This is a genomic window from Chryseobacterium sp. c4a (genome assembly GCF_009900745.1).
GTDB lineage: Bacteria > Bacteroidota > Bacteroidia > Flavobacteriales > Weeksellaceae > Chryseobacterium.
Genome location: NZ_WXVU01000025.1, coordinates 1 through 57,671 on the forward strand (window position 1 = coordinate 1; position 57,671 = coordinate 57,671).

Genomic DNA, 57,671 nt, shown 5'->3' on the forward strand with positions numbered 1-57,671 from the left:
ATCAAAATGCGCTAGCAGAAAGGGTTAATGGAATATTGAAACAAGAATTCCTTTTTTCTAAAACAAAGAATATTCAAGATCTAAACTTATTAGTAAAAGAAAGTATTTATCTTTATAATACTAAAAGACCACATTTAAGTCTTAATATGGAAACGCCAGATAAAGTGCATAAAAAATCCGAAGAAATAAAATATCTCTCCGGATTAAATATTGTTTAATTTATGTCAACCTATTTTAGGACGACTCAGCAAGATAAACTGAACCATGTTGTCTTTGCAGGTGTTCTTCTTCCAGACGAATCTGAATTTGCATTAAAATATTCCCGATGATGAATAAAAAGAATGCAATCACAGTGGGAAAAGCAAAGAAAAAACCAATAAGACTCAGCGTCATTCCGAGAAAAATGGGGTTTCGAGAGCATTGAAATAATCCAGTGGTAATAAGTTCGGTTTTTATACTTTTATCTATACCTATGCGCCATGAATCCTTCATTTGAATTTGAGCAATTACTACCCAAATAAAAGCCAGAAGCATCAACCCAACTCCGAAATACTGAAACAGCACAGAACTTAACATGTTTATTTTGAAAGCCTCTTCTACACCCGGAGACCCTAAAGGCAATATTGTATAGATAAATAAGACGGTCAGAATTATTTTGAAATACCTGCCAACTAATGCGTACGCAGAATCTTCTTTTGGTAAAACGTTAGGATTCTTGCCAATCCTCTTTGCTACAGCTACACTGATTCCCAAAAATGAAACGAAAAAAAACAGAATAAAATAAAGAGGAATAAAGTATCTGATAAAATCTATCATAGTTATGTTGTTTCAGGCAAATTTCAGATGTTTTACCATGCAATACTATTGCAATAATTTCTTTTTATTTACCCTTACAATTCATCTCATAAAACAGATCTGTTTCACAAAACAACCAATAACAATGTCATCTTTCTAAAAATTTCATTCCCATTGAAGATGACAATTGAAAATGTAGATATTTTCTAATTTTTGGCTAAAGCCAGTGGAATTTCATTTTTAATGCAAACGGGCTAAAGCCCGTTTCTATCGAATAAATATTACATTAATCATTTCATTATCAACAGTATGGAAAATTCATCTACACTATAGATTTAACATATCCGTTTGTTTTTTTAAACTCTGTCAGGCTCATCTGATGCTGCTTTTTAAAGAATTTATTCAGGTGACTCTCATCCGAAAAACCGAACTCCGTTACAATTTCATTGATTCGCATATCACTGAAAAGTAGCCGATGTTCAATCAGTCTTAATTTATAATTCAGGATATAATGAGTGATAGTTTCTCCGCAATGGTTTTTAAAGTAGCTGCCAAGATAGGTTTCTGAGAGCCCAAATTTCTGAGCAATTACAGAGACTTTTAAAAGTGCCGGATCGTGAATATTTCCCTGGATATAATTAATAATATCTACTATTCTTTTATCAGTATTGGATGCTGCATGCTCAACCCGCATTTTTGAAATATTTCTTGCGGCAATTACAATCAATGCATTTACATAATGTAGTGTTAACTCATCCTGATACAGATCCGGATGATTCAAACCATGAAGAAGCGATGTTACAATAGAGTCTACCAAAACCACATCCGGCTTATTCTGTAAAATACATCCTGAAAGATAAGAAGCACCGTATAATAAGCACCCTATTGAATTGATATTATTCCATTTATAATCCTTTACATAACGTTCACTGAACTTCACCAGTAAAAGTTCAGTTTTTCCTTCAATATCCAAATGGTGTTTATCATCAGGAGTCAGTAATATCAAGCTGCCTTTGCTATAAGAAGCTATATTATTATTGATCATAAAGGAACCTTTTCCGGAAATAACATATATAATCTGAAAAAAGGAATACTGATTCCCTTTTAAAGGACAATTTTCGGTAACATGATATTCTACCTTTACCAGTTGATCTATATTTTCTCTTTTCATGTGGTAAAAGTACTTATTTATCATTGAAATATACTGATTTTTTACATTTTTTCTGTTCAAATTTGCTACAGTAAAATTTTTTAAATCAATGAAAAGATCAATTTATGTCCTGGCGCTAGGAGCTTTTGGCATTATTACCACCGAATTTGGAGTTGTGGGCATCTTACCAACAATAAGCCGACAGTTCGGAGTATCAATAGATACTGCAGGATGGTTACTGAGTGCTTTTGCAATAACGGTTGCCGTCTCCTCTCCTTTTATCACCTCATTTACCAGTAAAATAAATCGCAAGCTCCTTTTGTGCCTGGTTATGAGCATATTTGTAATTTCAAATTTAATTTCTGCTTTTTCCACCAACTTTACCACCCTCATGATTGCCCGCATACTGCCCGCAATACTACATCCGCTTTTCTGGAATATCTCCATTGCCATTGCCTTTAAAGAAAAGGGAGCAAAAGGAGTATCTACCGTAATGCTTGGATTAAGTCTTGCTACCGTTCTGGGTATTCCGATGACAACGTATGCAGCAGATCTTTTTCATAATTGGAAAGCCTCATTCTTCCTAAGCAGTGCCATTAGTTTAATTGCTTTTATCGGATTATTACTTTTCATTCCTTCTATACCTGCTGAAAAACAAAAATCCGGACAGAATCAGTTAACCATACTAAAAAATCCACTTTTGTGGATCAATTTGATTTCAACCATTGGTACGTTGGCAGCCATGTTCTCCAGTTACACCTATCTTACCGCCTATCTTGAGGAAATTACCAAAATGAATGGTGCACAAATCAGTATAATGCTGCTTCTTTTCGGGGGTATGGGAACTCTTGGAAACTGGCTTATGGGAATCGCTTTAAGTCGTAATGTAAAATTAACAACAAGATTATTCTTACTTTTGCTCATTACAGTACAGATACTCGCCTACTTCCTTGGTGGGATTTTTATTCCTATGATCATCATCGTTTCTTTTTGGGGAATGATTCATACAGGTGGTTTTTTGGTTTGCAATATCAGAACCACACAAAACATTCCTCATCATGTTTTGGAATTTGTAAACAGCCTGCTTACATCATCTTTTAATATCGGAATTTCATTAGGGGCATTTCTTGGTGGAATCGTTAGCGCCTATTATGGTGTTCAGTATGTTCTTGCGGTAAGCATTTTACTTCTTTCAGCTACATTTTTATTAAGCTTCTTTTCTTTTCCTAAAAATATAACAGAAGATGAGAAAACTGAACACAATAAACTTGCAACACCAGTTTGTGAACAAACTTAATCCATAATGTATTATATGTTTTAAAAAGAAAAGCAACTTATCTTAGATGAGTTGCTTTTTTATATGGATCATACATAGGGAGTATGATAGGATCCGTTTCCCCTGCGTTTCATTATTAAGTTTTGGCTAAAGCCAATGAACCGGGTAATTTTTTATTGAATGGGCTAAAGCCCATTTCTATTGAATTTGAACATGAGGATAGTGATTTACTCCTGATTATGCTTATTATTCATCACAAATAGTAAATTCCATGGTTCTTTCAATATGTTTATCTTCAATAATTCCGATTGCATACTTGCTATTTTGTCCGAAATTATATTTTGTAAGATATGCCTGATTTATTTCCTCTGTAAGCTGATCCAGATCTTCAGGAATTACTGCCTTTATGTTGTATGTTGTATTGCCACATTGGATCTGTCCTGTCGGATATTCCAGAAAAGTATTATACCAGCTTCTTTCGGCCAGCCCCCATGATCTGGCAAAAATACGGTTTTGTACAATTACCATCCAGATTTCCAGGAAACCTGGGCGTTCAGATCCTGCTTTTATTCCGATAAGGTTATTGGTTTTAATGTAATCTAAAGCTTTGTTTTTATTCATGTTGAAAAGTTTCTGCAAAACTATCATAAGGAAAAGGGAATAAAAACTTTTTTATGCAGGGTAACAAATATGATATGTATTTGGTGGATTTATCAATGTAACTTAACTTTTTAGAGCATCATTTTACTAATGGTTTCAAGAAGACAGTCTTTATAGCTTTTGGCTACAGTTATTTTTAAACTGCCACATAATAACTGGTTATCTTCGAAAGATTCAATATTGGTTAAGTTGACGATATACGAATTATGAACCCGCATGAATTCTTCCGGCAGGCTTTCGATTAGATCTTTGAGTGTTCGGTAATAGATGTACTTTTTTTGGTCTATGGTATGAATTTCTACATAGTTTCCAAGACCTTTAATGACATTGATGTCTTTAAAAAAAAGCTTTACCAGCTTTTTGTCTGTTTTAATAAAAGCAAATGACCGATTCTCCATGAAAGTTGTTATAAAACTCTTTGGGCATGAAGATAAGCTTTATTCCAATATTTTTCGTTCAATGATGAAATGATGACTCCTTTTGAAGTAGAGGCATGAATAAATTTCACTTCACCATCCGGGCCAATATCGTGAACAATTCCGACATGAGAAACTCTGCTTCCTCCTGCTGTAGCAAAAAACAAGAGATCACCGGGTTTTACATCCCTAATATCAATATTTTTACCGGCTTCAGCCTGATCGGAAGATCTTCTTGGAAGGTTAAAGGAGTTTTCTTCAAAAACTTTTACGGTGAATCCGGAGCAGTCGAAACCCGAAGACGTATTCCCTCCGAAACGGTAAGGTGTCCCCAGATATTTTTCTGCATCTTTTAAAACATCATTAATGGATCTTGATACGTTTCCATCAAACTTAGAATCCAGCTTCCTGAGATTTTCAGATTTCGCTACGGTTTTGGAGCCTGATTTCTTATTGGAAGAAACATTTTTAGAAGATCCACAAGACACTACAAAAGCAGAAGCAATCAGCCATACAGAAAGCTGTTTTATACTCAATTTTTTTTCAAATAATCCTGATCCCATATTCGTCTGATTTTTACTTGATTAACGATTGATGCACAAATATACATTTTATATTTTAATTATGATATAACTATACTACAACTATATGATAAATATATGTTAAAATTTTGAATTCTGTTATTTATTGCTATATTTGGGTTCAATTTTGGCGATATGGCAACATATGAAAGTCTCATCAAGATCAAAGGCGCTGTAGGTGACCTTGTTTTTTATACTCTGAACGGTAAAAATGTGGTTCGGAAGAAAAGCGGATTTAATAAAACAGCTTTTAAAAAGGATCCATCTTATGAAAAAGTAAGACAGAATAGTTCTGAGTTCGGGCATTGTTCAAAAATGGGAAAGATCATAAGAAGTAGTCTGGATCCTTATTTGAAAGAAACAGGAGATGCCCTACTCTATCAGAAATTTGCAAAGCTGATGACTGAAATAAAAGATTTGGATCTGATTTCCGGAAGAGGAAAACGTACGGTTGTAAACGGACTTAAAACTGAAGAAGGGAAAAAGCTCCTTAAAACTTTTCAGTTTGGTGACATAGAAAATGCAGCAACAGGTATTGAGCAACGAGACGGAGTTCTTTATGTAAAAGAAGGGTATAAGACGAAAAGTGCAACAATAATTACAATCAGTCTCTATGCAGAAAATTATACGGTAGATAAGAGTGAGGAAAATATTTCTTTGACTCAAGATACAGTAGCTCTCAAGGAACAGTTCCCCAAAGAAGGTATGCTGTTTTATTTTATTGTGTTGAAAAATGAATGTGATGAAATTTCCCGAATGGGTTTTGTATAAATAAAAAAGCCTGCAAAACTGCAGGCTTTTTTTATTTTATCTTATCTTTCTCTCCTTTCCAGGTTCCATATTGAGCGGGAGTTGGAAGTGTGTTTGACCAGCTTCCGTTTCCTTTTTTATCCAGATTAAGTTTTCCTTTGAATTCTCCTTTTGACGGAAGAGCTACTGTACCCACCAGATCTCCTGTATTATTAAGATTACCGGAAATATTAAAGTTTTCATTACTAACATCAGAATGCATTGTTCCTGACACTTTCCCTCTTTTATCGACTACAAAGTTCCATACTCCTTTATCACCTCCTTCGTAGGTTCCTGACCATGTTCCTACATAATCATAGACCGTTTCATTATCATCAGAGCTACAACCGATAAACAAAAATGCTGTTAGTAAAAGTAAAAAAAGTTTCTTCATAGTTTCAGTAGTTTTATAACCCAAAAATCCTGTTATCCTCTATTCCATTCTATTAAAGAATTTCCTGTCATAGAGAATGAGCTTAATATTTATTATTTTTTTATTCCGTGCAAATCTACTAATTTTTTATTCAAATTATCTGAATTTTAATTAGTGGACAATATGTTTATTAAAAACCAACATATTCCGGCTAAAATACAAATATTTTTCAAACAAAATAGCGAACCTTAATTTTTGAGTTAATATCTAAAAGCATGGATTTAAAATTTTCATTTAACTATACATTATTGTAATATAAATTTAGATGTAACATATTTTTAATTAGATTTTTATTCTCATTCATTACTTATTTCCTATATTAGTGAAAAATTTAAACGTATTTAAAAAATACCATGAAAACAAAAACATTTTTTTTGACAGCACTTGCTTTGTGTAGTTTCGCAAGTGCACAAGTTGGAATTAACACTGCATCCCCCACAAGTACATTGGACGTTAACGGATCTGTAAGAGTAAGAAACCTTTCAAATCCTGACAATAAAATTGTTGCTGCTGATGCACAGGGAGTTCTGATGCTCATTTCTCCTGAAGAGCTTTTTTCTCCTAAGGCTTTATTAAATACTTCCATGTCTGCAACTGACCAAAGACTAACAATATATGAAGGAAAATGTTTTCAGCCTGGAGACAATGCTTCTTCCTGTACCGTTTCTTTAAATCATTATACTTCATGTACTGGGTTTACAAATCCTGTAGATACACAAGTTGTAGTAGGACAAACTATTAATACAGGTAACGGACAATTCTTAGGTACATGGACTGCAAAATATGTTGATAATAAAGGTTTTTCAAATACAGCTGCTGTTGCCAATCAAACAGCACCGGATTATCCAAGAATTTCTTATCCAGTTGCTAATTCTGCAAATTATTTAGGAAGCGGCACTTTTGTTGGACAGTGCAATACGGATCTGGTAACAACTATTAACCAAACCACTGGAAATATAAAGATAGAATCTGTAAAAAGAAATATGTATGCTCACCTGATATATTTGCTTTCTGTAGCACGCTCCAGAAGTTTATAGTAAGCATTCAAAAACAAATTAATAAACCCAGGGATAGATATTCTTTCTCTGGGTTTTTAATTGCTTTCTCTATAAATAACAAAGCATTTCATGATATCCCTCTCCTATTAAGTTTTTTGAATTGATGGTTAGTTAATTTTGGAAGATCAAATTATTTTCATAGTTTTACATACCGAACGGTCGGTATTTAAAATATATGATTATGAAGACATGCCAATTGATTAATGCACTGCTTATTTTATCTGCAGTAAATCTAACGTTTATGATTCCTGGTGGATTTATTGAATCTCGAGATTTCTCTCATATTTCACCTCTTATCCTGGGAATATTTAACAGCTTTCTGACAGCTTTGGGAATTGTCAGTCTATTTTTAGTTTATTTTATCAATAAACAATATGGCTGGGCTTATCGCATTGCTTTGTTTTGTGGGATCAGTTATTGTATTGTATATACTATTGATTTGGCTGGTATTTTTCCTCAATCTCCTTCTCCAATGCCTATTTTATTGCTAATACTAGAGACGTTGGGAACTATTCTATCTATTCCTTTGATATTCTACACGATAAGGAAGATGAAAGAGTCTAAAAACAAAGTAAATATAACCGGGTTCTCAAAATCTTTATATGGGTTCATAGCAATTGCTATTGTAATAGGATTAGGGATTATTATCTTTGCCACTCATGCAGCAATGACAGAAAAGTAATGGATACAAAAGAAAAAATATTATTAGTCTCTTATCAGCTATTTATCAATAAAGGATTCCACAACACTTCCATGCAGCAAATGGTTGAAGCATCAGGATTTTCTAAAGGAGCATTTTATCATCATTTTAAAAACAAGAATGAGCTTTATAAGGAAGTCATAGATCATTACTTTCTGCAATTTTATCAGTCTGTTGATTGGAATATGTATTCAAAAGCTGAATTAACTTTAAAGAATATTGAAGAAAAAATTCAGGACTTCTATTTAGGATTTATCCCACAAATCTTATCTATCACAGAGAATGGAATGTCTGCCTACTATATTATGTATTTTGAAGCTTTTACCATTCTTCCCCATTTCAAAGAAGAAATAAACAAATTTTATACTCATCTGGAGTATCTGCTGACTCATGCAAAAGATAATACAGAAAAATCAAAAAAAATAGCCACTCAGATTATTGCCAAATATGAAGGGATCTTATTTTTGTTAGCCATTAATCCTGCTACTAATATTCAAACACTATTAAAACAAATTAAATAATAAAAAGGACTGACGGAGATCAGTCTTTTTTATTAAAATATTCATAATAAAAAGCCCTAAAGCCTCATAACGAAGGGAAATAATAGCTCTTTTTTGTATCTTTGATTTTACAGGATCACAAAAGTATTATCTTATCATTAAGTTCCTGTTTATTCTTGTCAAAAATCCTATCATGAATACAATACCTGTTGGAATAAAACGTGTTGCAACCCTTTGCATTTTGCGTCATCAAAATGATTTCTTATTACTAAAGAGATTAAAAGAGCCCAATAAAGACACTTACACCCCGGTTGGAGGAAAAATTGACCCGTTTGAAAATCCGTTAGAGGCAGCCATTCGAGAAACCTTTGAAGAAACAGGAATTGAAGTTCAATCCATGAAATTCTGTGGAATGCTGACGGAGACTTCTCCTACTAAGTACAACTGGATTAGCTACGTTTATATTGCCGAAATTGATTATATAGAACCACCAATATGTAACGAAGGGACTTTAAAATGGATTTCCTTTGAAGATTTACTCCATGTGCCAACTCCCAAAACGGATTGGTATATCTATAAATATATTCTGGAAAACAAACCTTTTGCATTGAGTGCTGACTATGACGAGGATCTGAACCTTATCTCAATGAATGAGGAATTTGAAAATATCCAGCTTCCGGAGGTAAAATAAGAGTTATACTCAAAGAAAGAAACTCTTCCTTACTACTTCATACTGCGTTCTCTTGTAGCCAACCAACAAAGTACGGAACCTGCACAAACCATTGTTGCTCCCTGCCAGAAAGACAACCCCAATGAGGTAGATAGCAGAATGGAAGACAATGCTGATGACAAAACGGGAATGAAATAAGATGCTCCGGTTAAAATGGTAACATTCCCACCCAAAATACCAATGTTCCAGGCTGCATATCCAAATCCCATAGCACATGCAGCCAATAAAAGAAATATGATGGAAGAAAAGTTGATCTGCATCACACTTGAATCACCAAGGATTAAATATTTTACCCATAAAGCAACCGCTACCATCATAAAAAATAAGGTTATTCCGTTTACTCCATTGGCGATACGTACAGTTACTACACAATAAGCAGCCCATAACAGAGCTCCGATAAAAGCCAATCCATAACTTAAAGGATTGGTTTTAATATTTTCAAGCATCTGAGAGAGATTCAATCCTTGTTCCCCGCCTAATACCCAGACAATACCCAACATGGAAAGTATAATTCCCGGAGCCAGCAGCCAATTTGCTTTTTTATGGGCAAAAAGGATTGTTGCCACCATTGTGAATGTTGGCCAAAGATAGTTCACCATTCCTACCTCAATAGCCTGTCTGCTATTTGTAGAATATCCAATAGAAAGAGCTAAACACAGTTCATAAGAAACCATCAACAATCCCCCTAGTAGTAGATATTTCTTTGGAAATTTTGATACTGGTACCCATCTCATTGTGAGAAGCAAAAACACAGAAGCCACTGTGTATATTAAGGCTGCTCCTGCTGTTGCTCCAAAAGAATGACTTACTTCTTTGATAAGTCCCACAATGGAAGACCATAATAAAATAGCACAAAACCCAATGGCAGTAGCTTTGGTTGGTTGGGTCATAAAATATTTTTTGATTGTATTGAATATCAAACACAAAAGTAAGTAAAAATTGGAGTTTTATTTAACGGTTTATGATATCACATCATTTCTTCCCACATAAAGGAAAAAAGGTATCTTTGAAAGAATTAAATTTTTAATCATGAAAGAAAAAATCGTTCAGATTACCCATTCTACAGGAAAATATACATTGGATATACTTCCGGGTAGACTTAATGAAATGCAGGAACAGATTGACAGGTGTTTAAACAACGAACAGGCTGCGATAGTTGTAAGAAATGATGATGGAGAACAATTTATTTATCCATCCGATCTTTTGAAGAACAGCTTTATTGCCATATTGGATAAAGTTCCCCTAAAGGATCATTAAAATTCCTCAATGGAGAAATCTATATCTTTTATTAAATACCTGGAATATGCTTCGTTTAGCAGAAACCCATTTGTGTGAACTTAGCTATTATAATCGTTCACGATTCTAATCCTGTTTACAACATATTGATTTCAAGAATAATAATTTGCTTTTTTAAAATAAATTCATTATATTGTTAGTATGAAAAAAATAGATCGTCAGGATAATATAACACACGCTGGTAAAGTTAACGAACGCACAAAAGCTTTGGAAGTTCTTGAAAAAGCAAAAAAGATGCAAGGAAAAATAACTTTTCTTCGACAAGGAGTGGGAAGAAGCTTTAAGCCTAAAAGTGAAGAATAAATTCATTTTTATTATAGATAAAGGAATCTTTTCAATAAATGCTATTTCAATATAGATATAAAATAACAAATCCCTCAGATTGAGGGATTTTATCTTATGCTGTTGGTGGTATAATAGGAATACAATAGCAGTTACATTCTGCACCCGGCTCTACTCCACATATCCCTGTCGCTTCGCATATCCACATAAATTGAGGTTTGCAATTTTCTCGGCCGCCACCGCCATTAATTGCTTTTAAACTTTCTCTTGAAACTTTTTTGAAATTTTTCATGGTTTTATTTTAATTTGTTGTACTCTAAATATAAGAAGGATTCTTTAATTAGAGGTTTAACATAAAAAAAAATCTTACAAAAGAGCTGATGAGTATAATCTGGTTCTTTTATATTGTTATATGATAGTGAAAAACAAAATCCCTGAATAAATCCAGGGATCGAAAACTAATCAAAGCTCAAATTGAGTCAAGATATGATGTTCAAAATAAATTAGGGTTCAGCATAAAATGCTATTCCTTCATATGTCCAGCCATTTCCGCCCCATCCTAATTCATTGATATTGGTTGTATAAAAATGTCCAGCTTTTGAAGATCTGTAATACTTATATACAGGAATTCTACCACTCATATTATTTGAATTGTATCCTATAGGCTCTCTAAATACATAGCCTGTTGCTTCCAAAGAAGTTCTTTCTGCCTGTGTTGTAGCAATAACACAGTCTAGATTATTTGGATTTATATATACCGCTAAAGAAACAAGAGTGGATGCAATTTGTGATGTTTTAAACGCCGTGCCTTCATAGGACCAATTATGCTGGCCAATAGGAGTAAGAGAAGATCCATAATAATGCTTCATTAGAGAATGGCTATAATGTCTATTTATATAATTACCACCTAATGCAGCCTTACTATCTTTATTAAGGTTAGAATTTTTGCTATTCATGTTTGTTAAAAGCCCTGTATCTTTAATCTCGTTTTGAAATTCAGATTCTTCTCTCCCACATGAGAACAACATCATTGCAAAAGCTGTTGCTAAAAGTAATTTTTTCATAGAAATTAGTTTTGTAATTAGTTGCAATAATATGCTTATTTTTAATATCTCACAATATGTAGATTTAAACAAAAGACAATAATACCTAAAATTAATAACTTTCCCCTGATGAAGAATGTTAAAAAATAAAACTATGTTAACTGGAAAAGCCAAAAAAGATTTTGAAAATTGGATGAAAGATAAGCTATTATTGTATCCTCAAAATGAATTGGGAAGCCTGGCGGATATGTTTAAGGCCGCTTTAATTATAGAGTGGTTAGATACGGTATCCATTATTATCACAATAAATAATGAATATTATGATGGCTTTCATTTTTACTGGGAAATAAATAAGGCTAAGCCTCTACGAAGCAATCGTGTATTTCCAACAAGAGAACAAGCAACCATTTTCGCTATAGAGAAAGCTAATGGAATATATAATTCCGTTTGAGAAACACCACATTCATAATAAGGAAGCCAAATTCTTATATCTATCATTAAGGTAATAATTCATTTTATTTTTTTTAATGGTATTTCTTTATCTTGAAATATTTTTTATAATTTTTAGTAAATCAAAATCACTCATAGAATAAAAAAAAGAGTTGTAATTATTGTATTACAACTCTTTGACATACTAGTGGAGAATACGGGATTCGAACCCGTGGCCTTTTGACTGCCAGTCAAACGCGCTAGCCAACTGCGCCAATCCCCCATTTTTAAAACGATTACAAAAGTAAGTATTTAAATGATATATGCAAATGTTTTAGAAGAAGATTTTTTAATTTGTCAGCTTTTTAAAGTGACATTGATAGATAAAAAAGAAATCTAGTAAGTAGACAAGATTCGATAGTAGATTAAGACACAGACAAAACAATTTGTTTTCTATAATGCACCCTCTCTTTCAGGCACTTTTTGTTATATTTACGGAAAATAAAAACTATTAATTATGAAAATTACATTAAATGTGGATCATCATTTTCTGAAACATTTTGATGTTTCTTTACCAAGTCTTACAATTTTGACTGGACTTAACGGAACAGGTAAAACACAACTCCTTAAAGCAATTAAAAAAGGAGTAGTAAAAGTAGATAATACGATACTAAATACGAGTACTGATATCAAATTTGTAAATAACACTAGCCTTTCTGAAAACGAAAAAACAACTGAAGACTCAAGTTTTAGTAGTACTACAAGTTTAGAGATGCTTAAAATGTCTGTTTCTCATTATAAAAATGCTGGTCTTACTTTAGGGAGTTCTAATGAATCTTTAATTATGAAAATCTGTGAGGCTTCTGGAAAGGATATAAATCATTTAACAGATGAGGACATTGAGAAATACTTACCTGTTGAAGTAGGAGCTTACCATGGAAGTGTATTTTACCTAAATTTTTTACACTTATTTAAATCATATTTTGAAAAATTAGACAAGAATGAGTACAATAAATTTTTAAGCATTCAAAATGGTATTAAAGATATATTTTATTTAGAACAGGAAGACTTTATTAAATTTAATGGTCAAGCACCTTGGGATTTTGCTAATGAAATTTTAAGCCAAACTAATCTCAATTATGAATTTAAATCACCGTTAGGGCAAAACCCAAAAGATGATTTAGAATTGGAATTAAAAAATAACAAAACAGGTAAAAAGGTTTTATTCACAGATTTATCATCAGGTGAAAAGGCGATTATGTCTTTGGTTTTTGCTTTGTATAATTCAAGATATGAGATTGAATTTCCTAAAGTTCTGTTAATGGATGAACCTGATGCGTCCCTACATCCTTCAATGATAAAATATTTTTTAAATGTAATTGAAGAAATTTTTGTCAAGGAAAAGAAAATTAATGTTATAATAACAACCCATTCACCAACAACAATAGCTTTATCCAACGAAGAAAGCATTTATATGATGACCGAAAACGAAGAAGTAATAGTCAAAACAACTAAAGATGAGGCTTTAAAATTATTAACATCTGGAGTTCCCTCATTTAGTGTCAATTATGAAAATAGAAGACAGGTTTTTGTTGAGAGCGGCAACGATGTGTCTTATTATGGAAGCTTTTATAATATGTTTGAGAATAGGTTAAATAATGAAGTTTCATTAAACTTTATTGCAGCAGGTGATGTTCAAAAAAATAAACACGGTTCAGCTATTAACAACTGCGATACTGTAATTAAAGTGACTGAAATACTTAGATCCGCTGGCAATAAATTTATTTATGGTATTATAGATTGGGATCTTAAAACAACAGAACCACATGAAAAAGCTATTAAAGTATTAGGATGGAATAAAAGATATAGCATTGAAAATTATATATTTGACCCATTATTGGTTGCTATATTATTGCTAAGATTAGGTAAAATCGAAAACTCAGATCTAGAACTAGCTTCAACTGAAAGAGAAAAGAACATAGAAGATTTCGAAGAAGATAGACTTCAAACGATAGCAAATTTTATTCTTGAAAAAATAGTTACAAAAGTAGATAGTACAGAAGGGAATTTACATGTATGTACACTAATAAATGGAAAATCTATTAACCTCCCACAATGGTTCTTACATATTCAAGGTCATAGATTGGAAGAGATCTATATTGAAATTTTCCCAGAACTAAATGCCATTAAAAAAACAAAGAAGAATTATTAAAGCAAGAAATAATTGATAAAATTGCAAATAACAATATTGGATTGATTTCAAGAGATATTCTTGATTTATTTTTAGAATTGCAAGAATAATAAATACAGCTCCTTAATTGGGGCTAATTTTTAACTAGTAATTATATAGTGTTTATGCAAGGTTCTGCTCTTGGTATTATTTTTTTTCTAACTTTAGTGATTTAGTATAAGAAAAACACAAATCCTCATGAAAAAACACACATAAAATTTAGAGAAAATATCAAAAATTATATTTCGGGGATTAACTGCTGGGTAAAGCTTACTATTATGATTAATGGAAATCCATTTCCTACCGACAATATGCCCCAAAACATCATCAATGTGAGCTTGTTCTAGCACAAGCTTCTTGAGATGAGATTCAAAATAAAAACTTATTACAAACAAATAGTTCAAATTTTCTTTCCGAAAATTAAAATAAAAATGAGCATAGAAACAATAACAGAATCAAATGACTTATCCCAATTACCCGAAGTAGACCTTTATTGCAATGGTTATTCTGAGATTAAAATTGGAAAGTCTGCCTATGGAGTAATCTTATCTCATAATGAACATGAGAAAAAGATTTCAGAAGTTTATCGCCACACCACAACCAATCGTATAGATTTATTAGGTATAATAAATGGACTCCGGCATTTAAAAAAGAAATCCAAAGTATTTATTTACACAAACTCTATGTATATTGTAGACTCTTTTAACAAAGGCTGGATATACAGCTGGGTTGAAAACAATTGGGTTTCAAATAAGAAAAATATAGCAAATGTTGATTTATGGAAACAACTACTAGAGCTTACACAAGCTCATGAAGTTATATTCTCATATTCTAAAGAAGGGAAAATATTACAATGCTTAGATCTCGCAAAAATATCTTTTAAGAACAATGCCGTTCTCATTGATGATTTTTATGAAAATTTGAACGACAAATATCATCCTGAATCCACAAATACACCACCAATATTACCAACGTTAAAAATAAAAAAAGAAGGAGATCTATGTAGAAAATGTAATATTCCTGTAATAAAGAAAACTCCATCTCATAAGAAGATTCAAAAAAACAAATCTTACTATTTTGAATACTATCTGCTTTGCCCTGATTGTAAGACAATGTACATGGTAGAAGAGGCAAAGAAAATGATATAACTGAACAAATGATGTTACTGTTAATATCATTCTTATAACTTAAATCTTTCATATTTGATAGTAACAATAAATGTCAAAGAGTTGTAATTACTGAATTACAGCTCTTTTTATTTTATCCTTCTTCTTAAAGAAAAACTAAAAAAATCTGCCGGAATATTTTTACTTATCCCTACCTATTCGTTTTTTACATCTACAAATATCAATCAAGCTTTTATTATATCACAGCATAAGGATTTAATAGGATAAAATATCATAAAATGTAAAAAATTACTGATATTTCTCAATATTTTTATAGAAATAAATGTTTATATTACTCTCGGATCATGCTCATTTTGCTTAAAATTATACATATAACAATCTACAAACTAAAGTGTTAAATAAAGTTAACATATCATAAAATAGCCCCCAATCATGCTCAGTCTTCGACGTTTACAAAATCGCACGCAAAAGATTTAATACTTAATTAAAAAATAAATATTCATCTTTGCAGCCTTAAAACTTAAACACGCTAGTTTATTTCATGAGCATTATTTTGAAAAAGCGTCTTCTTATAGCGCTTGTATTACCAACGGCCGCCTTGTATTATGGGCAGAGTACGAAGGATTCTTTAGAAAAATCTAAATCTATTGATGAGGTGATGTTGGTGGGTAGAAACCTTTCCCAAACAGCCAAAGAAAGAAAAACACCTGTTGCAGTTTCCAACATTAAGGCAGCTGAAATTCAGGAGAAATTGGGAAACAGAGAGTTCCCTGAAATTATGAAGTCTACCCCTTCGGTATACGTTACCAAAGTAGGTGGTGGATTTGGAGACAGTAGAATTAACATGAGAGGTTTTGATGGTGCCAATATTGCGGTTATCATCAATGGACAGCCTGTTAATGACATGCAGGGAGGTACTGTGTACTGGTCTAACTGGACTGGATTGGCTGACATTGCCAGCTCTATTCAGATTCAGAGAGGGTTAGGAGCTTCCAAATTTGTAGTTCCTTCTGTGGGAGGAACGATCAATATCGTAACCAAAGCTACCGATTCTGAGCAAAAAGCGATGATCAAGGCAGAAGCTGGTAACGACAACTACTCCAGACTTTCAGCGATGTACTCTTCCGGGTTAAAAAACAAATGGGGAACTACAGTATTACTTTCCCGTTGGCAAGGTGATGGTTACATCAACGGAACTAAAGGTGAAGGATATTCATGGTTTTTCTCAACTGGATTTAAGCCGAATGAAAAACACGCTTTCAATTTAATTGCTACGGGTGCCCCGCAGGTACACGATACGAGAAGATCTTCTGCAACCGGAGCAAATGTAGCGACTCTACAACAGTTTGACATGTATGGGAGAAGATACAATCCACAAACAGGAATGCTGAATGGTTCTCAATTCAATTTAGCACCTAACTTCTACCACAAACCAATTGCTTCATTAAACTGGGACTGGAATATTAATGATAACCTAAAATTATCAACAGTTGTTTACGGTTCTTGGGGACGTGGCGGTGGAGGTACCGGACTTAACGGGTCTATTGTACAAGGTAAGAATACCATGAACTTTATGAATAGTGCTGATGGTACCATCAATTGGGATATGATTGCTCGTTATAACAGAGGAGGTTCAGTAACAGATTACAATGGAAATACTTTCCAGAAATCAACTTTTACAGCTCCTGCAGGTTCTCCTGCTGATTACAACGGACAATACGTAAGTACGTTAAACGGAAACAGTGGTATTGTTAGAAAGCAAAGTATCAATGCTCATGACTGGTATGGTGTAATTGCAGATCTTAATTACAAAAAGAATAACTGGACGTTCAATGGAGGTCTTGACCTTAAAACTTACAAAGGTGCTCTTTACGATATCGTTACCGATATGTTAGGTTCAGATGCTTTATATGTTAAAAATACAGTAAACGCTCCCAACGGTTACTATATTGATCGTACAGTAAAACCTGAACCATTAACTAAACTAAATAATGCTCAAAAAGTATCTATCTACAACGAAGGATTGGTAAAATGGGCAGGTATTTACGGAATGGTAGAATATAGCTCTGAAAAACTGAGTGCATCCGTTCAGGGATCAGTATCTGAGCAGTATTACAAGAGAAAAGACTATATGCTGTACACTCCTGGAAATCAGGAAACAAAATGGTATCACAAAACAGGGTATATTGTAAAAGGAGGTGCTAACTATAATATTGATGATCATCATAATGTATTTTTCAATACAGGGGTTATTTCTAGACAGCCACTATTCAATGCTTTATTCCCATCTAATCAGAACATCTACAACGATGCGAAGAATGAAAGAATTTTCTCTGTGGAATTGGGCTATGGTTTCAAATCTCGTTATGTAGATGTGAATATCAACGCGTACAGAACGCAATGGGATGATAGATTCATTTCAAGAACCTTCAATGCAGGTGCTGCTGATGTTGCCAGATTCCCTCAATTAAAACTTGGAAATGCTTATTTCTACAACGCTCTGAATGTTGGTCAGCTTCACCAAGGAGTTGAATTGGAAGCTAAAGCAAGACCTTTTTCAAATCTTAGGGTAAGAGGAATGGTATCTTTAGGAAACTGGAAGTACAAAGGAAATGCAAACTTCAATATTTTGGATGTTCAAAGCAACCAAGAAGTTGCCGGAGCAACAGGTATGATCAATATTAAAGATCTGAAAGTTGGAGATGCCGCACAAACTACAGCTAGTTTAGGAGTTGATTATAACATTACCAAGGCTTTCAGTATTGATGCTAACTGGGAATATTATGACAAGCTATATGCACAGTTCAACCCTATCAACTTTCTTACTGAAGCGGATAGAGAAAGAGGAATTGTTAAGTTACCAAGCTATAATCTATTTGATGTAGGGGCTACTTATAAATTCGAACTTGGTCAGAAGAAATCTTTAACATTAAGAGCGAACATTTATAACTTATTCAACAAATATTATATTTCTGAATTAAGCTCAAATATCCATACGACTGATAAAATTGCTAATGGACCTAATGCCGGAAAAACATATCAGGAAACTGGCAGAGTTTATCAAGGAATTGCAGATGCCAATACAGGTTTCTTAGGTTTTGGAAGAACGTGGTCTGTGGCTGCGACTTTCAGATTCTAATTCATAATCTGGATAATAAATCAATGAGAACCCGTCATTTTTGGCGGGTTCTTTTCTTTTACAATAGGGATCCTACCTCTCCTATTATGCAAACTGTTTATAAATTAACATCATTAAAATAAATCCTAAATAAGTAATATATTAGACAAGATAAACACACAAATCATTTCTGTGACAATGGATAAAGACACCATACAATATATCATCACTTATTTCATTAATCTGATGACCCATGATGAAAAATTAGCATTGAAGTATCACATTTTTACTTATAAAACTTCTGATAATCCTGAAACAGGATCTCTTATTCAGCATAGCTATGATGAGTTTGAGTTCAAAGTCGTTCAGCGAATAATGACTGAGACCCCAGAAAAAGTTTTTTTTAATACCTGCCCTCAATGCAACAGGCTTGCTCGTACTCCTTTTGCAAAACAATGCAGATATTGTGGATATAGCTGGCGAAATCTGGTTGCTCAATTTAAGATTGACAGTGTCTTTAAGATTACTAACAGAAGTTTCTATTTTCTTGGTGAGATTATAGACGGTGAAATAAATCCAGGACAATGGATGGATTTAACAAAGCTGGGGCTTAATAAAAAGATTACTATTGAATTTGCAGACAAATTAACCAACGGAAAACCATGGAACGGTGTTGGCTTAGGAACAAATGAATTAACTGAAGAAGAACAAGAATTTTTAAAACAAAAAAGTTTTCTTCATCCCATCATTCCTATCACTACCTCATCGTAAATATCCACTATCCCAAGTCAATAATTTTCCCTGCTGCCTGGCCAATAATTTCAATATATGATTTTGAGTCTACTACTTGTAAATTGTTATTAGAAGCTTTTACACCTAGTGGTAAAACGGGAATGTAGCCATAACATTGTCCATATTGTAATGCGGGAAGTTTTCCTTTGATTTCTAAATAAGGTTTAGCTTTATAAGTATCTATTAAATCATCTTCATCATTTACCAGAATATCCAAATACACATCTACTTCACCACCAATTATAGTTTTTTTAAGCTGTCTGATATTAATCAGTGCAATCCTGTTTCCTTCATCCGGAGCAATAGTCCAATTATCATTGCCTTCCCATACTAACAGATCACCTAAAGCTGTGATCCCCCAAATAATTGTAGGATTCAGAATCTTATCTATATAATCAAATGCAAAATTATACTCTTGTGGATCAACCATCTGTAAATACCCATTTTCATATATCCCAAACCCCATATTTCTCCATATCCAAATGATCTCTTCCAGAAATTTCCCATTGAACAACTGTTGATATTGCTCAATGGTTTCTTCTGAAACGGAACAATGTTTCTGATAATCGACACTATTTCTATTGATAAATTGCTGAATGGTATCCATTATTTTTTAAAATATCAAACTGTTTTCACTGTATCTAAAGATACTGCTTTATTCAGAATTACAGGCTGTTATCTATTGATATTTCATCTCTAACAGTATCTAAAACGGTTATAAGCCAAACCCATTTCTGCATCCACATACTGCCCCTGATACAAGAAAGGTACAAACTCATTATCTCCTTTTCTTAAAGAGCCATATATATCCAACTCTCTTTCCCAAACCAAAGAACCATTGTTATCATAAGCATGAGTAGGTGTACCTAAATAATCGCTGATGATACTAAACTGCTCTTCGCCAACAATTTTACCACAAGGGAACGAAGCTTCCCTCCTGATATAATCTTTATATTAAAAGGCAAGCTTTCAGCTTGCCTTTTAATATTTCAAAATGATTACACTATTCTATACAGTAACCAAATACTCATTATTTAAAGGAACTAATTCTTCGTCATATTGATTATCATAAATAAATGGAAAATCTCTGGTTGTATAAATATTAATATCTGTAAACTTAGTTATAAGATCATCTACAAAATCTTTATTATTGAAAACAAATGAGTTTCTATAGGCAAATTCTCTTAAAACAAAGATATTTTTATCCAATGAATCTGTAATAAGTACTAAATCGGGATATATATAATTTGTACTTCCATTCACCTTACTTCTAACACTTGTTTGCTTATTGAATTCAAACTTATCATCATCAAACTTTCCAAATCTTAAGGCACAATATTTTCTCTCCGTTAATTGATCACCATCCTTATTTACTAGCTTTAAGATTGAATATTCATATTGATTTTTATCTAATCCATTGTTTAAAAGTTCTTGAAAAAGATCCAAAGACAATATTTTTACATCTGAACCATACTCTAAATAATTAAACTGAAAATCAATTTGTTTTTTCTTAAAGACTAAATATAGTTCTGGTGGAAACTTATATTTCTGTTCTTTCGGAGGAAAAGGAATATCCTTATAATCCAATGTTCGCCACTCCGAATCAGAGTAAAATTTAGTTCTTTTAGTAGAGTCAAAAGAATCAAAAAGAATAATATCATCTCCTAAAGGAATTCCTTTTCTTTTTATATAGCTTCTTTGAAAGCTTACAAATAATTTATTTTCCATAATAATAAATCTAATGATGTCTAAACTGATTTAACTTTGTTGGGGCTTTTGAACCATCTGGGGATAATCTCTTTTTTAACCGTGCTTGCATTTTTTCAAGATCTGCTTTTGCTCTAGCTTTATCTTTATGAATTCTATATTGATCTTGGATAGCCTTTATTCTAGCCTCTACATGATTACTAAAATTAGGATGAGATCCTGGATGATAATGAGCAAACCCTAACTTCTTTGCTAAAGCTTCATTATTTGGTAAATATATACCATTTGCAGCATTATGTTTTCCCTTAAATCCAACTTCATTAAAAAAGCCATTTCCTCCTCTTCTTGTAGTACCAAATTTATCCCAAGTTTCTTGTGGGATAACATGATGTGTATTCCAGTCAGTTGATCTATTTCCAAAAGTAACTGCTTGTCCAGCTTTATCTAGATTTTTTCCCAATAGATATCCGCTTAAACCAAATATGTCCAGCCAAGAATTAGAATCATGTACATAATTATAAAATTCGAAACCTCCATCTAACCCAATTGGATCTTGGCTAATATTCCCCGCTTCATTATCATAATATCTAAAACGATTATAAGCCAAACCTGTCTCTGCATCCACATACTGCCCCTGATACAAGAAAGGCACAAACTCACTATCTCCTTTTCTTAAGGAGCCATATATATCCAACTCTCTTTCCCACACCAGAGAACCATTGTTATCATAAGCATGAGTAGGTGTACCCAAATAATCGCTGATGATACTGAACTGCTCCTCGCCAACAATTTTACCGCAAGGAACAAAGCTTCTCTCCTGATATAATCTTTATATTAAAAGGCAAGCTTTCAGCTTGCCTTTTAATATTTCAAAATGATTACACTATTCTATACAGTAACCAAATACTCATTATTTAAAGGAAGAATATCCCATTTATACTGATTATTGAAGACATAAGGAAAGTCCTTTACATTATATACTTGTGGTAAATGGAAATTCAATAAAATCTCCTTAACGACATTTCCAGTGAAAATTATGGAGTTTCGATAACAAAGTGAATTAATATAAAAAATATTTTTATTTTCAGGATAAGCATTTAATTTCATATCGGGAAATAGAAAAAAGTTTTTCAATCCTGCAGCTCTTTTTTTAGTTTCCATATTAAAATCAAAAAATTGATCATCAAACCTTACAAACCTTAAAGCATAGTAGATTTCATTATTTGTCAAATTATTTCCTTTAAGATCAATAATAGATAGTTCTGCGATTTCATAATAGCTCTCATCTATTCCTTTATTGTTAAGAAAAGTCAAAAATTTAGATGAGACAAGAACCGCAAGGTTATTCATTCCATAAAAGTCAAATTTTATAACTGAAGGTTTATTTTTGGTTGAAACCAAATACATTTTCGAGGGAAAACGTTTTTTATCCTCTGGAGGAAATCCGTGAATTGAAGCATCATACATTTTCCAAGGTTGCTCAGCAACAAATTTTGGTTTCTTACTATCAAAACTACTAGTAAAAATCACATCATCAAGCTGAAAGTAACCTTCCTGGCCTTGTGTTCTATTAAACCAAATAAATAAATCTGTCATATTAGTGAAGTCTTTTTGCGCCACCTCCTTTTCGTGCTAGCGCGGTTTTTAATCTTTTCTGTAAATCTTCCATTTCTGTTTTTGCTCGTACTTTATCTCCGTGGATAAAACTGTCAGCATGAATACAGTTATAAAAAAACACTGAATCCATAAAATTGTCAACTTGATTTACCGAATTAAGTAATTTTTTCCAATAATTTACAAAAAAGCATTACATATTTTAAATCACAAAGGCTATCTCAACTTGAAATAGCCTTATATTTTCTATGAATATTGCCAAAAACCAGCTATAACTTCGTTTGTTACTTTATGCTTATATAAATATAAAGCGCCATACATAAATACGTAATCCAAGCCATCACGGTATCCCTCTTCTTCAATTTGCATAAAAAAGAAATAGTCCTCTTCTTCCAATTTTTCATAAAAATATTTTTTTGGTTGAATTAAACGTGGCTCACCTCCTACTTTTATAAATAAAAATTCACTTTCAGTTTCTGAATAATCACTTATTGATGATACCTCTAAGCTTGGAATACTCTTATCAGCTCTCGTCCCCATTTCTGAATATTTATGTTCCAATACTTTGACAGCTATTTCAGGATAAATATTTTTATCCAAAAGAATATCAAAGTTATCATAAATTAAGACAGAAAGCATCATATCTCTTTTATCTGGATGATTTAAAACAGCATAAAAGTTATAATTTTCTGGTATTACGTCTTCAATTATTTCGGGAGGATTCCCACCCATTCTGGCCTTCAAGTCACTATTATATGGTAAGCAGTTTGCAAACAATTCTTTCATACTTTTTAATTATTATGTTAATGAAATCCTATATAACCCTGTTTTTTTGCAAAATTAATTGCGTCTTTTCTAAGTTTATTTGTTAGTTCAGTGGCATATTTTTTAGCATTATCCGCCTCCCATCCTCGACTAAGCAGCCCTTCATATATCCCACGTCTCGTTAAAGCTGCGTTTCTATTAATATTCTGCAAAGCAGATTGCCCTTTTAATCTGGGACCTCCCATTCCGTATCTATTTTGAAGAGCAGTAATATTCTTATGCATATTTGGCTCAGTCAGTGCAATAGAAGGATTTAATTGACCTATTGTACTGCTTCTAGTTATACCATGGTTTTGTCTTAACCAAGCGCTTTGCAATAATTCATGCCCTGTCAAATTATCCCCAACGTGTGCTGGTCCAGTTAAGCTACCATAAGGTCCTATAGCAAATTCTTGAGCCAACCCAAACCCATCAATTTGAGTATTAATATCATATACATATGCATAAATTGACGGATTATTACCTGCTAACCCAATTGGATCTTGGCTAATATAATTCCCCGCTTCATTATCATAATATCTAAAACGATTATAAGCCAAACCTGTCTCTGCATCCACATACTGCCCCTGATACAAGAAAGGCACAAACTCACTATCTCCTTTTCTTAAGGAGCCATATATATCCAACTCTCTTTCCCACACCAGAGAACCATTGTTATCATAAGCATGAGTAGGTGTACCCAAATAATCGCTGATGATACTGAACTGCTCCTCGCCAACAATTTTACCACAAGGAACGAAGCTTCTCTCCTGATATAATCTTTATATTAAAAGCAAGCTTTTAGCTTGCTTTTAATATTTCAAAATAATTTTATCTAATAATTGGTAGAATTAATAGCATAAAAATTCATCTTTTCCTAAAAATCATCCATATCTTATAGTTGAATTGGTTTATAGGATAAAGATTTATCAACAATTTCCTCTGCAGTCAAATCAGCCCACTCGGCTTCAAAAAAATAATCTGCCACATTTGGATCTGGAACATTATCAGCAAAAAGCTCTAATAAATCATCTTCTTCCTCATCAGTTTCAGTTTCCATATTGATAATCTTTTTTGCAATCTCTATTAACTCTTCTCTACTTAATTTTTGATTCATATATTCTTATTTTAATAATTAATGATGTGGAGGTTTACGATCATAATGGTAATTTGGATCCAAAACTTCCTTATGGAATCTTGGAGTTACAATTAACAAATTATCCATATCAAATACCCCTCCTCCTGCATGAATTGGAGTTATATGGTGTAGTTGATACGATCCCACTTTACCATCCCACTGTGATTTATGAGCTTTAGGTGCTCTTCCATTTTCCATACGCTTAATATTTTGAGGTGAAAATGCTGAAGAATATTTTGGATTGGCTGCTACTTCTTTCCAAAAGGCTTCCCTAAAATCTTTAAAACTACCAAATGTTTTTCCTCTTAAATTATCCGCAATATCTGCTGGAAATAATCCAGCATTGCCATTGGTTCCTTTTAACCATTTATCTCCAATATTTTTCCCACTACCAATTGCATCACCTCCATTATTTCTTGCACTAAGACCTAACTCATCCGTCCAAACATTTGAATCATGTACGTAAGCATAAATATTTAATCCTCCTAAAATTGAAATCGGATCCTGGCTTATATAATTTCCAGATTCATTATCATAATATCGGAAGCGGTTATAAACCAAACCTGTCTCCGCATCCACATACTGCCCCTGATACAAGAAAGGCACAAACTCATTGTCTCCTTTTCTTAAAGAGCCATACACATCCAACTCTCTTTCCCAAACCAAAGAACCATTGTTATCATAAGTATGGGTTGGTGTACCTAAATAATCACTGATGATGCTGAACTGCTCCTCGCCAACAATTTTACAGCAAGAAATAACTAACACCCTTCAAAATATAGAGGCTGTTTCAAAATTGAAATAGCCTCTATATTTTTTATGAATATTGCCTATCCATTTCCTTTTTTATTTTTTCGAACCTTTCTTCAAGTAAGGGAATAAAAGAAACTGCATCAAAATCTCGAAAATGACTCTTATATTTTAGAATAACTTCTTTATCTACCAACTCGTAAATGGTCTATTTGTATTTTTCCAAAACTGAAGTAAATATTTATTATAGAAAAAGAATTCTTTGTCTTTAAAATTTTTACTTACCGTTAAGCCCAAATCTGGTAAAACAATATGTCCTTTTCTTTCAATTACGCTTTCGGTCTTGATAAGCTTCTCCAAACTCAAAATATCGTTTAAATCAGCATTGTTGAATAATATTTTTAATTCATTATTCTTAGAACAATTCAAAAAGACTTCGGTAAGCTTATTTTCATAGAATCTAAATGAAAATGGATTAATACTGATCACTTCTTTACCCTTTACCCCTAACGTTGCCTCAATAGAAATGTTGAATTTTTTCCTAAAATCTTCTTTGGAAATTCCAAACACAAATTCACCTAAAGATTCAAAAGGATTAAAAACAAGTTCATTAGAAATGTTTAATGCTTCATTACTTAAACCATTATATTTAGGCAATCCTTTTATATATAAATCTTCTAGAGATTTATCATAAACTAATACTTGCAAAAATTCTTTACTTTTAAAGTCAGGGTATAATGATAATTGAAACTCAGGAAATATATAGAATTCTCCATCAATAAATGGATTTTCTCTTTTCAAAAAAATCTCTAAATTATCAAAATTTAAAATATTTCCATTTATAACAACCTCTTTTAATGATTGAACAGATACAGTTACTATTATATTATTTATGACTTCAATATAATAAGTTGTGGTATCCTGTTGAATTTCAATTTTCCCATTTCTAGAATCTCTTGCTCCAACTTCAAAGGAGTCTAAAATACCTTTCTTGATTTCTACCATACTTTAGTGATGTGTATATTTACGTTTTAAACGTGAAGCCTCTCTAGATGTTATTTGACCTTCGGTTTTAGCATAGTCTATCATCTCTTGCATGCCTTGATTATATTTTGAACCAAATTTTCTTTTGACATCTTTAATATCCATTTCCATAGCTTTACCAAACTTACCTCTATTTATTAGATCTTCTTGTACTCCTCTCCATTGTTTAGCTGTTGCAAAATTACCCCAGCTTGCAGTTTTCATATGGTCAGCAGTTTCCATCCAAGTAGCAGGACCTTTATAATGTGAAATTCCTAATCCGGATCCTTTGTATGAAGCAAAAGCAGGCATGTGATTAACCTGACCTCCAGTACTTAAACCTCTAGTATTACCATAGCTACCACCACCTTGAGCGGATAAACCAAAAACATCAAGCCAGCCATTACTATCCAAAACATAACCATAAAGTCTTAGCCCACCATCTAAACCAATTGGATCCTCGCTTATATAATTTCCCGCTTCATTATCATAATATCTAAAGCGGTTATAAGCCAAACCTGTCTCTGCATCTACATACTGCCCCTGGTACAAGAAAGGTACAAACTCATTATCTCCTTTTCTCAAAGAACCATACACATCCAATTCCCTTTCCCAAACCAAAGAACCATTATGATCATAAGCATGAGTGGGTGTACCCAAATAATCACTGATGATACTGAACTGCTCTTCGCCAACAATTTTACCACAAGGAACAAAGCTTCCCTCCTGATACAGCCAAGTTATTACATTTTCTGTAGATTCTGCAACCTCTTGTACATTATTTTCATCATCAATGATCAGTTCCGGAGGGAAACGGCCTTCATATTGCCACTCATGGAGAGGAACGTTGCCATCCCACAGCCAGCGGGTGACTTTATTTTTATATTCTTTGGCTATACGCCTTCCTAAAGGGTCATAGAAGAAATTTACTTCCCCGCCTTTGGGTAATATTACCTTGGCCAGCATTCCGTTGCCTTTCCATTCATATTGCCAGCCGACACCACTGCCCCTCAGACTTATTCCGTATTTATGTTCTATGGTAGAAGCAGAAATTACTGCCTGTTGAGTACTTTTTCTGAACTCTTTGAAGATCAGGTTTCCTTCCGCATCATAATAATAGTTGTAGCGCAGATCTTTCAATAATTTCCCACCTGCTCCGTAGGTACGGTCTTTCTGATCAGGAGTTTCAAACAGGTTACCAATAGCATCCGGAGCTTTATAAATGGTTTCAGTTTCCTTACGGTTCTGATAGGTACCACTTACCAGATTATCCCAGGCATCATAACTGAAAGTAGCACTTGCTCCGGTTACTTCATTCAGGGTTTTCAGCAACCGATTGGCTGTTCCCCAGAAGTAGCGGGTTCTGTTCTTTTCCACATTATGGCTGCTGATACTTCTGCGTACTACCCTTCCCAATTGGTCATGTTCCGTCATCTGGCTGATTCCTCCGGTCAGCTCTCTTTGTATTTCCAGTCCAGTGGCATCATACTTCCATTGGGCTTTCCAGTCTCCGGTTTCCATTTCGGTTAATTGTCCAAAATGGTCATACTGGCTGGTAATATCAGCGCCTAATGAGCTCTGTACCAACAGCGTATTATTTTCCTTATCAAATGTCTTGCTTACCCAGTGCTGTCCCTGTTGTTCTTTAAGGATGCGTCCATCTTTACCTCTTCGTATATTCAGGTGAATATCCTGGTTCAATGCACCTGTTAAAAATCCATCTTTATTATAAGTATATCCTGTATACGACAGATCACTGTGCTGTTCTTTGATTACTTTTCCTGTACCGTCATAGTCATATTCTGTCCAGCGGTTATCAGGACGGATCACTTTTTTCACCCTGCCTATAGGATCACGCTCATACTGTCTGTGCAGACCATCAAATCCCCATTCACTGATCACATCACCCACTCCATCCAGGGCGAATCGGTAGACTTCGCCTTTTTCATTACTGATGCTCTTCAATTGTAATTCGGTATCATAACCAAATTTTACGGTACGGTTATTTTGTGTCCTGCTCAACAAAATGCCTAAGCTTCCATATCTGAACTGTACATCATGCAGATCATCTTTTGCATGAATAATATTATAAGAAGTATCATATTCAAAATAATGTTCGTTGCCATCAGGTTCTTTTAAATACACTACATTTCCGGCATCATCGTGCTTATACAAGGTAATATTCCCTCGTACATCGCGTTCATTGATCACATTTCCCTGCTGGTCATATTCCCATTTGCTGTACGTATCATTCGGATAGGTAATCTGAATCAAATGATGGGCTTTATCATAAAAGAAATGAACTGCCCGGTTTTTATCATCTGTAATTTTTCGGAGATGCATTCCTTCATATTCATAATACAGCTTTTCACCGGAAGGCAGTTTTTTGGAAATAATTCTGCTCAATTCATCATAAGTCCATTCCAATTCTGCTCCGCCGGGGCTTGTCACCTTAATCAGATCAAAACCATCATCATATTGAAAAGTGGTTGGTTCGTTATTTTCATTTTCAATGGATTTTAATAAACCATTTTCTGTGTACCTATATTTCTGTGTCAATCCTTCTGCATTGACAACCAATTCAAGTTCCTGAAACTGATTATATTTTTGATGGGTAACCCCTCCATTTTCATCTATGATTTTATAGATCAGTTTACGCTCATCATAAAAATATTCTGCGGTGAATCCGAGACTGTTTTTTGTAATGGTACGTCCGGGTTCATATTCCGTAAAATATTCAAGGATTCCGCCATCACCCCAGGTATGAATACATTTGGCATCATCTCCTTTTCCATCATATTCCCAATAGAAATTCTGTCCTGTCTGGTTGGTTAACTGTACCAGTAAATGACCGTCATAATAAAAATGTTTCTCTGCTCCGATCACATCTTTATTACGAATCATATTGCCCAGTTCATCATACCAATACTGAATGTAGGTAATTTCCCTGTTCTCAGCAACCGTATATAAACGGGTAATACGATGCTTCGGATCACTTTCGACCTTAATGATTCTTCCCGTACTGTCTACAATCTTCTGCAAGCAACCATTAGAATGGTATTCAAATGATAAACTGAATCCATCGGCTGTCTTTATTGAGGAAAGCATACGATAGCCTTCCTTATTTAATCCGCCATTAAAACGATACTGTAATTTATCAGAATCTATCAGTAAATAGCCTTTATCATCTTTCGTAAAAGTAAGCTGTTCCTTTCTGTTAAAGTATTTTTCTCCAATATCCAATAACGGAACCACCGTCTCACGTCCATCTGAAAGGCGTAAGGATGCAAAATCATTTCCAAGGTCGTATAATCCCATATTGTAACTGTGATGCCAATTATATCCTAATGGCCCGTTGGCTTCTGCATCACTGTAATAGGTACGCTGCCAGACAAAAGGAATTGGCCCTGATAATTCAATATCGGTATTGGTAGAATATACTCTTCCTGTAGCAGCATCCACCGGTTCACCAAACAACCGACATTTTACAGGCTGTAAAACACTGGCCAGCTTCTGATTCTTTGGTTTAATGCCATCAATAACATCCTGGAATTTATCTCCTGTTTTCTTCCATAGCTTCCCCATTCCTTTCAGCCCAAGGCTCATTGCCAGCTGAAAGAGGTCTATCGTAGGCGGGCCACCTGCCAATACAGGTTTTCCTGCAGAAGTTATGATGAGAAGCATTGAGGTGGGAGCCATCAATGCCACTTTTGGTTTTGGTTTTGTAATTCTGAATGGTGCCGGAATTCCGATGAGGTTACAGGATAGTGCAAGATGAAACTGGGTGCTGCATGGCCCTCCATCGGCTAATACGGTACTGCTTCCCAGAAACATTTCGGAACTCGCAATCGGTTTTACGATAGGAAATGGAATATGTAGGAATATTCCAGGTAAATGCTGAATTCCGGTTCCGGCATTAGCAACCCACTGCCCGTGAACCTGTACAGACGGTTTCATTCCGTTCACTATTGCTGTACAAACTGAGGCTAAACTCGTAGGAGGAGCGGATCCATCTGCTGGTGGTGCCGGAGGTTCCGGCAATACACTTGAAATAGCATTCATGATGGCACTCATAATATCAAAAACCATCCCTATGTGCGGTACCGGCAGCAAAGGAGATGGTGGAAATATCGTTTCATGGAAATCGATACCAAGAGCCAGGTCAAAATATTTTCCTACCGGCATTCCCGGCATTGCTGGCAAAATACTAGCCATATCCCTTTGTAAATGATCTAATTTATCTTTGGCCTCGCCAAACATTTCTCCAAAGCCCCTTCTGGGAGCCGGAGCGGTCACTGCTTTTCCTATGATATCTGACATGGGTATTATTTAAATTTTGATAATTGTTTATCCCAAATTGACGGATCTGTTTTTAAGGACGCTGAATCTACTCCAGCCTGTGCCAATAAAATTTCCCAGTCGTCTCCCAACCAATCTGCTAATTGCAGTTTTATTTCGTTTACATCCGCAGTTGTTTTAATTTGTTCTCCCAAATAGAGACACATAAAAGCTGCGTGTAAAAACGTAGATTGTCTTCTAACATCAATTTCAAGATAGGCTCCTGCAGCAAGCGCAAAAAGGATATGCTCAAACGCTTTCGTTAGCTCATTTTTTTCGTAATAAATATGGGCTATCAATCGGTTAGCTTCCATTACATAATATACATCCTGTCTTTTAGAAGCCTTCTCAGATAATTCTTCATAAATTTTAAGAGCACCATTCTTGTCTTTATTTCCAAACAGTAAGGCTGCTTTCAGCAGCATACAGGATTTCCAGACCGGATATCCCGTTGCATCATCCTGTTCCATAGCTTTATAGGATTCTTCAAGTGCTTTATCTGTGTATTCTTCACTTTTTTTAGTTTTCTGTAACGAAAAATAAGCTTGGGCAGCCACCAATAATCCTGCAATTTTTGATGAAGCGGTTCCTATTTCATGAGTAATGTTCAGTAAACGTTTTACTTCAACATCTGTTCTGTTCTGCGTTTTCTGCGTGGTAGAATCCATGACAATAATAACCTGTTTTCTGAATCTCGCGTCAGGATCTACAGCATTGTAATTATCACTGGCTTTGTACATTTCATTCTTAATAGCTTCTGCCATCTTAAGCTTCGGATACATATAATGGTATAAAGACTCGTTATTCTTTTTGCCCTGCAGCTGAATACGTCTTTCCTCAGCTAAATCCATGGATACTAAACGCAAGGTATCCGGAACATGCTCAACAACTTGCTGAAACCACTGTGCAATATTCATTTTGGTTTGTACAGCTAATGGAAAGTAAAGACAGAAATGGAAAGGTTTGCTTTGATCTGTTATACTGGCCCTTAAGCGTTCAAGTTCGTTAAATAAATTAATAGCATTAGAAGCTAATGATGTATCCGGAACAAAAGGTTCCACAATCATATTATTTTCCCAGAGTGCCCTGTGCAGGTCTTTATCTTTTTGAGGATGAGGAATAAACCATGAAATAAACTCATTCCATAATTGTTCTTCAAATAATAGCCTGTCTCCTTTATATTCTGTCTCGAAGCGAAAGAAAATATCATCCGATTCACCAACAGGAGACTGCTCAATCTGCATAAACTTATCAATAATTTCTACATCGGCATATTGTGCTACCCAAATAGCCAGTTTCCAATTCTTATTCTGTTCTGCAGTCCTCCATAAATCCCGAAGTTTATAATATTCCTGAGCTATTGATGAAGTTTCCATATTTATGAATTTAACTTTACCAACCCTCCCGTTATTATTGTATCTCCTGCTCCGCCATCTATTGATACCTTGGCAGTAGCACTGATACTTGTTTCTTTAGCGGTAATCTGTACATCTTTGCTTCCGGAAGTCGTAACTGTAGTTCCTGAAAGTGCTGCTACATTTTCTTTTGAGCTTAGCTCTATACCAGCTTTACCGCTTCCCATGGAAACAATAGTTTCTCCTGTAATATGGATATTTTTAGCCTGAATAGTAATGGTTTCATCATCAATTGTAATAGACGATTTCCCATTATCTAAGGTTACTTTTTTACTGGCTACAGCAGAAATGGTATTGGTTCCGTCTACTGTGATAATATTCCCTCCTGTCTTGTCTGTGATGGTAATTCCGCCAGCATCATTAAGACTAATGGTATGCCCACTTTTGCTACTCAAACTCTTAACATTATTGCCCTGTCCACCGCCGCCGCCTGCGGCTCCATGATACATTCCGCCCATTACAAACGGACGATCAGGATGCTGATGCACAAAGTTGACCATAATATGATCATCAACTTCCGGAATGGCCATAAATCCTCGATTCTTGCTTACTTTCTCACTGCTTCCAGCATCAGGAGTCATCACTCTGATAAATTCAGTGGTGTTAGCTCCGTTTTGCCAATCAAATTGTACTTGTACACGACCTTGGTTGAGTGGATCTGTATTGGAAATTACTTTTGCAAATTGAGGTTCTGCCTTTGGACTGTCAAATTCAGGGCGCGGCATAAAGCCGGTGTCTGCTGCAATTGCTTCAAAAGAACCTGTATAATATCCCCTTGCATCTACATCATGGGTAACTTCAGTCATCATAAGCTTTGTAAAATAGGAGGTCTCATTGCTGTCCGGTTTACGCATTTCAATATCGGCGGTACAACCCGGATATAGAAATGGTACGGAAGTGGTTCCGGATGTTGTAAATACATTTACAGAATTGCTGCCGGTTGCACTTTTTTGAGAAGCGTCAACGTCGGTTACTTTTGCTGCTTTTATAGGGGCAACACTCAAAGACGGAGTGATAAATGTTTTTTCTGAAATTTCATAAGCACGCTTTGCAATATCAGAGGTATGATTAATTTTGGAATTCCCGCCTTTTAATTTCTCATTTTTGCTACTGTTATATCCATAAAAAGAAGGCTTCACATGCTGTGCTTTCATTTTGATCTTCACATCAGCTACATTGCTTCCGTAAGTAAGGGTTACCGGCTTTTGCTGTGGGGGCAATTTCCCAAAATGGAGTACTTCTCCATCATAGAAAAACTGTTCTCCGTAAGCTTCTGCAATTCTTGCAAGATAATTATAATGGGTTTCGTCATATTGAGAGCTGTAAGTTACGTTTCCGTACTGTGCATCTACTCTGACATCGAATTTACTGCTTCCCAGTCCTTCCTTCATCACCTGATCAGCAATACTGTTAAGACTGATTTCCTGCTTTCCTCCAAAACTTTGTGTATGAGGAGCTGAATCTAATAGTATAGTTGGACTGTACCCTGTTAAAATAATATTTCCTAAACTCCCTTTATCTTGTCCAAAACCAACTTCTGTGATGACACCCACAAAGTTTCGCTCCGGACTATTTTCAACATCTTTATATTTAAAAACAACAGTTACTCTTTTCCCCAAAAAACTTTGTGCTTCTTCGAGATTATGATTCTCTGCATTTCCTAAAGTATCGTGAGCGAGGACAAGATCAAACTGATGATGCTTTACCGCACTTTGGGTCAATCTAAAATTCTTAAAAAATTTAATTTCCTTACCTTCCACAAATATTTCAAGTTTTACAACCCTATTGATTCCTGCAATAGCACTTTCTGAAATGCCTTCTGCGTTGAAAATTTTTGAGGTAGGTTGTTTAGACCAAACTTTATCCTGTACAACAGTGGGTGTAGTAGGAATTAAAGGCTGATTCATAAAACTCTGGGCAGCACTGCTTGCTGTTTTAATATTCGATAACGTTTTATTGGAAGTGGGGATATTGGTTGCAATTTCCTGAATATTGTTTACTACATCTATTTTTTTTACTGAATCTGCACTTTTTTTAGACAGATTATTTTCTTCTTTAAACATGATATAATCATTTTTATCGGTTGTGTGTAAATACGGAGATTTTCACCCTAAAGGCGGGACCATTCTGCTCTGGATGACAATCAAGTAAAATACTATGGTCTCAATGCAAAATTACTATCAGACTGTCTTGAGGAAGAGATCAGAAAGAGTATCTGTAGAATCAGTACTCAACGCTGTTTAACAGCAACTATATTTCAGGTGCATATGGTTCTTTTTCATAAGTTTTTTTATTGATTTGGTTCTGCAATATATCACCTTAAATACTCACATCAAAATGAATTACCTATTATTTGAAAAATTGTCGTAGAATTACGACTTTTTTGATAATGAACAAGATAGCACTTATAATCAGATGTGTTTATTAGTGGGTGTTACCTAAATTTTCATACTCAATTAGATCAAAAATGATATCTTAATTTTTCTTAAAAAAACAAACAACTCAGGCATTCACCTGAGTTGTTTATCATTTCCGCTATATATTTAAAAAATTCTATTGTAAAAGTATTTTTGCAATTTCGTGGCTGATGTTTATGGCATCCACTTCTTCATTATTGGCGAGTACAGCTATTGTCAGCTTTTTGCCTGGAATACGAATAAAATTAGTCTCATAGCTCTCCCAGCCACCGGAATGCTCTAATGCATTTTCATTCTGAATTTTAGATTCGCTTATCCCACAAGCATAAGGTTCATATTTTTCTACCTGCTTCCCATCAGTCGTAATCGGGCTAAAAGGAGTTGCAAATTTTTTCACCAAATCCTTACCTCCTACTTTACCTGTTGCGATATTCTCACCCCATAGCATCAAATCATGCACATTACTGTGCACTGCTCCATCACCGGTATGATTCCATTGTACCTGATGTACTTTGCCTTCTTTGTCATAAGATAAAACATAATCCCTCGTAATAGGATACTGATCTACAATAAAGGTACTTTTCATTCCCAATGGTTCAAATATTCTGGTTCTACTAAACTCTTTTATAGACATTCCGCTCGTTTTTTCTACAATTTGAGCTAATAGGAAATAACCTGTATTGCTATAATCAAACTTGGATCCGGGTAAAAATTCTGTTTTCGTAAGTTCGTACAAATGTTTTAGAGATTCTTCACTGGTTAAAATATCTTCTCCATATATCATCCCTTTTTCATCTGCCAATTGCATATAATCCGATACTCCACCGGTATGGTGAACCAGGTTGGAAATTGTAACAGGCTTTACATATTCCCCAAGTTCAGGCATAAATTTATAGATAGAGTCATCTAATGAAAGTTTTTTATCTTTCTCAAGAAGCAATATGGCAAAGGCCGTAAATTGTTTTGAAACAGAAGCCAGATTAAATACATCATTCACTTTCATGCTTTTCTTAGGAGATAAAGATGCTAAACCTGCAGCGCCTTCATAATATACTCCATCATCATACTTTGCCATGAAAGTAAAACCGGGCTTATCTTTTGAATACTTATTGAGCAGGCTCTGCAATTGTTGTGTAATTAGAGGATCTCTTTTCATTTTTTCATCTTTTTTATACAACTTAGCAGGGGTTATTATACCTGCCAAAAACAGATTGGGAATGACCAAAAGTAATACTAATAAAGTTAAATAACATCGGTACATACAATTTGATTTTAATAGAAATATTCTCTTGAAATAAATACTAAAATATCAATGCTTTCAAAGCTTGATAATAATTTTCCAACAGGTTTTCATTTGAATTCAGAAATAGAAAAGGTTCTATTAATTCCAGCTCCATCAGATGAAATGAATTGTGAATAATAACACCATCTACCCTTGCGTACAATGTCGGTAATGGTAAATTTTTTAAAAATACTCCTGCTTGTTCTATATGCAGAGGATCGGGAGTCGGATAACTAATGCTTCCACCATGGTAATGCTGTACTCTAAAGTCTCCTTCTTTAGGTTTTTTTAGGACACAGTGGCTATATTTTCCATTAAAAAACAGGAAAGACCATTCTCCATTTTTGATCTCTTCTACAAAAGGCTGTACCATATAATCCTGTTCTTTTACAAGCTGATTAATTTCAATCAACTTATCAGCAAAATTGCTTCTATTTACAGTGATTGTATTTTGTGCCCCGGCACTCACGCAAGGCTTAACAACGAGTTTATCTGTTTTAAAATCATCAAAAAAATGTTCGCTGAAAATTGCTCCTTTTTCAAGATATTGAGCCGGAATCACCTGAAGTCCTTTTTCTAGTATATCTTTTAAGTAGTGTTTGTCACTATTCCATCGGATGATATCTACAGGATTTAATACTTTAACTCCCAATTGATCAATATGATCCAACCAGGTTAGAAACTCATTCAAATGATTATGATAATCCCAGGGAGCTTTAATAACTGCCACATCAAACTTCTTCCAATCAACATCTTTATCATTCCAGATAGCAGCTTCTACATTCAGCCCTTTTCCTGATAAATAATTAATAAGTTCGGAATCTTCATCATTAACAATTCCCTCTGAAAATTTTTTTTCCATTCTATAGCCTACAATTGCTATCTTCATATTTTATGATATTAAGTTAATATTTTATCATGCTAAATTCGGGAAACAAAATAAACAAACACAGTCACAATTTAGTAAAAATAAAAAGACACAGTTTGAAAACACTATAAACAAGTCACTGTAATTCAGCTACAAAAAAAATATTTCAATAATATTGAAAGCTCTATACAGGAAATTAAGTGTAAGAAAGAGTATAAAAACAGAAAATTACTGATAATCAAAAAACTTAGAAATATCCTTTCAGAGAAAAAAAAATCATCCATATTGCGTTGAAATGATCAGCAATATGGATGATAGCGATACTTTTTTATATACTTTTATTGTACTGTCTTTTCGTAGCAATTGAATATCCCTTTTCTAAAACGAACTGTTCCTACAAGGTCATATCCTTTTTTAAGATAAACAGCATTAGCGGTATCATTCAAAGAGAAAGCGTCAAATCTGATGGATTGATACTGATTCTGGATAGCAAATTCTTCAGCAAAACGAATCATCTTACTTGATATTCCTTTTCCCTGAGCTGTAGGTTTTACATATAAACGGTGGATAACGATAAAAGGGGTCTGTGTTTTCCAGATCAGGTCATTGTATTCTTCATCACATAATTCATTGAGTGCCATATAGGCCAATACTTCTCCTTCTTCGATGAAAACAAAGCCTTCTCCTTTTTCTATATCTTGTGTAAGTACTTTTATATTAGGATATTCCTGATCCCATTGATCAATTCCTTCATCCAGCATATGTTTTTTTACTTCTTCAAGAGCCTGGACAGCCTGAATAATATCATCATAAACTGCCTTTCTAATCATTGTCAACATTTTTAATATTTCTGGTATATAGTTTTTATTTTGAATTTTTAAGCTGTAAGGCACGCTGATAAAAAGACTGATTGATAATTTTCTCTTCAGCTTCATCTATGGCTGCCAGCAAATTATTCTGATTATTGGAAATATCTCCCAATACTTGTGACATAAGCTCCCATACCGGTTTCATATTTTCAATAAGTTCTTGTCCTTTTACAGTAAGTTTAAATAACCTTTTACGTTCATCTTGCCTGTCTTTTTCCCATTGTATCAATTCTAATTTTTCAAGCTCTTTAAGTAAAGTGATTGTGGATGGATGGGTGTATCCTATTTCGTTGGCAATTTCCACTACACTGGCCACTTCTTTTTTATAGATCGTAAAGATTACCGGAAACCATTTGAGTTCAAAATCAATTCCAAAGGCTTTATAAATCAGGGCTCCATCTTTTCTCAGCTGTTCACTGAGACGGTGAAGTCTTGTGGATATCGCAAGGATTCCGGCTTCGTTAATTACATTCATATTCAGTCAATATGTAGGTGGTAAAAAATATCGTCAGCACTCATTAATGGAAAACGTTCAGGAAGAGTTTCTTTTTTAATCTTCTTGAAATTATTCCTTTCATAAAAACGCTGGGCTGCTTTCAATACCGTTATAGTTCCCAAATATAGGTCTTCAATTTTGTTTTCGTGGCAGAAAGCAATTAAAATATCCAGTAAAATTTGAGCAACATTCAGCTCTTTCCCTCTGAACTCTTTTTTAACAAACATTTTTCTAATCGCCCCAGCATTTTCATCAAATTTTACCACAGCTATAGAACCTACCAGTTCTCCGTCTATAAAAGCTCCCCAAAAGTTCCCGCCACGCTCATGATAAAAGCTTTCTATCTGTTTCAGATCGGGTTGATCTTCTACTGTAATCGGAATGTTAAACTCTTTTTGCTGAATGTTCAGTATCAAATCAATAAGCTGTTCTGAATAAGCATTTCCTATGGGTTGTACCTGTAATTTCATAGTGTTTTCATTTTTAAAGTATAAAACTACGTAGTTAAATACATATATACAAATTGATTTTATATTTTAAATGAATTTTAACACAGTTTTATCTGAACAAACAACAGCATTTTAAAATTAAAATCCGGAATTATGATTTTAAAATATCAGGATATTTAAGTAATTTTCCACAACAATAAACTAATAATCAGAATACTGAAAATGACAATAGAGAATATAAAGGCATTTAACGGACAGCATTGTGAAACCACAGCAACAGGAACATTACTACTCCAACTTGGGATTGAGCTCTCTGAACCTATGCTTTTTGGTTTAGGAGAAGGTCTGGGGTTTATCTATTGGAATATGAAGACCATGGACTTTCCCTTTATTGGCGGCCGGATAAAACCTGACATATTAACCCAAAATATAGCCAGAAATCTGAATCTGAAATTAACGGTTAAAGAAACATCTTCTTCACAAAAAGCCTGGAATTCTGTAAAAGAGCTCCTTGACAATGGGCACGTTGTTGGTCTAAAAATGGATTGTTTTCATTTGGAATATTTTTCAAATCCTTTTCATTTTGCAGGACATTATGCTGCTATTTACGGTTACGATCATCAAAATACTTTTCTGGTAGATACTCAACAACAAGGCGGGCAGGTACAAACATCTTTAGAAAGTCTGGCGTTGGCCAGGGCTGAAAAAGGCCCAATGGCTTCTAAAAATCTGTATTATACCCTAAAGAAATCTGATGAAAAATTTGATTTAAAAAAAGCAATCTCAAATGCCATCAGAAATAATGCCACCGAATATTTGAATCCTCCCATAACCAATATAGCTTACAAAGGAATCCTGAAAACAAGTACTGAAATCACCAAATGGTTTCATGCCAGTAAAGATATTGAGGCTGAATTTGGATTATCAGCCATGATGATGGAAAAAGCAGGAACCGGTGGAGCATTATTCAGAAACCTATACCGGGATTTTTTGAAAGAAAGTTATGAATGGCTTAGACTTGAGCAGCTCAAAACAGGATATGAAGCATTTTCAGAAATTGCGGAACTCTGGACAACGGTAGCTCAATTATTTGAAAAAGTAAGCAAGACAAAAGATTTTCAGTATATTCAGGAAGCATCATTAATTTTAAGAACAATTTCAGGCAAAGAAAAAAAAGCTATGGAAGTATTGATGACAATATAGGCCTTATTCTTTTACAATCATCATAAAAAAACGTGTGCCAATCCTGACACACGTTTTATAATTTATCACAAAATAATATTTATTTCCAGCCTCCGCCTAAAGCCTGATACAGCTCAACGGCAGCCTTCATTTTATTATATCTCGCATTGGAAATATTAAGTTCTGCATTCAATGAATTCACGCTGGCATTTAAAACTTCAAGATAATTTGCCATCCCATAGTTTACCAATTCCTGAGAATATTCTACAGAATTTTTGTAAGCATTCAGTTCTTTTTGTTTTAAATCAATAAATGAATCCTGTACAGAGAATACTCTAATGGCATTTGACACTTGTTGTCCTGCAGTAAGAACTGTTTTTCTGAAGTTAAGATAAGCTGTCTCTTTATTTGCTAAACTTATCTCATAATTCGTTTTGATTGTTCTTTTATTCAGGATCGGCTGTGCTAATCCTGCCACTACATTGGCAAACAATGAGTTTACATTAAACAGGTGGTCAATATCTACAGACTGCAGCCCTCCTGTTCCTGTAAGCTTTAATGTAGGATAAAACTGTGCTTTTGCAACATTGGTCAGCTCAAATGCATTCATTAGGCTGTATTCAGCTTGCATCACATCCGGGCGGTTAGCTAGCAATTGAGCTGGATATCCAAGTTTCAAATCAATGGGTAAATTTTGTCCTTCCAGTGTAGATCTTTCAATCGAGTGAGAGGGTTCGCCCATTAAAAGGCTCATTGTATTTTCAAGCAATTGAATCTGGGTATCAATATCAATTAATAAAGATTTTGCATTGAAAACAAGTGCTTCACTCTGTTGTACGGCAACCTCAGTAAGTGTTCCCGAAGCTTTTAATGCCTTTGTTGTTTCAAGATTCTTCTCCCGAACGGCAATTGTTTCTGTAATGATCTTTTTCTGAGCGTCAAAAGTCAGCAACTGATAATATGCAGAAGCAATAGAGGCTACAAGTCCACTTTTTACAGCCTTATGAGCGGCAACAGTTCCTAAATAGGTTGCTAATTGAGCCTTTTCCTGTGCTCTCATTTTTCCCCAGATATCAGCTTCCCATCCTAAACTGGCAGTAATATCAAATTGATTGACATATCTTCTTTCCCCGATGATCTGCCCAAACTGTGTATTAAGAGACTGTGTCTGGAAGGTATAATTGGGGCCTACTGACAAAGTTGGAGCATAAGCTGCTTTACTTTGCTTAAGGTAAGCTTCTGCAGAATTGATGTTTTGTAAAGCAATTCTGATATCCAGGTTATTATCCAAAGCCTTGGTAATATGCCCCTGAAGTACCGGATCTGTAAATATTTCCTTCCAGGAAACATTTGCAATGGTGGTGCTGTCTGATGGAAGCATATCGGTACGGAAAAGCTTTTCGTCAACTACGTTCTTTGGCCTTTCATATTCTTTTCTGGCCATACAGGACGTGATTGCTCCCAGCATAATCGCTGAAAAAGTTATTCCTTTTATGATGTTTATTAAACTCTTCATTATTTGAGGTATAAAAGTTTAAAGTTCAAGATTTCGGTTTTCAGTCATTAGCTTTTCAACCAAAACCTTAAACTAAATTAATTTACTCTGCTAAATTGATATCTTCTTTTTTAATAGGCTTAATTTTCTCCTGTATGCTTTCAAAAATTACATACAATACAGGAATTACAAAAAGACCTAAAACAGTACCTATCAACAATCCTATAGCTGCTCCTGTTGCAATGGATCTGTTACCTACAGCTCCAATTCCACTTGCCAGCACTAATGGTAATAGACCAAAGATAAAGGCAAATGAAGTCATCAGAATCGGTCTCACCCTTGCTTTCGCTGCATTGATGGCAGACATTACAATTGTTTCACCGTGATGTCTTCGCTGAACTGCAAATTCAACAATAAGGATCGCATTTTTCGCCAACAATCCGACGAGCATGATCAGCGCAATCTGGAAATAAATATTATTTTCCAAGCCCATGATCTTCTGTCCGAAATAAGCTCCCATTACCCCAAGAGGAAGAGAGATCACAACGATAAGCGGAAGGATATAACTTTCATATTGTGCAGAAAGGATAAAGTAAACAAATACCAAACTTAACCCGAAAATCAGAAGGGTCTGAGATCCTGAGTTTAATTCTTCTCTGGTCAATCCGGTAAATTCTACTGCATAGTTTTGATTCAAGGTTTCATCAGCTACCTGCTGTACAGCGGCAATAGCATCCCCGGAACTGTAGCCATCAGAGTTTGCTCCCGTCACTTTCACTGAAGTAAACAGGTTATAACGGCTTACAGATTGTGGCCCGTATGCTTTTTTCAGTGTTACAAACTGTGAAATCGGAGACATGATACCTGAACCTGTTCTCACATAAAGTTCGTTCAGATTTTCGATGTTCTTTCTGTTTTCAGGAAGTGCCTGCACCATTACTCTGAACTGTTTTCCATACTTGGTAAAGTCGGCGGTATAAATACCTCCAATATAGCCTTGCATCGTAGCCAGAATGTCATTTACAGAAACTCCAAGCTGCTTACTCAAAGGTACGTTAATCTCCATTTGATACTGAGGATACTTGGTGTTAAATGAAGTCTGTGCAAACTGAATTTCAGGTCTCTGCATCAGCTTACCGATAAATTCATTGGTTTTATTATCCAGATCAGCATATTCTCCACCTGATTTATCCAGTAATACCATTTCAAAACCTGCACTGTTACCAAATCCCGGTACACTTGGAGGTTGGAAGAATACAACTTTAGCATCAGGAACAGCTCCTACAATTCCAAATAATTTTTTGGTGATATCTTCAGAAGTCTGGCCGTCTTTTTTTCTTTCTTCGAATGGTTTCAGTTTAATAAAGGCAAGACCGTTATTACTTCCGTTTCCGGATAAGAATCCTCTACCTGTAGAGATTGTTACGTTTTGTACTCCAGGAACTTTCAAAGCTTTAGCCTGAAGTGCTTTCAGAACGTTATAAGTTCTTTCCATAGAAGCACCCGGAGGAAGTTGAACATCCGTAAAGATAATCCCTCTATCCTCTGTAGGAACGAATCCTTTCTTCATGCTTCCACTTGCCCAGTATAAGATCCCTCCTGTAACCGCAAAGATTACTAAGGTTACCCATTTATGTCTTAACAGGAATACAAATCCTCTTCCGTAACGCTCAGTGGTTGTTTTAAAAGCAATATTAAACTTATAGAAAAACTTCTGAAGCAGGTTTAAGTTTTTATACTCTGCATGATGTTCTGCGTGAGGCTTTAAGAATAATGAACATAAAACCGGACTCAACGTTAAGGCATTAATAGCAGAAATTACGATCGCTATAATCAGCGTAATACCAAACTGTTGGTAGAATACTCCTGTAGGCCCTGTAATAAATGTTACCGGAATAAATACTGCTGCCATTACCAACGTAATAGAAATAATAGCTCCTGTAATTTCATCCATCGCCTCTACTGTTGCTTTCTTAGCATCTGAAATACCATGCTCCATCTTCGCATGAACGGCCTCCACGACGACAATGGCATCATCCACTACAATACCAATCGCCAGTACCAATGCAAATAAGGTTAAGAGGTTCAATGAATACCCGAAGAGATTCAGGAAGAAGAACGCTCCTACAATGGATACCGGAACTGCAATAGCCGGAATCAAGGTAGATCTGAAATCCTGAAGGAAAATATATACTACAATAAATACCAGGATGAAAGCTTCAATAAGGGTATGTACTACCTTTTCAATAGAAGCTTCAAGGAATTCATTGGTATCAAAGTTAAAAGTATACTTAATTCCCTGTGGAAAAGTACCTTCCGCTGATTTCAGGTATGCTTTGATATTTTTAATAATCTCCTGTGCATTAGATCCCGGAGTCTGGAAGATCCCCATACTGATGGAAGGATTGTTTCCGTTTTCTCCGACACCTGTGTAAGACTGACCTGCCAGTTCTACTTTGGCAACATCTTTCAGCATCAGGTTTTGTCCGTTTGCAAGAGCTTTGATGATGATATTATCATACTGCTCTTTATCATTAAATTTACCAACATATTTGATGATATATTCAAAAGAGCTTCCGCTGTTTTGTCCAATAGAACCTGCCGCAGCTTCTCTACTCTGCTCATTGATGGCATTGGTAACATCTGTAGGAGTTACACCATAAGCAGCCATTTTCGCAGGATCCAGCCAGATTCTCATGGAATAGTTTTTACCTCCGAAAACGTTGGCATCCCCTACACCATTTACCCTTTTCAGGTTTGGAATAATATTAATATTCAGAAAGTTCTGAAGATATACATCATCAAGATCTTTATTTTCAGAATAGAAAGACATATACATCAGGGCGCTGGTCTGCTGCTTCTGAGTTACAACTCCTGAACGGGTTACTTCAGATGGCAAAAGAGGCGTAGCTCTGGCTACACGGTTCTGTACGTTTACCGCTGCAATATCCGGGTCTATTCCTTGTTTAAAGAAAACCTGGATCTGTGCAGAACCGTCATTTCCCGCAGAGGAAGTAATATAGTCCATTCCTTCCACCCCGTTGATCTGTTCTTCCAAAGGAACAACAACACTTTTCATTACAGTTTCCGCGTTGGCTCCTGTATAGTTTGCCGAAACACTTACTGTAGGAGGCGCAATATCCGGATACTGTGTAACCGGTAACGAGATCAGTCCTAGCACACCGAGAATCACAATCAAGATTGAGATTACAGTGGATAAAACCGGTCTGTTAATAAAGTTTTTTATCATTAGAATTTCGGTTTTATTGATTGAACAAGACTATCCATTTTAATTGGCTTTGGCTTCACTGCTGTTCCAGGTTTCAAACCTCCGATACCAGCTGCAACAACTCTTTCCCCTTTATTAACTCCTGATTTGATCAGCGCTAAGTTGTCGATTCTGTCAATAACATTTACCACAACATTTTTGGCTGTATCTCCTTTTTCAATTTTGTATACGTATACAATTCCTTGTTGCTCATAAGTAGCACTTTCAGGAACTACAAGTACGTTATCATAGTGCTGAGGGAATCTTATGGTTCCACTGTTACCGTTACTTAATAATTTCTGAGCATTAGTGAAAGCAACTCTGAACTGAATGGTTCCCGTTGTAGGATCAATTTGACCGGTAATTGCTTCAATTCTTCCTTTTTCAGGATAAAGACTTCCGTTGGCTAATTGTAGTTCTACCATCGGTAAGTTTTTGATTTTCTCAGGCATAGAGGCTCCTGGAGATTTTTCAAGGAAATCAAAATACTCCTTTTCATTCATGGCAAAGTAAGCGTAAATCTCAGACGTATCAGAAATTGTCGTTAGAGGAGTCTGATCTGATGGCCCCACCAAACTTCCGACTTTTAACGGAAGCCTACCTACTACCCCTGAAATAGGGGCACGAATGATGGAATATTCGATGTTCGCTTCAACTCCCTTATAATTCGCTTCAGCTTGTCTTTTTGCTGCATGAGCCTGTGCTAACTGTGCCTGTGCCTGTGCAAGTTGAGCCTGAGCGGTTTGTAGCTGTACATTACTGATGATGTTTTTCTGAACCAAAGGCTTCAGCTTGTTCACTTCTACCTGTGCAGCATTTACAGAAGCCTGTGCAGCAGCAATATTAGATTCAGCAGCTCCGATTCCAGCTTTGGAAGCAGCAGCATTTTCGGTAAGGATATTGGTTTCCAAGCGGAACAAAGGTTGTCCTTTGGTAACATATTGTCCTTCATCAACCAGTAACTGGGTAATATATCCTTGTATTTTAGCACGTACATCATTGTTTACCCTACCTTGGATAGTAGCCGGAAACGTCTGATAACCTACTATATTTTTTGACTCCACAGAAACAACAGGGTACGGCTTGGCACCATCTTGTTTTGGAGCTTCTTTTTTGCAGGCTGTGAGAGAAAGCGCTGCCATTGAAAGTATAACTAGCTTATTATTCATTTTATAGTTTATTAAGAGATTCCTGAATATTTTCTATGTTTTTATTTAAGAGTGCTTTGTAAACTTCTATTCTTTCGTTGTATCCATCGTCTTTACTTTTTTTAAAATTGTTTAAATCATCTAATAGTCTTAATTCGTCCTGCATTTTTTGGACAATTTTCTCAAATCGAATTTTCTTGTATTCATCATTGATGAAAAAATACCGTTTCCGCTCATCCATCTTGTTATGATCTACGATAAGCTGCGCATTTAACAATAGCGAAATACTAGTGGAAACTGAACTTTTGCTCGCGGAGAGTACTTCAACAAACTCGTCAAAAGTAATTCCTACTTTCTCATAATCGAAAAGAAGGTAGGAATAAATTTTTGAAGCTAATGGGGGTAGGTTGAAAATGGTGCCGTAGAATTTTACGGCATCCTGAAAAATTTTTTCATCAATTTCTATACTTTGGTGCATAATATAAAAATTTGAACAAATGTAAAAATTAGTTCAGAACCAAACGAACAAAGCTGATAGAGATTATAAATACAAGGCGTTTTAAAAATTCAATGAAACTTGATTTAACTTTTTGCTTAAATTATAATCTTCTCATAAGCTTTCCTCAGTCCGTCTGCCAAAACAACTTCTCCACAATACGAATATCCTTTGCTTTCAAGAATTTTCAGCATTGCAATATTATCGTAGTTTGTATCTACTTTAACACTCTGAATTCCATTAGCTCTGGTAAATTCTTCAATATGATCGAAAAGCTTTTTAGTCATCCCTTGTCCTGCAAATTTTTCATCAATCGCCACGCGGTGTACTACTACAAATTCTCCGTCACTTAGCCATGCACCTTCAATTTTGCTGTATGCAGGTTCATCATTAAGGATTAAAGCCGCATATACTGCAATTTCCCCATCTACGGTAAGCACATATCCGAAACCTTTTGCAATATCACTTTCTACGGTACCAAGATTGGGATAACCATTCTGCCACTGCGTACTTCCATCTTGTCTTCTCCTTTCAATGGATTGCTGGATGATTCCCCAAATAATGTCTCTGTCTTCAATTTCCGATTTTCTTAGTTTGATTTCTGGATTCATGTTGTTGATTTTGAATAAAAAAACATAAAGTTAAAAAGCTAAAAGCCTGAACTGTTTCTCTTTGATTATCTGAACTAAAGCCCAATTTTTATTAACGCAAAGGTTTATTTATAAGGTTTAAAATTTTGAATGAGCAAAGATTCCAACTTCCTCGTTGAATAAGCGGCCGGCTATGCGGTTACTTAATGAGAGGTTGTTTCAAAAGTCAATTAATTTGGCTTTTGTCATTCTGACGCAGGAAGAATTTTATTCGAAATTAATCGTTTGAGATTCTTCATTACATTTCATTTCATTCAGAATGACACTTTTGAGACAGGTTCCATCTTTGCTTCCTTAAAAATAGAGCATAAGGTTATTAAAACTTTGCGTCAAATTTAAATCAGACTAATACAAACTCCTGTTTATATAGCTTTTGGTTCTGATATAGAATAACAGTTCTTCAAGTCATCTTTTAAACATTTAGTTTTTTAATAATTTAAAGATTGATTTAATTAAAAAACCGAAAATTAATTAAGAATTAATTTTCGGTTCGAAGTAGTAAAATTTAAAATTATGAAATTGTTTTATTAATTTTCATTTTGTTGAAGATAAGCATCAATAATTTCGAATGCTTTCTTTTCATCCTGCAGATCCACCATAACCTTTAGCGATGTTGCTGTGGGCGTTGTAGTAAATGTAAGATAGTTGTTTTCAACAGAGTTTGTAATTTGCGCGTCATCCAATTTAGACTTAACCAACTGAATTTCTGAAGGGTTATCACTTTCGTAAACTGACACTCTCGTACTTCTTTCCATATTCTAATTGTTTGAGTATCTAAATGTACAATGTTTTTTCGAAAATTACAAATCTTTGTTTTTAAATTTTATTAATATTATTTTCAATTTTGTCTAATGCCAATTGAATTTCTTCTTTAGTAACATTCAGGTGTGGTCTGAAACGTAAAGACTGGTCTCCACACGGAAGAATGATTAATCCGTCATTGAATAATTCAGTCATCATCTTGTTTCTGTCTGCTCCGGATGGAAGGTCAATAGCACACATTAGTCCTCTTCCTCTTGCATTGGAAATTTTTGAAGGATACTTTTCTGCTAATCCTTTTAAGCTTTCCAATAAGAAATCTCCTACTACTCTTGCATTTTCTACAAGGTTTTCTTTTTCGATCACTTCCATTACCAGTTGGAAACGAAGCATATCGATAAAGTTTCCTCCGAATGTAGAGTTGATTCTTGAGCTTTCTCTGAAAACGTTGTTTGGAACTTCGTCAAATTTTTCTTTATTGGCTAATACTCCACAAACCTGAGCTTTTTTCCCGAAAGAAATGATGTCCGGCTTAGCTGTAAAGTGTTGGAATGCCCACATTTTACCTGTAATGGCAATACCTGTTTGAACTTCGTCAAAAATGAGTAAGATTTCATTGTCATCGCAGATTTTTCTTAAGCCAAGTAAGAACTCATCTCTGAAGTGATTGTCACCACCTTCTGCCTGAATAGGTTCAATGATGATACAAGCTACTTTATCAGGATTCATCAAAATAGCTTCTTCAATCTGAACTAAAGCTAATTGCTCGTTTTTGATGGTTTCTGCCAGATTTTCTTCTGTAATCGGGAATGTTAATTTCGGGTTTAAGATTCTTGGCCACTTAAACATTGGAAAATATTGATACTTTCTAGGATCTGAAGTGTTTGTTAAGCTTAAAGTATAACCACTTCTTCCGTGGAAAGCCTGTTTGAAATGAATACAAATTCCAGCTTCAGTATCAAGACCTTTGGCAAAGTTTTTACGTGTTTTCCAGTCGAAGCAAGCTTTCAATGCATTTTCAACACCTAAAGTTCCTCCCTCAATAAAGAAAGCGTACTGTAATTCTTCAGGAATCACTACTCTTTCGAATACTTCTAAAAAGTGAGCATATTCTTCTGAATAAACGTCTGCCAATGTTGGTTTGTTAACAGCCATTCTTCCCAACCATTCTGATCTTTCTACAAGATACGGGTGATTGTACCCGATGGAAGCTGATGCAAACATAGAGAACATATCCAGGTATTCTCTGTCTGTAAGTTTATCATAAAGCCATGATCCGTGAGATTTTTCAATGTCCATCACGAAATCGAAACCGTCAGCCAACACGTGTTTTCCAACTGTTTCCTTAACTTTATTTGCTTGTATATCTAATGTGTGTTCCATAATAAATTGTTGTGTGATTTAATAAGTGAATGATTAAACGATCCAAAGGCTGAGCATTTTAATCATTCAGGTTATTAAGTTTTTTTATAGTTTTTTGGGTGCTTTAAGTAAAGCTTTTATAAATCAAATTTAATTCCTTGTGCTAAAGGAAGATGCGTAGTGTAATTTATAGTATTAGTTTGTCTTCTCATATAATACTTCCAAGCATCAGATCCTGATTCTCTTCCACCTCCGGTTTCTTTTTCACCACCGAAAGCTCCTCCGATCTCAGCTCCTGAAGTACCAATATTTACGTTCGCAATACCACAATCTGAACCTGCATGAGAAAGGAATAATTCTGCTTCTCTAAGGTTTTGCGTCATGATTGCAGAAGAAAGTCCTTGCGGAACATCATTCTGAATAGCGATAGCCTCTTCTAATGTTTTGTATTTGATTAAATATAGAATGGGTGCAAAAGTTTCATGCTGAACGATCTCGTAAGAATTCTTTACTTCAGCAACGCAAGGTTTCACATAGCATCCGGATTCATAATCTTTTCCAGATAAAACGCCACCTTCAACAACGAATTTTCCACCTTCTTTTTTACATTTTTTGATAGATTCCTGATATTGATTTACAGCATCCACGTCAATAAGTGGGCCTACGTGATTCGTTTCATCCAATGGATTTCCAATTTTCAACTGGCCATAAGCTTTTACCAATCTTGTTTTTACTTCATCATATACGTCTTCGTGGATAATCAGTCTTCTTGTAGAAGTACATCTTTGTCCTGCCGTTCCTACCGCTCCGAATACCGCTCCGATGATAGACATGTTAAGATCTGCTTCTTTAGTAATGATGATTGCGTTATTACCCCCTAGTTCAAGGATAGATTTTCCGAATCTTTCTGCTACTTTAGAAGAAACCATTCTTCCTACTCTTGTAGAACCTGTGAAAGATACCAAAGCTACTCTCTTATCATCCACTAATTTCTGCCCAATCTCATGGTCAGCAACCAATACACTTGAAATTCCTTCTGAAAGGTTGTTCTCTTTCAAAACTTCATTCATAATATTCTGACATGCAATCGCACAAAGCGGAGTTTTTTCTGATGGCTTCCAGATCGTAACGTTACCACAGATCCAAGCTAAAGCTGTATTCCAAGACCAAACGGCTACCGGGAAGTTGAATGCAGTGATGATTCCCACTACCCCAAGCGGATGATATTGCTCGTACATTCTGTGACCAGGTCTTTCAGAATGCATTGTATATCCCTGAAGCTGTCTTGAAAGTCCTACTGCAAAATCGCAGATATCAATCATTTCCTGTACTTCTCCAAGTCCTTCCTGCAAAGACTTACCCATTTCGTAAGAAACAAGTTTTCCAAGATCATCTTTATATTCTCTTAACTTTAACCCAAGCTGTCTTACGATCTCTCCTCTTTTAGGAGCCGGGATCAACCTGAATTCCTGAAATGCCTTTTGAGCTGTTTCAATAACTTTGTCATAATCACTTTCTCCGGAAGTCTTTACTTTAGCAATTAATTTTCCGTCTGCCGGAGAGATGCTTTCTATCACCTTTCCTGAAGCGAAATATTTACCGCCCACTGAAGTCCCTTTATTCTCTTCTTTAATACCAAGGTTTTTGAGTGTTTTTTCGATTCCGAAATCCTTTACTTTTTTTGACATAAAATCTTACTTTTCGTTCTCTCTAAAGATAAAAATATTATGCGAACCTCAAAACTTTAATTTTTTAATATGTTATTTATTTGGACTAATTCCAAACATGCTTATCTTTGTAGGGTAATCTTTTTGATAATCACCAATGGAAAATTCACAAGAAAATAACTCAAAGTTTAAAAAGTGGTTCAAGCGTGTTGGATGGGCAGGGTTTGCTTTCTTTACCATTAAAGGCTTGATTTGGCTCGTAATATTCTACTTTGGAGCAGATTCGCTTCAGAGTTGTATGAAATAAAAAAGCAGAGAAAATTTTTCTCTGCTTTCTTTTTATAATAAGGTTTATTAAAAGATTTCTTCTGTTGCCAACAATGATAAAATCCATAATAGAACAGAGAATTTTATATTTTAATTCCACAAAAAATCTCTTTTTAATGAATTAAAACCATTTTTATCTGATTCTATTTTCCCCATTTTTGCTTCAAAGCTAGTCTTTTTTCTTCCTTCCATTGTTCACAAGGCTTTGGTGCAGGAGATATTCAATCTGACCATTTACACTTCTGAATTCATCATTGGCCCATTTTTCGAGGAGTTTATAAGTAGACTCATCTATCCTTAACACAAAGGATTTTTTGCCTTTGTTTTCCGAAGTGTTCTGAGCTTTTTCCGATTTCATTTATTCTTGTTTTTGTTGCAAGATGCATTGGGTTATATTCCGGGTTGATTATTTTAATGAAACCCAGAATTATTGATTGTTATAATTAGTTATACAGTGTTCCTGCATTCAGTATTGGAGTCGCTGCTTTTTCACCGCAAAGCACTACCATCAGATTGCTTACCATTGCCGCTTTTCTTTCATCGTCAAGTTCAACAATATTCTCTTCAGAAAGCTTTTTAAGGGCAAGATCTACCATTCCTACAGCTCCTTCTACAATTTTAGTTCTTGCTGCCACAATAGCGGTAGCCTGCTGTCTCTGAAGCATTGCTCCTGCGATTTCTGAAGCATACGCTAGATGTGAAATTCTAGCCTCCTGAATTACGATTCCAGCCTTTGACAAACGATCTGTAAGTTCCTGTTCTAAAATAGCGTTAATCTTGTCCCCACCTTCTCTGAGAGTGATAGGAGCATGATCATCTTCCAGATTGTCATAAGGGAAACTCATAGCCAAATGACGTACTGCCGCTTCACTCTGCATTTTCACAAAATCGGAATAACGCTCTACATCAAAGGCTGCCTTATAAGTGTCTCCTACTTTCCATACAATTACGACTGCAATCTCAATAGGATTCCCCATTTTATCATTTACTTTCAGAGTCTGTCCCTGCAAGTTTTCTGAACGTAATGACATTTTCTGAGATGAATACAAAGGATTAATAAAAAACAATCCGTTATCTTTTACTGTTCCCACATATTTCCCAAAGAAATTCAGCACTCTTGAATGGTTAGGCTGGATAATCATCAGTCCTTTTAAGAAAAAGCATGAAACGAGGAAGCAAAGCATCGCTATGATCACAAACGTAATACTTTGATCTACTCCACTTATAAAGAAGTACACTGCTGCTACAAAGAGTACCAGACAGATCACTAATGTAAGGTAACCCGACATGGGTTTTAATGTTTTTTCCATGATTGAATTTTTAATTTGATATTATTTTGATATCATAAAGGTAGCGGTAAATTTTGAATTTTGTATTAGAAATTTTGATTTTTTTTGGTGACGAGGTACGGGATGCGCGATGCGAGGGTTTATACAGAACGCAATTGTAGTTTGTAAGTCGAGAAGATGGGAATGTTGAGATGCGGGGTGCGGGGTGTGAGATTATAATTTTCATAGAAATCAGATATTGAATATAAGAAAAAACAAATACTAGGTTCATAAGGGTTTTAATTAACAAAAAAGGGTAAGATCGTTTTACTCAGCAAGGTGATTAGTTAACTGAACGAAGTGCCTCTGCGATCGAAAAATGAAGAAGAGTATATTTTTTACTTTTTGTGAACCTAGCATTAAAAAGAAGCTCCCAAAGCATTTCATTATATTATATACAATGATAGTTTTTTAAATAAAAAATCCCGGAAGTGAATTCCGGGATTTTGAGTTATATGTTGTAAAAGATTATTTCTTCGTTAAAACTTTAAACTTGAAATAAGATACAGCTGCTAAAGTAATCATTGTTGCGATTCCGATGTATACCCAAGCTGGTACTGGTACCGGATCACCTGCTGCGTAAGAGTGAAGTCCGCTCAGGTAGTAATTTACTCCAAAATAAGTCATTACCATAGAACAGAAAGCAAACATTGTAGCTACGTGGAATGCCCATCTGCTTCTTAATCCCGGAACTAATCTCATGTGCAATACAAAAGCGTACACCATAATGGAAATGAAAGCCCATGTTTCTTTTGGATCCCAGCTCCAGTATCTACCCCATGATTCGTTTGCCCAGATCCCTCCTAAGAAGTTACCTACCGTTAAAGCAAAAAGACCAACTGTTAATGACATTTCAGAAACGATGACCAATTCCTTCAATGTTGTATCGTGGTGAATTTTGTACGTGTCTTTGTTTGAAATAATATAGAACACCAAAGATAATACGGCAATAATCATCGACAGAGCAAAGAAACCGTAACTCGATGTAATGATCGCCACGTGAACGATCAACCAGTAAGATTTCAGTACCGGTACAAGCGGTGTAATCTGTGGATCAAGCGCTGAACCTCCGTGTGCAAATCCCATCATGATAACAGCTACCATAAATCCTGATGCTGGAATCAATGCGTTGGCATTTCTGTAAAGAACCAATCCAGCTGTAATACCTACCCAAGAGATGAAGATAATAGCTTCATATCCGTTACTCCAAGGTGCATGTCCAGAAATATACCATCTTGCTACAAGACCTAAGAAATGGAAGATATACCCAATTAAACCAATTGCAATAATTATTTTAATGGCTTTGTTTAATATTTTATTGGGTTTGAATAATTCTACAAATCCAAGAAGCAAAAGAAGACCTCCAATAATAGTATAGAAAATCAATAGTTTAAAATTGATATCCGCAGTATTCATGAATACTTCAAGATCTACTTTAGATTGATCTGGAATTACAGCTTTCCCCCATTTTTTCTGGTAGTCTGAAAGCTTCACCAATTCAGAGTCTGCTTTGCTCCAATCTCCGGATCTTTGCGCACCAATAACTTCTGAAAAATAAGGCCCCATTACCTGCTGAGATTCCATGTCCGGTTCAAACTTTTGATCCAGCCATGAATGCCAAGTGTGGTTAGCATCATTCTTCACAGGAACAATTCTTAAAAACTGACCACTGAAAAATTCGTTAAAAATCTGAACTCTTTCATTTAGCTTAATAACCTGCTTGTCATATTCAGATTGGTCTGCCGGTTTTTTTGCAAAAGCTGTGTTATAGTCTCTTTCCAGAATATAAGTTAACATCCCTGTATTCTTATCTACCGGGAATAAATTCAGTAAAGAAGTATACCCATCTTCATTGGCTTTTGTTTTTTCAAGAAGTGCTTTACCACCTTTTTCATCAACTTTGATCAGGGGAACGGATGTCCAGCTTTCTGTATCTGTATTGATTGAAAGGAACCATTGGTTAGCATCCAGAGATTTACCGTCTGTTCCTTTGAATTTGTCATGCTTGTAAAGTTTTCTCAAAACCTCTAAAGCCTGTGTGTTCATTGGAATAATTCGTCCTTCGAAATTTTGAACTAAAAGATAACCGAATTTCTCTGCATGTTCTTTGCTGATTTTATTTTTAGCAATGATCTCATCAGCTGAAATAGTTCTCATTTTGCCCATTGGAGAAGCCAATGAGTTTTGTTTTATCTCGCTGTCTTGAGATGTTTTTGTTTCAGGAGCTGGTGCTGCATGAGTGTGTCCATCACCTTCTACATGTACATGGTCTCTGCTTCCGTCAGTAGTTCCATGTGTTTCAATTTTTTGAGCATTTAGCCCTAAGCTTAAGAATAATAAAAGTACTGCAGCAGCTTTCTTTTTATTAACGTCTTTCAGTATTTTATTTAATTTCCAGAAGTGTGTTCCTTTCCAGAAGAAGATCACAAACATTCCTAAGAATAATAATCCGTATCCGATATAAGAAATCAACGTTCCCCAATAATCGTGGTTTACAGATAATACAGTTCCCATTCTATCCGGATCAAAACTAGACTGGAAGAAACGGTAACCTTTATAGTTTAGAACGTGGTTCATATAAATTTTATAAGGCGTTTCTTTTCCTTCGTCAACGATTTTCACGTGACTTTCGTAAGCACTTGGAGAATTACTTCCCGGATATGTTTCCATAACGAAGTCATCCAACTTCAATGCAAAAGGAGTATTGTACACTTTTGGGCCGTATCCTACCATGATGTTCAATCCATCCATTGTGATTTGCTTGTATGCATTTGGATTTCCTTTTTCAACGGAAAGATCAACCAATTGTTTTGTTTTTGGGCCTTGTAGTTCAATCTGAAGCATATCCGGAACATTAGCATCTTTCTTTCTGTCTCCTTCTATAGCCATCAGCTTACCCTTTTTAAGACCTTCAGGTACAACCAGTTTTAGCTCGTTGATGCTGTATAAGCTTCTCAATGCTAAGGGCTGGAATTCATCTTTTACAGTATTTCCGGTAGCTTGTGTTGCCATGGTCATATAAGTGGCATCTACTGGAGTCTTGATGAATAATTTACCCCCTTCATTCTTGAATTCAACAGCTCCGTCAATTGGTCTGTTGAAAGTTACCAAGGTTCCGTTGATAGATTTTGTTTCACCAGCTTTGATGTAAACATTTTGTCTTCCGGTTTTTCCTGTTGAAACCAGGTGAAGATATTCAGTTCCGTTTGGTTCAGCCAGTAAGCTGTCCTTTTTTCTTTGAATATATTCTTTTGCAAAAATCTTCACTTCTTTTCCGTGGAAGTCATAAGTGGCATTAAGATCTTTGTGAAGTGGAGACATCAGGTAAGGAATATCCTGGTAGTTTAGGACATCTCCTTTTTCCTCAATCTGGATTTTAAGGAAGTTTTTATCCGTTACAATTTCGTTGGATGTTTCCCCTTCTCTGATGTGCATCTGCCCCTCAAAACTGATGTATCTTGTGATGGCACCACCAATAAAAATGAATACAAAGGCAAGGTGAAAAACCAAAACCGGCCATTTATCCTTTTTCCACAGTCTGTATCTTCCGATATTACCTATGAAGTTAACGATAAGCAGCACCATGATGAGTTCAAACCATTTCGCCTCATAAATTAATGCTTTTGCTGTAGGAGTTCCGTAGTCGTTTTCTAAGAACGTTGCATAGGCCATTGCGAATGCATAAACCAGTAACAATACAGCCATTGTCCTGGTTGAGATAATAATATCTTGGAGCTTCTTCATGTTGATATGTACTTGACATGCAAAAATAAGGATGATAAACCATAAAGCACTGAAAAAAAGCTGTTTTTTGTCACTTTGATCCCTGTTTTACTTATTTTGAATCATTCTTAATAATATTGGAGTTATTGGGAAAAATTCAATTTTTAAAACCGAAGAAATACAGATTAATAATGCCTATTTGAGCGATTGAAGACTTCTATTTCAAAGGTGTCTTTTTTAGGAGAAATAAAGAAAAACCGCCTGGGACTTATCCAATTTGAAACTAATGTCACCAGACTTTTATTTTCTGTGAAATTGATATAAAATTTTTGAGTTTGTTTCAGTGATTCATCCATCTATTTTTAAGGGTAAAATTTTCTAATTTCTTATTCTTAAGTAGAATAAACCTTTCTTATTTAGTAATCTGAGGCACAAAAAAATGATCCCAATCATAAACCCGAGCAACACTGTTACAAATTTCAAGCATAAATTCTTGATTATTGGTATTGGTCATCACTACTACTCCATATCCTTTATCAAGACTTCCATAAGAGGCACAGGTAAAACCTTCATTCCCTCCATTATGATTAAAATAATAAACACCGTTTTTATACCGATGAAATACTCCTAATGCTACTTTACTTTCTTTGTAATTCACAGCCGGAGTAAACCTTTCCTGCATATATTTTTGAGTCAAAACCTTTTCAGATTTACCTTTTAAAGCCAATTGGCATTCAATCATGTACTTTGCAAGATCTTCAGGAGTCGTCCAAAGCCCGGCTGCCGAATACTCCGGATATAAATGGTATTTTCCTTTTACTTTCTTCCCATCAGAATAATATCCGGAAGCAATATTTAAAGTGTCATTTTTCAAGGTATAGGTACTATGCGTCATTTGTAAAGGTTCAAACACTTCTTTTTTCAAAAACTCTTCATAACTTTTCCCTGAGGTATCGGTAAGGATCAGTTGAGAAATCACGGTACCTCCACCGGAATAATCAAATTCGAGTCCAGGTTCTTTTATAGAACGAACAGGTTTAGAGTTAGCCGGTGAGATACCATTCAAGATTTGTAAAATGTCAGGAATTTTTGCATTTCTTTCATATCCTGAAAACCCTGAAACACCTAATCCGGCAGAATGGCTTAGTAAATTCCGTGAAGTAATGATCTTATTTTTTGAAGTACTATCGTAGGGAAATTTCCAGCTTTTAAGATAATCATTAATATCTTTATCAAGATCTACTTTACCTTGCTGCACAAGCTTCATAAATCCTAAACTATTAACGGTCTTACTGATTGAAGCCGCCTGAAACAATGTATTGACATCTACTTTCCTATTCTCTTCTTCATCTGCATATCCATAAGCTTTAATCCATTCTATTTTATAATTATTGACAACAACAATACTGACCCCTTTTACGTTAAATTGCTTCATCCTGTTAAAAATAGTATAAGCAGGAACTTTCTCAGTCCCCGAAATAATGTTTGGACTTAGAGAATTTTCAACTTTAAGAATTTTATTTCTAATGTCACGATTCAATTTTTGAGCAGGTAACAAAAACGAAAAAGCGATCAATAGCAATAACAAACATTTTTCTATATGTATCATTATCAACAAATTGTTTAAATTGTTTTAGTTTACAATTTACTCATTTCATCAATTCAGATAGAAAAATTCAACAACAAATACA

General features: G+C 34.9%; 54 protein-coding genes and 1 tRNA gene. 15 read left to right on the forward strand and 40 right to left on the reverse strand.

Translation table 11 applies throughout. The features are described from left to right. The coding region (locus tag GTR01_RS23040; protein ID WP_160136654.1) for an integrase core domain-containing protein at nucleotides 1-218 on the forward strand (218 nt) is incomplete at its 5' end. Between the two features lie 16 nt (nucleotides 219-234). Here the strand turns inward: GTR01_RS23040 and GTR01_RS23045 are convergent. Next, entirely contained in the window at nucleotides 235-816 is a 582-nt protein-coding gene (locus tag GTR01_RS23045) for a methyltransferase family protein (RefSeq protein WP_160140067.1), read from the reverse strand. A gap of 301 nt (nucleotides 817-1,117) precedes the next feature. Then, entirely contained in the window at nucleotides 1,118-1,966 is an 849-nt protein-coding gene (locus tag GTR01_RS23050; protein ID WP_185155159.1) for an AraC family transcriptional regulator, read from the reverse strand. 88 nt (nucleotides 1,967-2,054) lie between these two features. On the opposite strand from GTR01_RS23050, the gene GTR01_RS23055 reads away from it, so the two are divergent. Continuing rightward, complete coding sequence (locus tag GTR01_RS23055; protein WP_160140068.1) at nucleotides 2,055-3,242, forward strand: MFS transporter; 1,188 nt, start codon at nucleotides 2,055-2,057, stop codon at nucleotides 3,240-3,242. 225 nt (nucleotides 3,243-3,467) lie between these two features. Here GTR01_RS23055 and GTR01_RS23060 read toward each other — a convergent pair whose 3' ends face one another. From GTR01_RS23060 to GTR01_RS23070, 3 genes are all read right to left on the reverse strand, one after another. Further along, nucleotides 3,468-3,842: a DUF2255 family protein gene (locus GTR01_RS23060; protein ID WP_160140069.1), complete on the reverse strand. Its 375-nt coding sequence runs from the start codon at nucleotides 3,840-3,842 to the stop codon at nucleotides 3,468-3,470. A 110-nt stretch (nucleotides 3,843-3,952) separates the two neighbouring features. Beyond that, a complete protein-coding gene (locus tag GTR01_RS23065) occupies nucleotides 3,953-4,279 on the reverse strand; it encodes a LytR/AlgR family response regulator transcription factor (RefSeq protein WP_160140070.1) in 327 nt (108 codons plus the stop codon). A gap of 8 nt (nucleotides 4,280-4,287) precedes the next feature. Beyond that, the gene (locus GTR01_RS23070) at nucleotides 4,288-4,860 is read right to left on the reverse strand and encodes a C40 family peptidase (protein WP_160140071.1); all 573 of its coding nucleotides are present in this window, start codon (nucleotides 4,858-4,860) and stop codon (nucleotides 4,288-4,290) included. A gap of 153 nt (nucleotides 4,861-5,013) precedes the next feature. Between GTR01_RS23070 and GTR01_RS23075 the strand changes: the two genes are divergently transcribed. Next, complete coding sequence (locus tag GTR01_RS23075; RefSeq protein WP_160140072.1) at nucleotides 5,014-5,649, forward strand: hypothetical protein; 636 nt, start codon at nucleotides 5,014-5,016, stop codon at nucleotides 5,647-5,649. A gap of 31 nt (nucleotides 5,650-5,680) precedes the next feature. Here GTR01_RS23075 and GTR01_RS23080 read toward each other — a convergent pair whose 3' ends face one another. Then, nucleotides 5,681-6,061, reverse strand: coding sequence for a hypothetical protein (locus tag GTR01_RS23080; protein WP_160140073.1), 381 nt, complete (start codon nucleotides 6,059-6,061; stop codon nucleotides 5,681-5,683). A gap of 392 nt (nucleotides 6,062-6,453) precedes the next feature. Here GTR01_RS23080 and GTR01_RS23085 point away from each other — a divergent pair, with 392 nt between their 5' ends. The 4 genes from GTR01_RS23085 (at nucleotide 6,454) to GTR01_RS23100 (ending at nucleotide 9,049) form a co-directional block, all read left to right on the forward strand. Continuing rightward, on the forward strand, nucleotides 6,454-7,137 hold the full coding sequence (locus GTR01_RS23085; protein WP_160140074.1) for a hypothetical protein: 684 nt from the start codon (nucleotides 6,454-6,456) through the stop codon (nucleotides 7,135-7,137). Nucleotides 7,138-7,339: 202 nt separating this feature from the next. Then, nucleotides 7,340-7,840, forward strand: coding sequence for a hypothetical protein (locus tag GTR01_RS23090; RefSeq protein ID WP_160140075.1), 501 nt, complete (start codon nucleotides 7,340-7,342; stop codon nucleotides 7,838-7,840). Further along, nucleotides 7,840-8,379, forward strand: coding sequence for a TetR/AcrR family transcriptional regulator (locus GTR01_RS23095; RefSeq protein ID WP_160140076.1), 540 nt, complete (start codon nucleotides 7,840-7,842; stop codon nucleotides 8,377-8,379). Before GTR01_RS23090 ends, GTR01_RS23095 begins: the two co-directional genes overlap by 1 nt. Before the next feature lie 172 nt (nucleotides 8,380-8,551). Next, entirely contained in the window at nucleotides 8,552-9,049 is a 498-nt protein-coding gene (locus GTR01_RS23100) for an NUDIX hydrolase (protein WP_160140077.1), read from the forward strand. A gap of 32 nt (nucleotides 9,050-9,081) precedes the next feature. On the opposite strand, the gene yddG is transcribed toward GTR01_RS23100, so the two are convergent. Beyond that, nucleotides 9,082-9,978 (reverse strand): aromatic amino acid DMT transporter YddG, encoded by an 897-nt coding sequence (gene yddG / locus GTR01_RS23105; RefSeq protein WP_160140078.1) that lies wholly within the window; start codon nucleotides 9,976-9,978, stop codon nucleotides 9,082-9,084. Between the two features lie 139 nt (nucleotides 9,979-10,117). Here yddG and GTR01_RS23110 point away from each other — a divergent pair, with 139 nt between their 5' ends. Together GTR01_RS23110 and GTR01_RS23115 are read left to right on the forward strand one after the other, a co-directional pair. Next, entirely contained in the window at nucleotides 10,118-10,345 is a 228-nt protein-coding gene (locus GTR01_RS23110; protein WP_160140079.1) for a glyceraldehyde-3-phosphate dehydrogenase, read from the forward strand. A 180-nt stretch (nucleotides 10,346-10,525) separates the two neighbouring features. Then, a complete protein-coding gene (locus GTR01_RS23115; protein WP_160140080.1) occupies nucleotides 10,526-10,687 on the forward strand; it encodes a hypothetical protein in 162 nt (53 codons plus the stop codon). A 94-nt stretch (nucleotides 10,688-10,781) separates the two neighbouring features. Here GTR01_RS23115 and GTR01_RS23120 read toward each other — a convergent pair whose 3' ends face one another. After that, entirely contained in the window at nucleotides 10,782-10,958 is a 177-nt protein-coding gene (locus GTR01_RS23120) for a bacteriocin-like protein (RefSeq protein WP_160140081.1), read from the reverse strand. 211 nt (nucleotides 10,959-11,169) lie between these two features. After that, on the reverse strand, nucleotides 11,170-11,730 hold the full coding sequence (locus GTR01_RS23125) for a hypothetical protein (protein ID WP_160140082.1): 561 nt from the start codon (nucleotides 11,728-11,730) through the stop codon (nucleotides 11,170-11,172). A gap of 133 nt (nucleotides 11,731-11,863) precedes the next feature. Between GTR01_RS23125 and GTR01_RS23130 the strand changes: the two genes are divergently transcribed. Beyond that, complete coding sequence (locus GTR01_RS23130; protein ID WP_160140083.1) at nucleotides 11,864-12,160, forward strand: hypothetical protein; 297 nt, start codon at nucleotides 11,864-11,866, stop codon at nucleotides 12,158-12,160. Between the two features lie 187 nt (nucleotides 12,161-12,347). On the opposite strand, the gene GTR01_RS23135 is transcribed toward GTR01_RS23130, so the two are convergent. After that, nucleotides 12,348-12,421 (reverse strand) — tRNA-Ala (locus GTR01_RS23135). 234 nt (nucleotides 12,422-12,655) lie between these two features. Between GTR01_RS23135 and GTR01_RS23140 the strand changes: the two genes are divergently transcribed. The 4 genes from GTR01_RS23140 (at nucleotide 12,656) to GTR01_RS23155 (ending at nucleotide 19,384) form a co-directional block, all read left to right on the forward strand. Further along, the gene (locus GTR01_RS23140; protein ID WP_160140084.1) at nucleotides 12,656-14,350 is read left to right on the forward strand and encodes an AAA family ATPase; all 1,695 of its coding nucleotides are present in this window, start codon (nucleotides 12,656-12,658) and stop codon (nucleotides 14,348-14,350) included. Nucleotides 14,351-14,799: 449 nt separating this feature from the next. Next, nucleotides 14,800-15,516 (forward strand): RNase H family protein, encoded by a 717-nt coding sequence (locus GTR01_RS23145; RefSeq protein WP_160140085.1) that lies wholly within the window; start codon nucleotides 14,800-14,802, stop codon nucleotides 15,514-15,516. A gap of 520 nt (nucleotides 15,517-16,036) precedes the next feature. Beyond that, on the forward strand, nucleotides 16,037-18,634 hold the full coding sequence (locus GTR01_RS23150; protein WP_160140086.1) for a TonB-dependent receptor: 2,598 nt from the start codon (nucleotides 16,037-16,039) through the stop codon (nucleotides 18,632-18,634). Nucleotides 18,635-18,811: 177 nt separating this feature from the next. Beyond that, nucleotides 18,812-19,384: a hypothetical protein gene (locus GTR01_RS23155; protein ID WP_160140087.1), complete on the forward strand. Its 573-nt coding sequence runs from the start codon at nucleotides 18,812-18,814 to the stop codon at nucleotides 19,382-19,384. A gap of 7 nt (nucleotides 19,385-19,391) precedes the next feature. On the opposite strand, the gene GTR01_RS23160 is transcribed toward GTR01_RS23155, so the two are convergent. The 18 genes from GTR01_RS23160 to GTR01_RS23245 form a co-directional block, all read right to left on the reverse strand. After that, complete coding sequence (locus tag GTR01_RS23160) at nucleotides 19,392-20,012, reverse strand: T6SS immunity protein Tdi1 domain-containing protein (RefSeq protein WP_160140088.1); 621 nt, start codon at nucleotides 20,010-20,012, stop codon at nucleotides 19,392-19,394. A 401-nt stretch (nucleotides 20,013-20,413) separates the two neighbouring features. Continuing rightward, nucleotides 20,414-21,133: an Imm43 family immunity protein gene (locus GTR01_RS23165; RefSeq protein WP_160140089.1), complete on the reverse strand. Its 720-nt coding sequence runs from the start codon at nucleotides 21,131-21,133 to the stop codon at nucleotides 20,414-20,416. Between the two features lie 10 nt (nucleotides 21,134-21,143). Continuing rightward, nucleotides 21,144-21,863 (reverse strand): RHS repeat-associated core domain-containing protein, encoded by a 720-nt coding sequence (locus GTR01_RS24860; RefSeq protein ID WP_317167609.1) that lies wholly within the window; start codon nucleotides 21,861-21,863, stop codon nucleotides 21,144-21,146. 137 nt (nucleotides 21,864-22,000) lie between these two features. After that, nucleotides 22,001-22,708: an Imm43 family immunity protein gene (locus GTR01_RS23175; protein ID WP_160140090.1), complete on the reverse strand. Its 708-nt coding sequence runs from the start codon at nucleotides 22,706-22,708 to the stop codon at nucleotides 22,001-22,003. Nucleotide 22,709: 1 nt separating this feature from the next. Next, entirely contained in the window at nucleotides 22,710-22,859 is a 150-nt protein-coding gene (locus GTR01_RS23180; protein WP_160140091.1) for a hypothetical protein, read from the reverse strand. A gap of 113 nt (nucleotides 22,860-22,972) precedes the next feature. After that, nucleotides 22,973-23,512 (reverse strand): hypothetical protein, encoded by a 540-nt coding sequence (locus GTR01_RS23185; RefSeq protein ID WP_160140092.1) that lies wholly within the window; start codon nucleotides 23,510-23,512, stop codon nucleotides 22,973-22,975. A 17-nt stretch (nucleotides 23,513-23,529) separates the two neighbouring features. Further along, nucleotides 23,530-24,234 carry an RHS repeat-associated core domain-containing protein gene (locus GTR01_RS24810; RefSeq protein ID WP_317167610.1) on the reverse strand — a complete coding sequence of 235 codons (705 nt, stop codon included), beginning with the start codon at nucleotides 24,232-24,234 and terminating at the stop codon, nucleotides 23,530-23,532. A 191-nt stretch (nucleotides 24,235-24,425) separates the two neighbouring features. Further along, the gene (locus GTR01_RS23195; protein WP_160140093.1) at nucleotides 24,426-24,647 is read right to left on the reverse strand and encodes a hypothetical protein; all 222 of its coding nucleotides are present in this window, start codon (nucleotides 24,645-24,647) and stop codon (nucleotides 24,426-24,428) included. An 18-nt stretch (nucleotides 24,648-24,665) separates the two neighbouring features. Further along, a complete protein-coding gene (locus tag GTR01_RS23200) occupies nucleotides 24,666-25,436 on the reverse strand; it encodes an RHS repeat-associated core domain-containing protein (protein WP_160140094.1) in 771 nt (256 codons plus the stop codon). Nucleotides 25,437-25,607: 171 nt separating this feature from the next. Then, nucleotides 25,608-26,423 (reverse strand): hypothetical protein, encoded by an 816-nt coding sequence (locus GTR01_RS23205; protein WP_160140095.1) that lies wholly within the window; start codon nucleotides 26,421-26,423, stop codon nucleotides 25,608-25,610. 3 nt (nucleotides 26,424-26,426) lie between these two features. Next, complete coding sequence (locus GTR01_RS23210; RefSeq protein ID WP_160140096.1) at nucleotides 26,427-30,761, reverse strand: DUF6531 domain-containing protein; 4,335 nt, start codon at nucleotides 30,759-30,761, stop codon at nucleotides 26,427-26,429. Between the two features lie 5 nt (nucleotides 30,762-30,766). Then, a complete protein-coding gene (locus tag GTR01_RS23215) occupies nucleotides 30,767-32,155 on the reverse strand; it encodes a hypothetical protein (RefSeq protein WP_160140097.1) in 1,389 nt (462 codons plus the stop codon). Nucleotides 32,156-32,157: 2 nt separating this feature from the next. After that, on the reverse strand, nucleotides 32,158-34,257 hold the full coding sequence (locus GTR01_RS23220) for a type VI secretion system Vgr family protein (RefSeq protein WP_160140098.1): 2,100 nt from the start codon (nucleotides 34,255-34,257) through the stop codon (nucleotides 32,158-32,160). A gap of 490 nt (nucleotides 34,258-34,747) precedes the next feature. Further along, a complete protein-coding gene (locus GTR01_RS23225; protein WP_185155160.1) occupies nucleotides 34,748-35,767 on the reverse strand; it encodes a serine hydrolase domain-containing protein in 1,020 nt (339 codons plus the stop codon). A gap of 145 nt (nucleotides 35,768-35,912) precedes the next feature. Further along, nucleotides 35,913-36,782 (reverse strand): RimK family alpha-L-glutamate ligase, encoded by an 870-nt coding sequence (locus tag GTR01_RS23230; RefSeq protein WP_160140100.1) that lies wholly within the window; start codon nucleotides 36,780-36,782, stop codon nucleotides 35,913-35,915. Nucleotides 36,783-37,099: 317 nt separating this feature from the next. After that, nucleotides 37,100-37,591, reverse strand: coding sequence for a GNAT family N-acetyltransferase (locus tag GTR01_RS23235; protein ID WP_160140101.1), 492 nt, complete (start codon nucleotides 37,589-37,591; stop codon nucleotides 37,100-37,102). Nucleotides 37,592-37,625: 34 nt separating this feature from the next. After that, entirely contained in the window at nucleotides 37,626-38,105 is a 480-nt protein-coding gene (locus GTR01_RS23240; RefSeq protein ID WP_160140102.1) for a MarR family winged helix-turn-helix transcriptional regulator, read from the reverse strand. 2 nt (nucleotides 38,106-38,107) lie between these two features. Next, on the reverse strand, nucleotides 38,108-38,596 hold the full coding sequence (locus tag GTR01_RS23245) for a GNAT family N-acetyltransferase (protein ID WP_160140103.1): 489 nt from the start codon (nucleotides 38,594-38,596) through the stop codon (nucleotides 38,108-38,110). A 201-nt stretch (nucleotides 38,597-38,797) separates the two neighbouring features. On the opposite strand from GTR01_RS23245, the gene GTR01_RS23250 reads away from it, so the two are divergent. Continuing rightward, the gene (locus GTR01_RS23250; protein ID WP_160140104.1) at nucleotides 38,798-39,778 is read left to right on the forward strand and encodes a BtrH N-terminal domain-containing protein; all 981 of its coding nucleotides are present in this window, start codon (nucleotides 38,798-38,800) and stop codon (nucleotides 39,776-39,778) included. Between the two features lie 79 nt (nucleotides 39,779-39,857). On the opposite strand, the gene GTR01_RS23255 is transcribed toward GTR01_RS23250, so the two are convergent. The 12 genes from GTR01_RS23255 to GTR01_RS23310 all read right to left on the reverse strand — a co-directional run bounded on the left by GTR01_RS23255 (nucleotide 39,858) and on the right by GTR01_RS23310 (nucleotide 57,520). Further along, nucleotides 39,858-41,273, reverse strand: a complete 1,416-nt coding sequence (locus tag GTR01_RS23255) for an efflux transporter outer membrane subunit (RefSeq protein ID WP_160140105.1) — start codon at nucleotides 41,271-41,273, stop codon at nucleotides 39,858-39,860. An 82-nt stretch (nucleotides 41,274-41,355) separates the two neighbouring features. Then, nucleotides 41,356-44,502 (reverse strand): efflux RND transporter permease subunit, encoded by a 3,147-nt coding sequence (locus tag GTR01_RS23260; RefSeq protein WP_160140106.1) that lies wholly within the window; start codon nucleotides 44,500-44,502, stop codon nucleotides 41,356-41,358. Further along, nucleotides 44,502-45,689, reverse strand: coding sequence for an efflux RND transporter periplasmic adaptor subunit (locus GTR01_RS23265; protein WP_160140107.1), 1,188 nt, complete (start codon nucleotides 45,687-45,689; stop codon nucleotides 44,502-44,504). Before GTR01_RS23265 ends, GTR01_RS23260 begins: the two co-directional genes overlap by 1 nt. 1 nt (nucleotide 45,690) lies before the next feature. After that, nucleotides 45,691-46,146 carry a transcriptional regulator gene (locus tag GTR01_RS23270; RefSeq protein WP_068943164.1) on the reverse strand — a complete coding sequence of 152 codons (456 nt, stop codon included), beginning with the start codon at nucleotides 46,144-46,146 and terminating at the stop codon, nucleotides 45,691-45,693. 116 nt (nucleotides 46,147-46,262) lie between these two features. Beyond that, nucleotides 46,263-46,775 (reverse strand): GNAT family N-acetyltransferase, encoded by a 513-nt coding sequence (locus GTR01_RS23275; protein ID WP_160140108.1) that lies wholly within the window; start codon nucleotides 46,773-46,775, stop codon nucleotides 46,263-46,265. A gap of 566 nt (nucleotides 46,776-47,341) precedes the next feature. Then, nucleotides 47,342-47,569 (reverse strand): DUF2007 domain-containing protein, encoded by a 228-nt coding sequence (locus GTR01_RS23280; RefSeq protein WP_066692946.1) that lies wholly within the window; start codon nucleotides 47,567-47,569, stop codon nucleotides 47,342-47,344. A gap of 61 nt (nucleotides 47,570-47,630) precedes the next feature. Continuing rightward, a complete protein-coding gene (gene lat, locus GTR01_RS23285) occupies nucleotides 47,631-48,956 on the reverse strand; it encodes an L-lysine 6-transaminase (RefSeq protein WP_160140109.1) in 1,326 nt (441 codons plus the stop codon). A gap of 116 nt (nucleotides 48,957-49,072) precedes the next feature. Continuing rightward, nucleotides 49,073-50,623, reverse strand: coding sequence for an aldehyde dehydrogenase family protein (locus tag GTR01_RS23290; RefSeq protein WP_160140110.1), 1,551 nt, complete (start codon nucleotides 50,621-50,623; stop codon nucleotides 49,073-49,075). 475 nt (nucleotides 50,624-51,098) lie between these two features. Then, nucleotides 51,099-51,287 carry an Arc family DNA binding domain-containing protein gene (locus GTR01_RS23295; protein WP_160140111.1) on the reverse strand — a complete coding sequence of 63 codons (189 nt, stop codon included), beginning with the start codon at nucleotides 51,285-51,287 and terminating at the stop codon, nucleotides 51,099-51,101. Between the two features lie 85 nt (nucleotides 51,288-51,372). Continuing rightward, nucleotides 51,373-52,239, reverse strand: coding sequence for an SPFH domain-containing protein (locus tag GTR01_RS23300; protein WP_160140112.1), 867 nt, complete (start codon nucleotides 52,237-52,239; stop codon nucleotides 51,373-51,375). A 486-nt stretch (nucleotides 52,240-52,725) separates the two neighbouring features. Continuing rightward, nucleotides 52,726-56,001 carry a cytochrome c biogenesis protein CcsA gene (gene ccsA / locus GTR01_RS23305; RefSeq protein WP_160140113.1) on the reverse strand — a complete coding sequence of 1,092 codons (3,276 nt, stop codon included), beginning with the start codon at nucleotides 55,999-56,001 and terminating at the stop codon, nucleotides 52,726-52,728. Nucleotides 56,002-56,392: 391 nt separating this feature from the next. Continuing rightward, the gene (locus tag GTR01_RS23310) at nucleotides 56,393-57,520 is read right to left on the reverse strand and encodes a serine hydrolase domain-containing protein (protein ID WP_160140114.1); all 1,128 of its coding nucleotides are present in this window, start codon (nucleotides 57,518-57,520) and stop codon (nucleotides 56,393-56,395) included. Nucleotides 57,521-57,671 lie beyond the last annotated feature (151 nt).

Coding starts and splice junctions, on each gene's coding strand:
- GTR01_RS23265 (WP_160140107.1), bottom strand. CDS start 45,689: ATGAATAATAAGCTAGTTATACTTTCAATGGCAGCGCTTTCTCTCACA.
- GTR01_RS23150 (WP_160140086.1), top strand. CDS start 16,037: ATGAGCATTATTTTGAAAAAGCGTCTTCTTATAGCGCTTGTATTACCA.
- GTR01_RS23060 (WP_160140069.1), bottom strand. CDS start 3,842: ATGAATAAAAACAAAGCTTTAGATTACATTAAAACCAATAACCTTATC.
- GTR01_RS23245 (WP_160140103.1), bottom strand. CDS start 38,596: ATGAAATTACAGGTACAACCCATAGGAAATGCTTATTCAGAACAGCTT.
- GTR01_RS23065 (WP_160140070.1), bottom strand. CDS start 4,279: ATGGAGAATCGGTCATTTGCTTTTATTAAAACAGACAAAAAGCTGGTA.
- GTR01_RS23095 (WP_160140076.1), top strand. CDS start 7,840: ATGGATACAAAAGAAAAAATATTATTAGTCTCTTATCAGCTATTTATC.
- GTR01_RS23175 (WP_160140090.1), bottom strand. CDS start 22,708: ATGACAGATTTATTTATTTGGTTTAATAGAACACAAGGCCAGGAAGGT.
- GTR01_RS23260 (WP_160140106.1), bottom strand. CDS start 44,502: ATGATAAAAAACTTTATTAACAGACCGGTTTTATCCACTGTAATCTCA.
- GTR01_RS23205 (WP_160140095.1), bottom strand. CDS start 26,423: ATGGTAGAAATCAAGAAAGGTATTTTAGACTCCTTTGAAGTTGGAGCA.
- GTR01_RS23155 (WP_160140087.1), top strand. CDS start 18,812: ATGGATAAAGACACCATACAATATATCATCACTTATTTCATTAATCTG.
- GTR01_RS23085 (WP_160140074.1), top strand. CDS start 6,454: ATGAAAACAAAAACATTTTTTTTGACAGCACTTGCTTTGTGTAGTTTC.
- GTR01_RS23130 (WP_160140083.1), top strand. CDS start 11,864: ATGTTAACTGGAAAAGCCAAAAAAGATTTTGAAAATTGGATGAAAGAT.
- GTR01_RS23100 (WP_160140077.1), top strand. CDS start 8,552: ATGAATACAATACCTGTTGGAATAAAACGTGTTGCAACCCTTTGCATT.
- GTR01_RS23185 (WP_160140092.1), bottom strand. CDS start 23,512: ATGAAAGAATTGTTTGCAAACTGCTTACCATATAATAGTGACTTGAAG.
- GTR01_RS23270 (WP_068943164.1), bottom strand. CDS start 46,146: ATGCACCAAAGTATAGAAATTGATGAAAAAATTTTTCAGGATGCCGTA.
- GTR01_RS23275 (WP_160140108.1), bottom strand. CDS start 46,775: ATGAATCCAGAAATCAAACTAAGAAAATCGGAAATTGAAGACAGAGAC.
- GTR01_RS23240 (WP_160140102.1), bottom strand. CDS start 38,105: ATGAATGTAATTAACGAAGCCGGAATCCTTGCGATATCCACAAGACTT.
- GTR01_RS23290 (WP_160140110.1), bottom strand. CDS start 50,623: ATGTCAAAAAAAGTAAAGGATTTCGGAATCGAAAAAACACTCAAAAAC.
- GTR01_RS23280 (WP_066692946.1), bottom strand. CDS start 47,569: ATGGAAAGAAGTACGAGAGTGTCAGTTTACGAAAGTGATAACCCTTCA.
- GTR01_RS23225 (WP_185155160.1), bottom strand. CDS start 35,767: ATGAAAAGAGATCCTCTAATTACACAACAATTGCAGAGCCTGCTCAAT.
- GTR01_RS23055 (WP_160140068.1), top strand. CDS start 2,055: ATGAAAAGATCAATTTATGTCCTGGCGCTAGGAGCTTTTGGCATTATT.
- GTR01_RS23125 (WP_160140082.1), bottom strand. CDS start 11,730: ATGAAAAAATTACTTTTAGCAACAGCTTTTGCAATGATGTTGTTCTCA.
- GTR01_RS23215 (WP_160140097.1), bottom strand. CDS start 32,155: ATGGAAACTTCATCAATAGCTCAGGAATATTATAAACTTCGGGATTTA.
- GTR01_RS23165 (WP_160140089.1), bottom strand. CDS start 21,133: ATGGAAAATAAATTATTTGTAAGCTTTCAAAGAAGCTATATAAAAAGA.
- GTR01_RS23300 (WP_160140112.1), bottom strand. CDS start 52,239: ATGGAAAAAACATTAAAACCCATGTCGGGTTACCTTACATTAGTGATC.
- ccsA (WP_160140113.1), bottom strand. CDS start 56,001: ATGAAGAAGCTCCAAGATATTATTATCTCAACCAGGACAATGGCTGTA.
- GTR01_RS23180 (WP_160140091.1), bottom strand. CDS start 22,859: ATGGATTCAGTGTTTTTTTATAACTGTATTCATGCTGACAGTTTTATC.
- GTR01_RS23045 (WP_160140067.1), bottom strand. CDS start 816: ATGATAGATTTTATCAGATACTTTATTCCTCTTTATTTTATTCTGTTT.
- GTR01_RS23050 (WP_185155159.1), bottom strand. CDS start 1,966: ATGAAAAGAGAAAATATAGATCAACTGGTAAAGGTAGAATATCATGTT.
- GTR01_RS23235 (WP_160140101.1), bottom strand. CDS start 37,591: ATGATTAGAAAGGCAGTTTATGATGATATTATTCAGGCTGTCCAGGCT.
- yddG (WP_160140078.1), bottom strand. CDS start 9,978: ATGACCCAACCAACCAAAGCTACTGCCATTGGGTTTTGTGCTATTTTA.
- GTR01_RS23250 (WP_160140104.1), top strand. CDS start 38,798: ATGACAATAGAGAATATAAAGGCATTTAACGGACAGCATTGTGAAACC.
- GTR01_RS23195 (WP_160140093.1), bottom strand. CDS start 24,647: ATGAATCAAAAATTAAGTAGAGAAGAGTTAATAGAGATTGCAAAAAAG.
- GTR01_RS23140 (WP_160140084.1), top strand. CDS start 12,656: ATGAAAATTACATTAAATGTGGATCATCATTTTCTGAAACATTTTGAT.
- GTR01_RS23070 (WP_160140071.1), bottom strand. CDS start 4,860: ATGGGATCAGGATTATTTGAAAAAAAATTGAGTATAAAACAGCTTTCT.
- GTR01_RS23230 (WP_160140100.1), bottom strand. CDS start 36,782: ATGAAGATAGCAATTGTAGGCTATAGAATGGAAAAAAAATTTTCAGAG.
- GTR01_RS23110 (WP_160140079.1), top strand. CDS start 10,118: ATGAAAGAAAAAATCGTTCAGATTACCCATTCTACAGGAAAATATACA.
- GTR01_RS23080 (WP_160140073.1), bottom strand. CDS start 6,061: ATGAAGAAACTTTTTTTACTTTTACTAACAGCATTTTTGTTTATCGGT.
- GTR01_RS23295 (WP_160140111.1), bottom strand. CDS start 51,287: ATGAAATCGGAAAAAGCTCAGAACACTTCGGAAAACAAAGGCAAAAAA.
- GTR01_RS23160 (WP_160140088.1), bottom strand. CDS start 20,012: ATGGATACCATTCAGCAATTTATCAATAGAAATAGTGTCGATTATCAG.
- lat (WP_160140109.1), bottom strand. CDS start 48,956: ATGGAACACACATTAGATATACAAGCAAATAAAGTTAAGGAAACAGTT.
- GTR01_RS23255 (WP_160140105.1), bottom strand. CDS start 41,273: ATGAAGAGTTTAATAAACATCATAAAAGGAATAACTTTTTCAGCGATT.
- GTR01_RS23120 (WP_160140081.1), bottom strand. CDS start 10,958: ATGAAAAATTTCAAAAAAGTTTCAAGAGAAAGTTTAAAAGCAATTAAT.
- GTR01_RS23090 (WP_160140075.1), top strand. CDS start 7,340: ATGAAGACATGCCAATTGATTAATGCACTGCTTATTTTATCTGCAGTA.
- GTR01_RS23115 (WP_160140080.1), top strand. CDS start 10,526: ATGAAAAAAATAGATCGTCAGGATAATATAACACACGCTGGTAAAGTT.
- GTR01_RS23220 (WP_160140098.1), bottom strand. CDS start 34,257: ATGTTTAAAGAAGAAAATAATCTGTCTAAAAAAAGTGCAGATTCAGTA.
- GTR01_RS23075 (WP_160140072.1), top strand. CDS start 5,014: ATGGCAACATATGAAAGTCTCATCAAGATCAAAGGCGCTGTAGGTGAC.
- GTR01_RS23210 (WP_160140096.1), bottom strand. CDS start 30,761: ATGTCAGATATCATAGGAAAAGCAGTGACCGCTCCGGCTCCCAGAAGG.
- GTR01_RS23145 (WP_160140085.1), top strand. CDS start 14,800: ATGAGCATAGAAACAATAACAGAATCAAATGACTTATCCCAATTACCC.